The sequence below is a fragment of the Pedobacter humicola genome, assembly GCF_056490705.1.
Genome location: NZ_JBWJIG010000027.1, coordinates 1 through 51,033, shown reverse-complemented (window position 1 = coordinate 51,033; position 51,033 = coordinate 1). Strand labels below are relative to the sequence as shown.

55 protein-coding genes are annotated in these 51,033 nt (G+C 39.2%); 17 read left to right on the top strand and 38 right to left on the bottom strand.

Annotated features, from left to right (window positions below; genetic code table 11):
• Positions 1-513 precede the first annotated feature (513 nt).
• Positions 514-1,470 (top strand): lipid A deacylase LpxR family protein, encoded by a 957-nt coding sequence (locus AC04Q1_RS25665; RefSeq protein WP_478367390.1) that lies wholly within the window; start codon positions 514-516, stop codon positions 1,468-1,470.
• Between the two features lie 10 nt (positions 1,471-1,480).
• Complete coding sequence (locus AC04Q1_RS25660) at positions 1,481-2,590, top strand: acyloxyacyl hydrolase (RefSeq protein ID WP_478367389.1); 1,110 nt, start codon at positions 1,481-1,483, stop codon at positions 2,588-2,590.
• On the opposite strand, the gene AC04Q1_RS25655 is transcribed toward AC04Q1_RS25660, so the two are convergent.
• The 3 genes from AC04Q1_RS25655 to AC04Q1_RS25645 are packed head-to-tail and all read right to left on the bottom strand — an operon-like array spanning position 2,587 to position 5,005.
• Positions 2,587-2,946 (bottom strand): CoA-binding protein, encoded by a 360-nt coding sequence (locus AC04Q1_RS25655; RefSeq protein WP_478367387.1) that lies wholly within the window; start codon positions 2,944-2,946, stop codon positions 2,587-2,589. The genes AC04Q1_RS25660 and AC04Q1_RS25655 overlap by 4 nt on opposite strands.
• 16 nt (positions 2,947-2,962) lie before the next feature.
• Positions 2,963-3,430 (bottom strand): DinB family protein, encoded by a 468-nt coding sequence (locus tag AC04Q1_RS25650; RefSeq protein ID WP_478367386.1) that lies wholly within the window; start codon positions 3,428-3,430, stop codon positions 2,963-2,965.
• Between the two features lie 33 nt (positions 3,431-3,463).
• Positions 3,464-5,005 (bottom strand): NAD(P)/FAD-dependent oxidoreductase, encoded by a 1,542-nt coding sequence (locus tag AC04Q1_RS25645; protein WP_478367385.1) that lies wholly within the window; start codon positions 5,003-5,005, stop codon positions 3,464-3,466.
• 403 nt (positions 5,006-5,408) lie between these two features.
• Between AC04Q1_RS25645 and AC04Q1_RS25640 the strand changes: the two genes are divergently transcribed.
• The 5 genes from AC04Q1_RS25640 (at position 5,409) to AC04Q1_RS25620 (ending at position 8,372) form a co-directional block, all read left to right on the top strand.
• Positions 5,409-5,990, top strand: coding sequence for a LemA family protein (locus AC04Q1_RS25640; RefSeq protein ID WP_055907879.1), 582 nt, complete (start codon positions 5,409-5,411; stop codon positions 5,988-5,990).
• An 84-nt stretch (positions 5,991-6,074) separates the two neighbouring features.
• Complete coding sequence (locus AC04Q1_RS25635; protein WP_478367384.1) at positions 6,075-6,518, top strand: TPM domain-containing protein; 444 nt, start codon at positions 6,075-6,077, stop codon at positions 6,516-6,518.
• A gap of 3 nt (positions 6,519-6,521) precedes the next feature.
• A complete protein-coding gene (locus AC04Q1_RS25630) occupies positions 6,522-7,295 on the top strand; it encodes a TPM domain-containing protein (RefSeq protein ID WP_478367383.1) in 774 nt (257 codons plus the stop codon).
• A gap of 92 nt (positions 7,296-7,387) precedes the next feature.
• Entirely contained in the window at positions 7,388-7,777 is a 390-nt protein-coding gene (locus AC04Q1_RS25625) for a hypothetical protein (protein ID WP_478367382.1), read from the top strand.
• Positions 7,778-7,823: 46 nt separating this feature from the next.
• Positions 7,824-8,372, top strand: coding sequence for an NUDIX hydrolase (locus AC04Q1_RS25620; protein ID WP_478367381.1), 549 nt, complete (start codon positions 7,824-7,826; stop codon positions 8,370-8,372).
• A gap of 177 nt (positions 8,373-8,549) precedes the next feature.
• On the opposite strand, the gene dnaA is transcribed toward AC04Q1_RS25620, so the two are convergent.
• The 3 genes from dnaA to AC04Q1_RS25605 all read right to left on the bottom strand — a co-directional run bounded on the left by dnaA (position 8,550) and on the right by AC04Q1_RS25605 (position 12,718).
• A complete protein-coding gene (gene dnaA / locus AC04Q1_RS25615) occupies positions 8,550-9,980 on the bottom strand; it encodes a chromosomal replication initiator protein DnaA (RefSeq protein WP_025145530.1) in 1,431 nt (476 codons plus the stop codon).
• 540 nt (positions 9,981-10,520) lie between these two features.
• Positions 10,521-12,068, bottom strand: a complete 1,548-nt coding sequence (locus AC04Q1_RS25610) for an acyl-CoA mutase large subunit family protein (protein ID WP_478367380.1) — start codon at positions 12,066-12,068, stop codon at positions 10,521-10,523.
• 119 nt (positions 12,069-12,187) lie between these two features.
• Positions 12,188-12,718, bottom strand: coding sequence for a DUF7935 family protein (locus AC04Q1_RS25605; protein WP_478367379.1), 531 nt, complete (start codon positions 12,716-12,718; stop codon positions 12,188-12,190).
• Positions 12,719-12,810: 92 nt separating this feature from the next.
• On the opposite strand from AC04Q1_RS25605, the gene AC04Q1_RS25600 reads away from it, so the two are divergent.
• Positions 12,811-13,164: a HesB/IscA family protein gene (locus AC04Q1_RS25600; protein ID WP_478367378.1), complete on the top strand. Its 354-nt coding sequence runs from the start codon at positions 12,811-12,813 to the stop codon at positions 13,162-13,164.
• A 102-nt stretch (positions 13,165-13,266) separates the two neighbouring features.
• The gene (locus AC04Q1_RS25595; RefSeq protein ID WP_478367377.1) at positions 13,267-14,496 is read left to right on the top strand and encodes an ABC transporter permease; all 1,230 of its coding nucleotides are present in this window, start codon (positions 13,267-13,269) and stop codon (positions 14,494-14,496) included.
• Between the two features lie 164 nt (positions 14,497-14,660).
• On the opposite strand, the gene AC04Q1_RS25590 is transcribed toward AC04Q1_RS25595, so the two are convergent.
• The 5 genes from AC04Q1_RS25590 to AC04Q1_RS25570 are packed head-to-tail and all read right to left on the bottom strand — an operon-like array spanning position 14,661 to position 19,299.
• Positions 14,661-15,401 (bottom strand): tyrosine-protein phosphatase, encoded by a 741-nt coding sequence (locus AC04Q1_RS25590; RefSeq protein WP_478367376.1) that lies wholly within the window; start codon positions 15,399-15,401, stop codon positions 14,661-14,663.
• Between the two features lie 14 nt (positions 15,402-15,415).
• Positions 15,416-15,973 (bottom strand): hypothetical protein, encoded by a 558-nt coding sequence (locus tag AC04Q1_RS25585; RefSeq protein WP_478367375.1) that lies wholly within the window; start codon positions 15,971-15,973, stop codon positions 15,416-15,418.
• Entirely contained in the window at positions 15,974-16,996 is a 1,023-nt protein-coding gene (galE, locus tag AC04Q1_RS25580; protein ID WP_478367374.1) for a UDP-glucose 4-epimerase GalE, read from the bottom strand.
• A 1-nt stretch (position 16,997) separates the two neighbouring features.
• Positions 16,998-17,987 carry a UDP-glucuronic acid decarboxylase family protein gene (locus tag AC04Q1_RS25575; protein WP_478367373.1) on the bottom strand — a complete coding sequence of 330 codons (990 nt, stop codon included), beginning with the start codon at positions 17,985-17,987 and terminating at the stop codon, positions 16,998-17,000.
• A gap of 1 nt (position 17,988) precedes the next feature.
• Positions 17,989-19,299 carry a UDP-glucose dehydrogenase family protein gene (locus tag AC04Q1_RS25570; RefSeq protein WP_478367372.1) on the bottom strand — a complete coding sequence of 437 codons (1,311 nt, stop codon included), beginning with the start codon at positions 19,297-19,299 and terminating at the stop codon, positions 17,989-17,991.
• A 136-nt stretch (positions 19,300-19,435) separates the two neighbouring features.
• Here AC04Q1_RS25570 and AC04Q1_RS25565 point away from each other — a divergent pair, with 136 nt between their 5' ends.
• Positions 19,436-20,668, top strand: coding sequence for a 3-deoxy-D-manno-octulosonic acid transferase (locus tag AC04Q1_RS25565; RefSeq protein WP_478367371.1), 1,233 nt, complete (start codon positions 19,436-19,438; stop codon positions 20,666-20,668).
• Here AC04Q1_RS25565 and AC04Q1_RS25560 read toward each other — a convergent pair.
• The 8 genes from AC04Q1_RS25560 to AC04Q1_RS25525 all read right to left on the bottom strand — a co-directional run bounded on the left by AC04Q1_RS25560 (position 20,646) and on the right by AC04Q1_RS25525 (position 27,363).
• The gene (locus tag AC04Q1_RS25560; protein ID WP_478367370.1) at positions 20,646-21,152 is read right to left on the bottom strand and encodes a gluconokinase; all 507 of its coding nucleotides are present in this window, start codon (positions 21,150-21,152) and stop codon (positions 20,646-20,648) included. The two genes, AC04Q1_RS25565 and AC04Q1_RS25560, sit on opposite strands and share 23 nt — an antisense overlap.
• 14 nt (positions 21,153-21,166) lie before the next feature.
• Positions 21,167-22,177: a ferrochelatase gene (hemH, locus tag AC04Q1_RS25555; RefSeq protein ID WP_478367369.1), complete on the bottom strand. Its 1,011-nt coding sequence runs from the start codon at positions 22,175-22,177 to the stop codon at positions 21,167-21,169.
• A gap of 217 nt (positions 22,178-22,394) precedes the next feature.
• The gene (locus tag AC04Q1_RS25550) at positions 22,395-23,069 is read right to left on the bottom strand and encodes a fatty acid desaturase (protein ID WP_478367368.1); all 675 of its coding nucleotides are present in this window, start codon (positions 23,067-23,069) and stop codon (positions 22,395-22,397) included.
• Positions 23,070-23,170: 101 nt separating this feature from the next.
• Positions 23,171-24,019, bottom strand: coding sequence for a 4-hydroxy-3-methylbut-2-enyl diphosphate reductase (locus tag AC04Q1_RS25545; RefSeq protein WP_478367367.1), 849 nt, complete (start codon positions 24,017-24,019; stop codon positions 23,171-23,173).
• A 12-nt stretch (positions 24,020-24,031) separates the two neighbouring features.
• Complete coding sequence (locus AC04Q1_RS25540) at positions 24,032-24,706, bottom strand: carotenoid biosynthesis protein (protein ID WP_478367366.1); 675 nt, start codon at positions 24,704-24,706, stop codon at positions 24,032-24,034.
• Entirely contained in the window at positions 24,676-25,773 is a 1,098-nt protein-coding gene (locus AC04Q1_RS25535) for a glycosyltransferase family 2 protein (protein WP_478367365.1), read from the bottom strand. Before AC04Q1_RS25535 ends, AC04Q1_RS25540 begins: the two co-directional genes overlap by 31 nt.
• Entirely contained in the window at positions 25,770-26,408 is a 639-nt protein-coding gene (locus AC04Q1_RS25530; RefSeq protein WP_478367364.1) for a 1-acyl-sn-glycerol-3-phosphate acyltransferase, read from the bottom strand. Before AC04Q1_RS25530 ends, AC04Q1_RS25535 begins: the two co-directional genes overlap by 4 nt.
• Before the next feature lie 448 nt (positions 26,409-26,856).
• Positions 26,857-27,363 carry a phosphoribosyltransferase family protein gene (locus tag AC04Q1_RS25525; protein WP_478367363.1) on the bottom strand — a complete coding sequence of 169 codons (507 nt, stop codon included), beginning with the start codon at positions 27,361-27,363 and terminating at the stop codon, positions 26,857-26,859.
• A gap of 192 nt (positions 27,364-27,555) precedes the next feature.
• Here AC04Q1_RS25525 and AC04Q1_RS25520 point away from each other — a divergent pair, with 192 nt between their 5' ends.
• Positions 27,556-28,260 (top strand): head GIN domain-containing protein, encoded by a 705-nt coding sequence (locus AC04Q1_RS25520; RefSeq protein ID WP_478367362.1) that lies wholly within the window; start codon positions 27,556-27,558, stop codon positions 28,258-28,260.
• A gap of 135 nt (positions 28,261-28,395) precedes the next feature.
• On the opposite strand, the gene AC04Q1_RS25515 is transcribed toward AC04Q1_RS25520, so the two are convergent.
• The 3 genes from AC04Q1_RS25515 to AC04Q1_RS25505 form a co-directional block, all read right to left on the bottom strand.
• The gene (locus AC04Q1_RS25515; protein WP_478367361.1) at positions 28,396-28,806 is read right to left on the bottom strand and encodes a hypothetical protein; all 411 of its coding nucleotides are present in this window, start codon (positions 28,804-28,806) and stop codon (positions 28,396-28,398) included.
• A gap of 69 nt (positions 28,807-28,875) precedes the next feature.
• Complete coding sequence (gene rlmD, locus AC04Q1_RS25510; protein ID WP_478367360.1) at positions 28,876-30,288, bottom strand: 23S rRNA (uracil(1939)-C(5))-methyltransferase RlmD; 1,413 nt, start codon at positions 30,286-30,288, stop codon at positions 28,876-28,878.
• A gap of 143 nt (positions 30,289-30,431) precedes the next feature.
• Positions 30,432-30,542: a hypothetical protein gene (locus AC04Q1_RS25505; protein ID WP_025145553.1), complete on the bottom strand. Its 111-nt coding sequence runs from the start codon at positions 30,540-30,542 to the stop codon at positions 30,432-30,434.
• A 211-nt stretch (positions 30,543-30,753) separates the two neighbouring features.
• Between AC04Q1_RS25505 and AC04Q1_RS25500 the strand changes: the two genes are divergently transcribed.
• The 3 genes from AC04Q1_RS25500 to crtD are packed head-to-tail and all read left to right on the top strand — an operon-like array spanning position 30,754 to position 34,452.
• Entirely contained in the window at positions 30,754-31,212 is a 459-nt protein-coding gene (locus AC04Q1_RS25500; protein ID WP_478367359.1) for a DoxX family protein, read from the top strand.
• A 44-nt stretch (positions 31,213-31,256) separates the two neighbouring features.
• Positions 31,257-32,960, top strand: a complete 1,704-nt coding sequence (locus AC04Q1_RS25495) for a M28 family peptidase (protein WP_478367358.1) — start codon at positions 31,257-31,259, stop codon at positions 32,958-32,960.
• A gap of 4 nt (positions 32,961-32,964) precedes the next feature.
• Positions 32,965-34,452: a 1-hydroxycarotenoid 3,4-desaturase CrtD gene (gene crtD, locus AC04Q1_RS25490; protein WP_478367357.1), complete on the top strand. Its 1,488-nt coding sequence runs from the start codon at positions 32,965-32,967 to the stop codon at positions 34,450-34,452.
• Between the two features lie 130 nt (positions 34,453-34,582).
• Here crtD and AC04Q1_RS25485 read toward each other — a convergent pair whose 3' ends face one another.
• The 5 genes from AC04Q1_RS25485 to AC04Q1_RS25465 are packed head-to-tail and all read right to left on the bottom strand — an operon-like array spanning position 34,583 to position 38,352.
• The gene (locus AC04Q1_RS25485) at positions 34,583-35,086 is read right to left on the bottom strand and encodes a shikimate kinase (RefSeq protein WP_478367356.1); all 504 of its coding nucleotides are present in this window, start codon (positions 35,084-35,086) and stop codon (positions 34,583-34,585) included.
• Between the two features lie 24 nt (positions 35,087-35,110).
• Entirely contained in the window at positions 35,111-35,557 is a 447-nt protein-coding gene (locus tag AC04Q1_RS25480; protein WP_478367355.1) for a DinB family protein, read from the bottom strand.
• Between the two features lie 3 nt (positions 35,558-35,560).
• Positions 35,561-36,616, bottom strand: coding sequence for an ABC transporter permease (locus AC04Q1_RS25475; RefSeq protein ID WP_478367354.1), 1,056 nt, complete (start codon positions 36,614-36,616; stop codon positions 35,561-35,563).
• Between the two features lies 1 nt (position 36,617).
• Entirely contained in the window at positions 36,618-37,769 is a 1,152-nt protein-coding gene (locus AC04Q1_RS25470; protein ID WP_478367353.1) for a BT_3928 family protein, read from the bottom strand.
• A 37-nt stretch (positions 37,770-37,806) separates the two neighbouring features.
• Entirely contained in the window at positions 37,807-38,352 is a 546-nt protein-coding gene (locus AC04Q1_RS25465) for a DUF1599 domain-containing protein (protein ID WP_478367352.1), read from the bottom strand.
• 98 nt (positions 38,353-38,450) lie between these two features.
• On the opposite strand from AC04Q1_RS25465, the gene folP reads away from it, so the two are divergent.
• Together folP and cdaA are read left to right on the top strand one after the other, a co-directional pair.
• The gene (gene folP, locus AC04Q1_RS25460; RefSeq protein WP_478367351.1) at positions 38,451-39,305 is read left to right on the top strand and encodes a dihydropteroate synthase; all 855 of its coding nucleotides are present in this window, start codon (positions 38,451-38,453) and stop codon (positions 39,303-39,305) included.
• 168 nt (positions 39,306-39,473) lie between these two features.
• Positions 39,474-40,265, top strand: coding sequence for a diadenylate cyclase CdaA (gene cdaA / locus AC04Q1_RS25455; protein WP_055907998.1), 792 nt, complete (start codon positions 39,474-39,476; stop codon positions 40,263-40,265).
• Positions 40,266-40,510: 245 nt separating this feature from the next.
• On the opposite strand, the gene AC04Q1_RS25450 is transcribed toward cdaA, so the two are convergent.
• From AC04Q1_RS25450 to AC04Q1_RS25400, 11 genes are all read right to left on the bottom strand, one after another.
• Positions 40,511-40,921, bottom strand: coding sequence for a BrxA/BrxB family bacilliredoxin (locus AC04Q1_RS25450; RefSeq protein WP_029275606.1), 411 nt, complete (start codon positions 40,919-40,921; stop codon positions 40,511-40,513).
• 95 nt (positions 40,922-41,016) lie between these two features.
• Complete coding sequence (locus tag AC04Q1_RS25445) at positions 41,017-41,496, bottom strand: CCC motif membrane protein (protein WP_478367350.1); 480 nt, start codon at positions 41,494-41,496, stop codon at positions 41,017-41,019.
• Positions 41,497-41,504: 8 nt separating this feature from the next.
• The gene (locus AC04Q1_RS25440) at positions 41,505-41,825 is read right to left on the bottom strand and encodes a DUF2752 domain-containing protein (protein WP_478367349.1); all 321 of its coding nucleotides are present in this window, start codon (positions 41,823-41,825) and stop codon (positions 41,505-41,507) included.
• A complete protein-coding gene (locus AC04Q1_RS25435) occupies positions 41,806-42,240 on the bottom strand; it encodes a YkvA family protein (protein WP_478367348.1) in 435 nt (144 codons plus the stop codon). The genes AC04Q1_RS25440 and AC04Q1_RS25435 overlap by 20 nt, the downstream gene beginning before the upstream one ends.
• Before the next feature lie 18 nt (positions 42,241-42,258).
• Entirely contained in the window at positions 42,259-43,143 is an 885-nt protein-coding gene (locus AC04Q1_RS25430; protein WP_478367347.1) for a YARHG domain-containing protein, read from the bottom strand.
• A 17-nt stretch (positions 43,144-43,160) separates the two neighbouring features.
• Positions 43,161-43,793, bottom strand: coding sequence for a DUF2306 domain-containing protein (locus AC04Q1_RS25425; protein ID WP_478367346.1), 633 nt, complete (start codon positions 43,791-43,793; stop codon positions 43,161-43,163).
• Positions 43,794-44,204, bottom strand: coding sequence for a hypothetical protein (locus AC04Q1_RS25420; protein ID WP_478367345.1), 411 nt, complete (start codon positions 44,202-44,204; stop codon positions 43,794-43,796).
• A gap of 106 nt (positions 44,205-44,310) precedes the next feature.
• Positions 44,311-45,828, bottom strand: a complete 1,518-nt coding sequence (locus AC04Q1_RS25415) for a GH3 auxin-responsive promoter family protein (protein WP_478367344.1) — start codon at positions 45,826-45,828, stop codon at positions 44,311-44,313.
• 164 nt (positions 45,829-45,992) lie between these two features.
• Positions 45,993-46,733, bottom strand: coding sequence for an LPS export ABC transporter ATP-binding protein (lptB, locus tag AC04Q1_RS25410; RefSeq protein ID WP_478367343.1), 741 nt, complete (start codon positions 46,731-46,733; stop codon positions 45,993-45,995).
• Between the two features lie 88 nt (positions 46,734-46,821).
• A complete protein-coding gene (gene recJ / locus AC04Q1_RS25405; RefSeq protein WP_478367342.1) occupies positions 46,822-48,522 on the bottom strand; it encodes a single-stranded-DNA-specific exonuclease RecJ in 1,701 nt (566 codons plus the stop codon).
• Positions 48,523-48,625: 103 nt separating this feature from the next.
• Positions 48,626-49,951, bottom strand: a complete 1,326-nt coding sequence (locus AC04Q1_RS25400) for a sulfatase-like hydrolase/transferase (protein ID WP_478367341.1) — start codon at positions 49,949-49,951, stop codon at positions 48,626-48,628.
• Positions 49,952-50,063: 112 nt separating this feature from the next.
• Here AC04Q1_RS25400 and AC04Q1_RS25395 point away from each other — a divergent pair, with 112 nt between their 5' ends.
• On the top strand, positions 50,064-50,831 hold the full coding sequence (locus AC04Q1_RS25395) for an MBL fold metallo-hydrolase (RefSeq protein ID WP_478367340.1): 768 nt from the start codon (positions 50,064-50,066) through the stop codon (positions 50,829-50,831).
• The last annotated feature ends 202 nt before the right edge of the window (positions 50,832-51,033 follow it).

Genomic DNA, 51,033 nt, shown 5'->3' with positions numbered 1-51,033 from the left:
TAACCGTTTCCTCCGAAGCGGGATGCAAAAGTAGGGAATTTTACCGTACACGCAAAACATTTTTATGGAATGGAGCAGGGATTAACGTAACCCTATGGATTACAGACAGAAAAAATGTTTCGGCAGGCAAAACTTTTTGAACAAAACGGTGTTTATCGGTGCTCCATCACCCCGGGCTTCCGGAGTTTCTCCTGCGCCCGGTCGTTTAAAACCCCGGAGGTACCTGCCCGGTAAACCTGATAGCAACGGCAGCCCCCGGTTTTTTCTACCGGGGCTATAGTGGATAGCAGGGCTACACCTAAATAATAGCACAGTCCCTGCTTTGCTGAAAAAAAAACACACACTACATATAGTACAAGAATAACGGGGCAGCCCGAACAGACTTTCGAAGTTTTCCTTGCCCATTTAAACTTCGGAAGTCTCTTTTGCCTAACCTATATAGTAGCACTGAAATTCCAAACAATATTTAATACTTTTATGCCTTTATTAAAAAATATCCCAAAAATGAAATTGATGCTCAAGCTATACCTTACTCTGCTTTTTATCGGCCTGGTTGAAATTAGTTATGCCCAAAATTATAAAAACGAGCTTGTTATCATTTCTGAAAACGATGCTTATATCGATATCACCAGCGATCGTTATTATACCAATGGCGCTTTTATTAAATATCGACATGCTTTAAACGGAGAAAACCTAAAACCAGGAAGGAGTAAAGAGATCATCGGTTTCGAGCTTGGCCAGAAAATATACAATCCCTATTATAGTTTTGTACCGAACCCTGCTTTACACGACCGTCCTTTTACTGCCTATCTTTATGGAGAAGCAAATTACAGCAGATTTTATGCCAATAAACAGATGCTTAAAGTTTCTGCACAGCTAGGCATTACCGGAAAAGATGCCTTAGGTGAAGAATTTCAGAAAGCATTTCATAAACTGGTTGGTCAAAATCAGATTGAAGGTTGGGAATATGGCCTAAACAGCGAACCCAGTTTAAACTTAGGTATAGAATATAATAAGCTTTTAATAACTACAAATAATAAGATATTCGATGTTACGGGAACAACTTCGGCTGCACTCGGCAATGTGATTACCAAAGCGAACCTTGGCGCGATGCTTAGACTGGGCAGGTTTAACGATATGGATGGCTCTGCGGCCTTTAACAGTCTGGTGAGCAATTACAATTCCAATAAAGCACAGCGCAAATACGAACTTTTTCTTTCAGTTAGTCCGCAATTGCATGCGGTTGCGTTCGACTCCAGCTTACAGGGTGGTTTATTTTTGAGCGATAAAGGGCCGATCACTTTCAAACCTAAACCTATCGTTTTTACCACGCAGGTTGGCTTAACTTTCGCCATTGCCCGCTGGACCGCCAATTATACCGCCACCTTTACTTCGAATGAGGTTAAAAAAAGTGCCACTGGTTATCGCTATGCCTTTTATAGTCTTGCTTATCGTTTTAGTAAAAGCTAACCATATTCTTATGAAAAAACAACTACTTTCATTTATCTTTATTATTGCCAACATCAGCTTTACCAAAGCACAAATTGCGCCCGAAAATCATTCTATTATTTTGAAGCCTATATTTGGCACACATGTGAATAGTGACCAGGGGCACCTGTTTCAAGATCAGATTATAGGTTTTGATGCTGCCTATTTTAAAGACATCAGCCAGAACAGCGATAAATGGATCGGATTTAGCGGTGCTAAATCTTATGGAATTGGTCTTATTTTTAGGGATTTGAGCAAATTAAAGGGCACAAAAGATACTTCGGCAAATGCTTTTGGACAGGTATATGGACTGGTGGCACAGATGGATTTTCGATTGTTTACAATTGGGAAAGTTAAATTTAATTTTACGCCGGGTGTTGGTTTGGGTTATACAAATAAATATTATTTCAATAATACCAAAAATAGATTTCTGGGAAGTCCGATTAACGAAACCATTAAAGCAGACTTAGGGATGGAACTCCCACTAAGTAAATATGCTGATCTATTAGCCGGTTTCGGTTTTTTACATGTATCCAATGGTGGCGCTACCGTTCCAAACGGAGGCCTAAATACCGGAAATATTTATATCGGGCTTAAATTAAACAATCCGAAAACATTAACGGCTGAGCGGAAAAGTACTTATACTACATTACAGCGAAATTCAATTGAGCTTAGTGCAGGTTTAGGCGCAAGAGGTGCATTTGAAGATAGAACGAAAAGCCTATACAAAAGTGGGTTATATGCGGGCTATAATTTTTATCTAAATGATGTCATGTCGCTTAAGGCCGGGGCAGATGCCGTTTATTATTTTACCACTTTCGATCCGAATAACAATCAAGGAACTTTCCAGAATTATGGGACTTCTTATGATAAATGGCGGACAGGAATCAGCGTTGGTGCCGACATCAATTTGTGGCGCGTAACTGTTGCAGCACAGATCGGGAAATATATTCACTACAAAAGGTTAATGGAAAAAGCAACTTGGTACTGGACTTTTGGCCCTACTTTTAATATTACACCTCACCTGGGCTTACAAGCCAAAACTTATATGCATTTCGCACAAGCGGATTATGTAAACTGGGGTGTAGTATATAAAATTTAATATTGTCCTGTACTTAGCAATACTAAAGTGCAGGCTTCAACAGGCTCAATATTGTGCTGATTCAATAATTTTTCGAGTTCGTAATTCTCTGTTCCAGGGTTGAAAATCACGCGCTTTGGATTTGTTGCCAGGATATAATCGTGATATTGTGCCTGTAAAGGCGGTCCAATGTATAAAGTTACGGTATCTATATCACTATGGATTTCGCCAGGTTTTTCAATTTCTACTCCTGCAACCTCTCCCCTTTTTATGCCCACATTAACAATGTCATGATTGAAACGCCTGAGCATATTGGCTGCTTTGTAAGCATATCTTGAGGGATCTGGCGATGCGCCTATAATAAGGGTCTTTTTCATAATTCATTAAAATTGGTTAAAATTTTGAAAGCAGTGCAATCTGACCGGAATGGTATGCGTGATGTTGCACCAGGCCACTCACAAGTTCGGTATTGGTTACCCCGGTTCCCAGAGCAGGATTTCTTTCGCCCGCGACTTCATCATCCCACTGGTTATCTTTTATGGCTTCACAAACCCTGATGAGTTCTTCATTTGCAATTTTAAAGTTAAAGATAATCCGTTCCCAATCTTTAGGCGTTTTACCTTCAGGCTCCGGCCAATCGCCCATTGCAGGCTCTTCAGCTGGTTTACCTGTCAATCTGGAAGAAACTTCTTCTGTCCAGGCCGTTAAATGCAAAGCAATTTCGGCAATAGAGTGTGCCCCTGGAACAAAATGACTAAACGCACCTTCTGGATTTACGTTATTTAGCGTTTGCATCACGTGGTTACCATGCCAGGCATCCCCATTAAAGGCTTTTTTAATTTCGTTCGTAATATTAAACATACCAAAATAACAACTGGTATACTATAAAGTTTGTTATGACGCGCTTAATATTGCATTCGCACAGTTAATTCCATCTATTGCTGCAGATACAATTCCACCTGCATAACCTGCACCTTCTGCACAAGGATATAAACCTTTTACCTGAGGATGCTGATAGGTTTCTTTATCCCTAGGGATCCTAACCGGTGATGATGTTCTGCTTTCAACACCAACCAAAATGGCTTCATTGGTATAATAGCCTCTAATTTTTTTTCCAAACAAGGGCAATGCCGCACGCAAACTATCTGATACAAAATCAGGCAAAATATTATCCAGCATTGAGCTTTTGGTGCCCGGTAGGTAAGAATTCTTTGGCAGATCGATTGATAATTTATGATTTACAAAATCGACCATTCTTTGTGCAGGGGCAACCAAATTGCCGCCGCCAGCTTCAAAAGCCATTTTTTCTATTTCTGACTGAAAATGCAACATCCGGAGCGGATCGTAGCCCTGAACATCATCTAAGGTAACCTGAACTACTGTTCCGGAGTTGGCATATGGATTGTTCCGCTTGGATGGCGACCAACCATTAACCACAATTTCATTTTCACCTGTGGCGCATGGCGCGATAATACCTCCCGGGCACATGCAAAAAGAAAATACACCCCGTGCACCAACCTGTTCTACCAAACTATAATAAGCAGGTGGTAAAAATTCGGAGCGGATATCACAATGGTATTGTGCCGAATCAATAATTTCCTGCGGATGTTCTATCCTTACCCCTAATGCAAAAGGTTTTGCCTCTATGAGAATATTTTTTTTATTTAACAGTTCGTAAATATCTCTTGCCGAATGACCCGTTGCCAGGATAATATCATCGGCAAACAACTTGTCCTGAAAATTAATTTCTATTCCTTTTACTTTACCAAATTCGATTAAAATATCGGTCATCTGGCTATCGAACATTACTTCACCCCCAGCATTTAAGATGGTCTCTTTTATGGAAGTAATGATATGCGGAAGTTTATTGGTACCGATGTGCGGACGGGCGTCGATAGCGATATCAGGCGCTGCACCATGATTTACAAAAACCTGAAGCACTTTATTAATGTCGCCACGTTTATTAGACCGGGTATATAATTTACCGTCAGAGTAAGTCCCTGCGCCACCTTCGCCATAACAATAATTGGATTCGGTATTGACCAAGCCCTGTTTATTAATGGCAGCCAGATCTCTACGGCGTTGCTTTACATCTTTACCGCGTTCGATAATAATAGGTTTTAAGCCATTTTCGATACATTGTAATGCCGCAAATAAACCTGCCGGACCGGCTCCGATAATAATCACAGGCTTTGCCGAACTTACATTTGGATAGTTGATGGTATACACTTCCGGAATGGCTTCTTCATCCACAAAAACCTTTACCTGAAGGCGGAAAATGACTTTCCGTGAACGGGCATCAATAGATCTTTTCAGAATTTCGAAGCCCTTGATCCTGGATTCAGGTAATTTTAAGGCTTCAGCCAGTTTTTGGTTGATGAGTTCTGTTTGCTCTACCTCATGAGGGAGCAACGTAATTTCGATGTCTTTTTGCATATCCTGTCGGGTTTTTATCCCGAACGATACAAAGATAAACAACTATCAAGAAAAATTGACACAATTTAACATGCTGTTGCAAATGCTTAATAAACGTTCTGAAATAATTCACTTATCCGGAAAGCAATTACATTATCCCATAGGCTTTTTTCTTCCCACTCTACCTCCTGCCCCGATGAAACCTGTGCAACAAGACCTTACGCCCAAATAAAAAAACGAGATTTAAATCGTTACATTTTACACGCTCATAAACAAAATCTTCCGTTTAACTATATTTAGAACCCCTACCCGGCTTGTCAACCTGGCAGATAATTAACGAAACTGTAACAAAGGCATACAATTTGATATCTAATTCGTAAATTGAGCATAATTCAGTTTGATTATAAAGACAAAAACCATAAAAATGAAAAGATTAATATTTGGAATTCTTGCCGCCGTTATTGCGGTTAGCACTTTAAGTTCATGCGGATACAATAGCATGGTTAAATTGGATGAGAACGTTAAATCGAAATGGGGAACCGTACAAACCCAATATCAAAGAAGAGCAGATTTAATCCCGAATTTGGTAGCTACGGTAAAGGGTGCAGCCAAATTTGAACAGGGTACTTTAACTGCTGTAACTGAAGCACGTGCTAAAGCAACTCAAATGACAGTTAAAGCCGATGAGTTAACGCCAGAAAACATTCAGAAATACCAGGCGGCTCAAGGACAACTAAGCCAGGCTTTGGGTAAATTACTATCCATTACCGAAAATTACCCAGAACTAAGGGCTACACAACAGTTCAGCGATTTATCTGCTCAGTTAGAAAGTACCGAAAACAGGATTACCGTTGCCCGTAAAGACTTTAATGATGCCGTGCAGGAATATAACGGCAAAATCAGATCATTCCCTACAAATTTAACCGCTGGCATGTTCGGCTTTAAACCTAAAGGATATTTTGAGGCCGATGCTTCTGCAAAAGATGCACCTAAAGTAGAATTTTAATATTCTCAACACAATATATAAGGGTAGTGAATGTTTATTTAACTGAACATTTATTACCCTTTTTACTTCATATAAAATAAGCACATGTCGTTATTTTCAGATATTGAACAAGAAAAAATAGCAGATGCCATCTCCAACGCCGAAAAAGCTACTTCAGGAGAAATCAGGATCGCTATTGATAAACATTGCGAGGGCGATCCATATGAAAAAGCCACCGAATATTTTGCTAAACTGGATATGGACAAAACAGCAAAAAGAAATGGTGTGCTGATTTATTTGGTACATGCAGATCATAAATTTGCCATTATTGGCGATGTTGGGATTAACCAGCTAGTGCCTGAAAACTTTTGGGAAACCACTAAGATTGCCATGACAGCACATTTTGCCAAGGGTAATTTGGCCGATGGCATTATAGCCGGGGTAGCACTGGCAGGAGAAAAACTGGCCTTATTTTTTCCGCCCCAAAAAGGCGATATTAATGAATTGCCAAACGACATCGTTTTTATGGATAACCTAGAGCAAAAATAAGCGATGAAAAAAATATTTCTTTTATCATTATTCAGTTTAGTATTCACTTTCGGTTTTGCACAGGATTTTCCAGAAAAGCCCGGTGCCTTAGTAAATGATTACGCCAATGTACTATCTACAGAACAAAAACAGGCACTGGAAAGTAAACTGGTTACCTTTAGCGATTCTTCCTCTACACAGATTGCCATTGCTATATTAAAATCGGTTGGCGATTATGATATTAACGAATATGCTGTAGAACTGGGTAGAAAATGGGGCGTTGGCCAGAGCGGCAAAAACAACGGGATTATGATCGTGGTTGCCGTTGGTGATAGAAAAATCTCCATCCAAACCGGCTATGGTTTAGAAGGTGCATTACCTGATATCTATGCCAAGCGTATTATTGATAACGACATTAAGCCCAATTTTAAAGCAGGTAATTATTATGCCGGTTTAGATGAAGGCACTACATCGATCATAAAATATACAAAAGGTGAATATAAAAACGATAACCCAAAAGCTTCTTCAAAAAAAGGTGGCTCGGGCAGTATCGTTATTATTATCATCATTGTGATCGTCATCATTATCATTATGCGAAAAGGTGGCGGAGGCGGAAGCGAAGTCATTGGCGGACGTGGCGCATCTAATGCTTTATTCTGGGCCATGCTTTTTGGAAGCGGGGGAGGCGGCCGAAGCAGTGGCGGCTGGGGAGGTGGCTCTTCTGGCGGAGGCGGAGGAGGATTCGGCGGTTTCGGAGGAGGAAGTTTTGGCGGAGGGGGCTCTAGCGGAAGTTGGTAGCCTGATTCATCAGGTCATTGCCAATGGTCATTAACTTAGAACTTTTCCCATTAAACATTCCAACTTAACAAGAATTTAACCTTGCAACCCTCATGTACAGAAGAGATTTAATTACCGCAGAAATACAGAAACTTGCCCAGGTTTTAGCCCGTATTATGGGACTTAAACTGGAGGGCAAGTTGACAGAAGCCAATCAAATTTTTGATGAAACTATGGAAAGTGGTTTTCAGTTGCCCAAAGAAATTTTGGAAAACGAAGATCTCAAGATTTTTGAAAACTGGTTAACAGGTGGCAACCTCCCTCCCGAAAAACTCGATTCGTTAAGCGAATTTCTGTATTATGAGTTGGGTGTTAACCAGGAGCGCAACCAAACCATTGCACCAAAACTTAATTTAGTTTATCAATACTTGTCAGATCAGCACAAGATTGTACATTTGGTAAATCTGCACCGCCAGAAAACAATACAACAGTATATCAGTTAGGAGGTGACAGTTTTTAGTTTGGAGTAAACTCAATTAACATCAATAAATGATTATAGAAAAGTGGCAGAAAATTGCCTCTAAATATTTAGTACGCGAACAATGGGCTACCCTGAGGGTAGATGAAGTGAAACTTCCGGGCGGAGTGATAAAAGACGACTATTATGTTTTAGAATACCCGAACTGGGTAAACGCGATTGCATTAACGGAAGAAGGAAAAATAATTATGGTGCGCCAGTACCGCCATGCGGCTGATATTGTTTCGCTCGAAGTTCCGGGCGGTGTAATTGACGGTGACGAATCACCTGAGTTTGCCGTTAAACGTGAGCTTTTGGAAGAAACAGGCTACAGTTTTAAAACCTGTAAGCTTATCGCCGAACTTTACCCCAATCCGGCGACAGCCAACAACAGGACTTTCACCTACATCTTAACCGGTGGTGTTAAAACACACGAACAGCATTTAGATGAACACGAAATCTTAAATGTTGAAGAATATACCATTGATGAAATTAAGCAGTTGATCAAAGACAATAAAATTGCACAGGCCCTACACGTTGCCGCTTTACACTACGGCTTAGCCGAACTGGAAAAACTTTAAACTTGTTCCATATAAACCAAAAACTCCTGAATAAAGGAATTAAGTTTTAAAAACCGATAGAAAGACAACAATAAAGGCCTGGTAAAATACCCGGCCTTTATTGTTGTTGCATAAATTTTGAACACGAACGAAAGGTTTTAATTTAAACCCTTTTACCTTTCTATTCCTGAACCTGGTTTAGCTCATTTTTAATTTCTTCTGGATATCGTGTACGTAAGCCTTAAACTTCTTATCAGTATCAATTAAATCTTCAACTGTTTGGCAGGCATAAATTACCGTACTGTGATCGCGGCCGCCGAAGAAAGCGCCGATCGTTTTCAATGATGACTTTGTATGACTTTTAGAAAGGTACATCGAAATCTGACGTGCCTGAACAATTTCGCGTTTACGTGTTTGCGATTTAACCATATCAACAGGAACCTCGAAATACTCACAAACCAATTTCTGGATGTACTCCATTGAAATTTCTTTAGAAGTATTTTTAATAAAGTTTTTCAACATCTGTTTAGCAAGGGCCAAATCGATTTCTTTTTTATTCAATGTAGCCTGCGCTAAAAGAGATACCATAGCACCCTCTAGCTCACGAACGTTGTTATCGATGTTATGCGCAACATATTCTACAACCTCGCCAGGTAACTCAATACCATCAGCATACATTTTCTTTCTTAAAATAGCAATACGCGTTTCTAAATCAGGGATCTGCAGGTCGGCAGATAAGCCCCATTTGAAACGGCTTAACAAACGTTCTTCCAGGCCAGCCAAATCTTTCGGGGCTTTATCAGATGTTAAGATGACCTGTTTGCCCGATTGGTGTAAGTGGTTAAAGATGTGGAAGAAAATATCCTGTGTTTTTTCTTTACCTGCAAAGTTGTGCACATCATCCATAATGATCACATCCATTGCCTGATAAAAGTTAACGAAGTCGTTAATGGTATTGTTTTTTAATGAATCTACAAATTGCTGACAGAATTTCTCACAGCTCACATAGATCACCAACTTATCTGGCATGCTGCGTTTAATCTCGTTACCGATTGCCTGCGCCAGGTGTGTTTTACCCAAACCTACTCCACCATAAATCATTAATGGGTTAAAAGACGTACCTCCTGGTTTTGCCGCTACAGCGTAACCTGCAGAACGTGCCAAGCGGTTGCAATCTCCCTCAATATAATTTTCGAAAGTATAGTTCGAGTTTAATTGCGGATCAACATTTAATTTTTTTAATCCAGGGATAATAAAAGGGTTTTTAATATCCTTATTAATGGAAACCGGAATCGGCATCGATTGTACCTTTGCCTCCGCTCCATTTCCATTTGAGGGCATATTGGTAGTATAAGGATTACCGCTGTTAGATGATTTATCTACAACGATATTATATTCCAACCTGCCATCCTCTCCAAGTTGCTTTTTTACAGTCTTACGTAGCAAGCCTACATAATGTTCTTCAAGCCATTCGTAAAAGAACAAACTTGGCACTTGTATGGTTAAAACCTTACCTTCCAATTTAAGGGCTGTTATTGGCTCGAACCAAGTTTTGAAACTTTGGTTCGGAATGTTATCCTTAATAATTTGAAGACAGTTCTTCCACACTTCTGTACAAGTTTTTTCCATTGCGATTTCTATAATTTATTGGTTTACAGTGCCGATTCGAATTAAAGGGATGGTCCGTTTCGGGACTACGAATATTGAGAAAATTATCAACATTTTAAACAAAAATTTCAAATAAATCGTAACGTACTGATAAGGAATATAGTAGCCCGCTTAACCTCAATTTTTTATGTTGATAACTATTTATTAACACTGGTTATCCACATTAACGATTATTTAACGTGTATCATTCCGATTAATTTCAAATCGGTATGGGAAAAGCAAATTCTAAGCCACTTAGGAGATAATTATTCATTTTTAATTCACCAAACACAGAATCGCCTGTAAATCAAACATATAGTAAAAACTAAACAAACAGTCTTTTACCCTATTGATTAGCACCAATTTTGATTAAACCATTTTTAACTGCTGATGTATGAATTTTACGACAAGTAATCCATTTATCTGGAATTACGGTACACAATAACTATTGATTTTTGATCAAGATCATGAAAAGCAAAATACCGCCATTTTAAAGCAAAAGAAAATGAAAACCGATGTGTTCTAATACACGCCAAAACTGGCCCTAAACACATCAGCGATTTCGCCTAGTGTAGCATACTTTTCAACGGCATCAATAATCAGCGGCATCAGGTTGGTTTCACCATGAGCAGCTTCACTTAACTTCTGCAATGACTTTTCTACAGCTGCATGATCTCGGGTCGCTTTCAATTGATCGAGTTTTTCGGATTGCAGCTTTCGGATGGAGTCATCAATATTAAAAACTTCTGTTAAACCTTCTTCTTCCTGAGTAAACTTATTCACCCCTACTGAGATCCTTTCGCCACTTTCAATTTCCTTTTGATATTGATAAGACGCATTCGCAATTTCATTTTGCATGTAATCACTTTCAATGGCATTAACCGAACCGCCCATCGCATCTATCCGATCGATATAAGCCCAGGCAGCAGCTTCAACCTCATCGGTTAAGTTCTCTACAAAGAATGATCCTGCCAATGGATCGACCGTATCGGGAACGCCACTCTCGAAGGCAATAATCTGTTGTGTACGCAATGCAATTTTTGCCGCCGATTCAGTTGGCAATGAAAGTGCCTCATCGTAACCATTGGTATGTAATGACTGTGTACCACCTAAAACCGCAGCCATGGCCTGATTGCTTACCCTGATGACATTGTTTAGCGGTTGCTGCGCTGTTAGCGTAGAACCACCGGTTTGCGTATGAAACCGCAGCATTTGGGCTTTCTCGTCTGTAGCACCCAAATCTTTGGTTATTTTCGCCCACATGCGCCTTGCCGCCCTAAATTTTGCAATCTCTTCGAAGAAATTGTTGTGGCAATTAAAAAAGAACGACAAACGTTTAGCGAATACATTAATAGCTAAACCCTTATCTAACGCAGCCTTTAAGTAAGTTTTTCCATTGGCGAGCGTAAACGCAAGTTCCTGCACGGCACTGGAACCAGCTTCGCGAATATGGTAACCAGAGATAGAAATGGTATTCCACTTGGGTACTTCTTTGCTACAAAATTCAAAAATATCGGTGATCAAGCGCATGGATTGCTTCGGCGGATAGATGTAAGTCCCCCTCGCGGCGTATTCTTTTAAAATATCGTTCTGAATCGTACCCGAAACCTGTTTTAAATCCGCACCTTGTTTTTTGGCCAGTGCAATGTACATGGCCAATAAAATTGAAGCGGTAGCATTGATCGTCATTGATGTGGTGATATTTTTCAGTTCAATACCATCGAACAGAATCTCAATATCCTTTAACGAATCAATAGCCACCCCAACCTTCCCTACTTCACCATCGGCCATTTCATGATCAGAATCGTAACCGATCTGTGTAGGGAGATCGAAAGCAACTGATAAACCCGTTGTTCCCTGGGCCAATAAATAATGATACCGTTTGTTCGATTCTTCAGCAGTCGAAAAACCTGCATACTGCCGCATGGTCCATAAACGGCCACGGTACATATCCTTCTGGATTCCCCTGGTAAAAGGAAACTCGCCCGGCAACTCTTCCATTGGTTTCGCCTCCGTATACAAAGCCTTAATTTCAATGCCCGAAGTAGTAGTATGTTTTTTATCGCTCATATATTTGGTTCATTTGCTATCGGTTCATTGTCCCAGCGTGCTGGTTACTGTTGAAACTGGTTATTTGGTTAACTGTAAAATTAGCTAAGGATCGGATTTCAATTAACCAGTTAACCCCATTAAAACAACCTATGTATATCTTTTTTGATCAGTTCAATGGTTAAATCGTACGGATTTTCATCTATACTGGCCATGTGCTGTAAAATTGCTTTACTTAATTCGATTCCATTTGCATCGGCTGGCAAACCCTGTACTGCATTATTGATCATCGCAATGGTATCCTCTTTTAACTTACGCACCACATTCCATGTGATGCTATCTACGTATAACTGCTGGGTAATGTTATGCTGATACTCCGAACGCACTTCATTTAAGATCCCTGCCTGCAAAGTTGCGATGGCAATTCCTTGTTGATGTAACCGCACCAGGAGGTTTGCAGGGTTAATACGGTCGATAAAAATGATTAAACGTTCGTGTGCCTGTAACCGCAATGGTAAAAGATGTGCCCTGCTTTCTTTATTGATTTCGATGGTTTTAAGATTAAAGAAACGCTGGATATCACTCTTTAAAATATAATAAACGGCCATTGACGCAGCAAAAATGCCTGCAAATAAGATCACTATATCAATTAAAATCTGTTGGGTATTCATAAGTATTGTTTAATTACGGTAATATTAACGAACCGTTAAAAGCAAAAATGTGCATTATTATTTATATTTGTAACAGATAAAATTTAAATAACATGAGCACAACAGTTGATACAGCATTTGCACCGGTTACTTTTTCAGAAGGCGCAGCTAAAGAGTTATATAAATTAAAAGATCAGCAGGAGATCGGTGAAGATTATGGATTACGCGTTGGCGTAGAGGGCGGCGGTTGTGCCGGAATGAATTATATCTTAGGTTTTGATCAGAAAAAAGAAGGCGATCAGGAATATTTTATTGATGGCATCAAGGTTTTCATGAACAAAGCACACCAGATGTACTTAATGGGCATGATGATCGATTGGCAGGATGGATTAAACTCACGCGGTTTTACCTTTGTTAACCCGAATGCAACCAGCACTTGTGGCTGTGGCACGAGTTTCTCGGCATAAATAAAATATTATTGTAACATATAGTGCGGTCCCCTTGTCTAAACATCGGGACTTTTTTTATTTTTACAAGCTTTGCCCGCCAAACGCTTATCGCAATACTAAATGAATTACAGAGAAAACATCAGACTGGCATTAGAATCTATTAAGGGTAACCGCTTGCGTACCATGCTTACCGCCTTGATTATTGCCATTGGTTTAATGGCTTTGGTTGGGATTTTAACCACGCTTGATGCTGTAAAGAAAAGTATGACCGACGCTTTTAGTAGCATGGGGGCCAACTCATTTACCATCAGGAACCGTGGTACCGGGATCAGGATTGGAAATGGGAAAAGGCCGAAACCTTTTAAAGCTATCCGTTATGAAGATGCGGTTAAGTTTAAAGACAGTCTGAAAACTCCGGCTACCGTAGCCGTAAGCGTTTTCGCAAGCGGCGGTTCTACCATCAAATACGGCAGCTTAAAAACAAACCCTAATATTAATGTGCAGGGAATTGATGAAAACGGTTTAGCCTCTCAAGGTCTGAATTTATCACAGGGAAGAAATTTTAGTGTTTCAGAAATACAGTTAGGAAGCAACGTTTGTATCGTTGGTGGTGAGGTAGTGGAAAAATTGTTTAAAGACTCAGATCCATTGGATAAACTGATCAATGTAGGCAATAACCGTTTCAAAATTGTAGGCATACTGGAGAAAAAGGGATCGAGTATGGGCTTTAGTGGCGATAGGGCCGTTTACGTTCCGCTTTTAAAAGCAAAGCAGATTAATGCCAATGCCAATCCATCTTATACCATAACGGTAATGGTTCCGAGCAACGAAATGCAAGAAAACATTATCGGCGAATCTACGGCTTTGTTCAGGAATATCCGGAAAGTAAAAATAAGCGAAACCAATAACTTCGAAATCACAAAAAGTGATGCCATTGCCCAAACCTTATTCGAAAACCTGGCATTTGTGGCCATTGGAGGGGTTGCGATCGGAATTATTACCTTAATCGGCGCTTCTATCGGACTGATGAATATTATGCTGGTTTCGGTTACCGAACGTACCCGCGAAATTGGTATCCGTAAAGCGATTGGTGCAAACCCTAAGGTAATCCGTCGTCAGTTTTTAATTGAAGCGGTGGTGATCTGTTTAATGGGTGGGGTTTTTGGCATCTTCCTTGGCATCGTTTTAGGAAACCTGATCTCTCTAGCCATGGGTGGCTCTTTCCTGATCCCCTGGCTCTTTATTATAGGCGGTTTTGTACTGTGTGTACTGGTAGGGATCTTATCTGGATACTATCCTGCAAAAAAAGCATCAAAGTTAGATCCTGTAGAGGCGTTGAGATACGAATAACCCCCAGCACTTAAAGGGAGCTAGAGGCATGAAAAATATAACGACGGTAAATCCATATTAATTATTTGTACACGCTGTCAGAAGTTATTCAGACAGCAAAATTAATAAACACTCTTTTAAAAACCAGGTATAACCGGGAGAAAGGCAAAGTCCCCTTTAGGGGTTTAGAGCAGTGCGTTATTCAATTGATGCTGCGTAAGCAACTGCTGCATTAAGGGCGTGCTGAGGCTATCTTCGAGCGCGGCGGCATGTTTTAAATGGTGCATATCGCTGCCGATAAAATCGACCATATGGTTTTCTACCATTTCTTCGGCTATTTTTTTTGCCCCAGAACCATAATAACCTGTTAAAGCAATACTGTTCATTTGCAACAAGCAGCCTGTTTCTCTGATTTGGTGATAGCTTTCAAAAGAACCATAATAATAAGGATACCTTTCGGGATGCGCCAGGACAGGCTTATATCCGGCATCCTGCATTATTTTAATAAAGCCGATCAGGTTTTGAGGTGCATTGATGTAAGAAAGTTCAAATAAAAGATAATTGCTTCCAAAAGTGAGCACCTGTTTTTGCCTGACCTTCTTTTCAAGGGTTTCATCCAGGTAATATTCGGCAGCGGCATCAACCTCCAGATCAAGTTCGATCTCTTGCAGGCCTTTCTTCAGTATATCCAATCCACGGTTAATCGTATCGGGTGTGTTTCGGTAATAATCGGCCATGATGTGTGGCGTGGCAATCAGCTTCTGATAACCTAAAGCCTTAAATTTTTTAGCAAGAAGCAGGGAGTCTTTAATATTTCGCGCACCATCATCAATTCCTGGAATAATGTGCGAGTGCATATCTGTTCCAATACCGGAGAAATTAAATTCGGGTGCTATTTTTTTCTTTTTAAATAATCCGAACATCATGCTAGATTATAATTTTAACTGATCTCCCTTGGCAGATTACTGGCCTCTGCCGCACCTGCCAATTTAGAGGAATAGATTTTATCGAGCAAACGATTTAAGTCTTCGCTTAAATCGAATTGCAGGTCTTCGTGTAATTTTTTGAATTTATTTAGGGTTACCGCGACCGTTTTCAAGTAAAAAATACTAAAAAGCATCATAAAATCGCGGTAACCAAAAATTGATTTCTTATAATCAAAAGGGATGGCATTGAGGATAAACAACTTCAGCTCTACCTCTCCAACAGGATCTTTGGTTACTTTATAAAAGTGGTTAACCGATGTAATCATCTTCCTTACCTTTACCAATGCTTCTTTGGCATTGAGTTTCTTCAGTTCCAGAATCTGTTCATCCACATCGGCTTTAATCTTTTCTTTCCGGTCTTCCAGATCGGTTTCATCCTCTAATAATTTATAATGAAGATGTTCTGTAAGCACTTTATCCTTGGCCACCAAACGCAACAACAGCTTATCTTTTTCTTTAACAGGCAGTTCAGTTATGGCAGCTTTTAAATCTTTGTGCTCAGCTAACTTCATCTAAAAAGGGTTAGCCTTAATGTATTTTTCCCATTCCCATGCCGAACGCATCATCTCATTGATATCAAGCCCAGCTTTCCATCCCAATTCTTGATTGGATTTAGTAACATCACCATAAATCTGAACAATATCACCTGCTCTTCTCGGGCCAATTTTATAATCAAGTTTTTCATCATTCACCCTTTCGAAGGCTGCAATAATCTCTAAAACCGAAGAACCTTTTCCGGTACCGATATTGAAAACATCGTAGTTGGTTGCTGCTTTTCCCTCTTCTAATCTTTTAATGGCGGCTACGTGAGCTTTTGCAAGATCAACCACATGAATATAATCGCGGATGGCAGAACCATCAGGAGTATCGTAATCATTTCCATAAACGGTAATCGGACCACGTTTGCCGATAGCCGATTGGGTGATGAAAGGAACAAGGTTTGCAGGCACGCCATTTGGCAATTCGCCAATCAATGCTGTTTCGTGTGCACCAACCGGATTGAAATAACGTAAAGCGATGATGTTTAAATCTGGGGTTACCGCAGCAGTTTCTGCCAATATTTCTTCCGCAATCTGTTTGGTATTTCCGTAAGGAGATTCTGCTTTTTGTACCGGAGCAGCTTCTGTTACCGGGAGCGCTTCTGGCTGGCCATAAACGGTACATGATGAAGAAAACACGAAATTAATCTTTCTGTTAAACGAAGTTAACAGGTTTATCAAACTATAGAAATTATTTCTATAATATTTTAATGGCTGCTCAACCGATTCTCCAACTGCTTTATAAGCAGCAAAGTGAATAATCCCATCAATATCGGTATGGCTTTCTGCAAATTCCTGAACAGCTTTATCATCCTGCAGATCAATTTCATGGAAATCGAACCATTTGCCAGTGATGGCATGAAGCTGGGTTAAAATTTTGATATTCGAGTTAGAAAGGTTATCGATAATTACAACTTCGTATCCTGCGTTGTGTAACTCTACAGCTGTGTGCGAACCTATGTATCCTGTTCCACCAGTAACTAATATTTTTGCCATTTTAACGGTTAAATGTGGTAAAATCTTTATGATCTATTTTCTCCAAAGCCTCAGCAGGCAATGATTTAAAATATTCGTATGTAATTTTTAATCCTTCAGCACGGCCAATCTTTGGCTCCCATCCCAATAGCGATCTCGCCTTGGTAATATCGGGCCTACGTTGTTTAGGGTCATCCTGTGGAAGCTCCCTGTATACAATTTTCTGTGTAGTACCTGTTAATTTGATAATTTCTTCGCAGAATTGTTTAATGGTAATTTCATCCGGGTTACCAATATTTACCGGCTGTGCATAATCGCTCATTAACAACCGATAAATACCTTCAATGAGGTCATCAACGTAACAGAAAGAACGGGTCTGACTTCCGTCGCCAAAAATAGTTAAATCTTCGCCCCTTAAAGCCTGTCCAATAAAAGCAGGCAAAACACGTCCATCATTCAGGCGCATTCTTGGTCCATAAGTATTAAAGATTCTCACGATCCTGGTTTCTACACCATGAAAGGTATGGTAAGCCATGGTAATGGCTTCCTGAAAACGCTTGGCCTCATCATAAACGCCACGTGGACCAACCGGATTTACATTGCCCCAGTATTCTTCCGGTTGTGGATTCACATTCGGATCCCCATATACTTCAGAAGTTGATGCGATCAGCATCCTAGCATTTTTGTTCCGCGCTAAACCCAGAAGGTTATGTGTACCTAGTGAACCTACCTTAAGGGTTTGGATCGGTATTTTAAGATAATCAATCGGACTTGCCGGTGAGGCAAAGTGCAGGATATAGTCGAGCTGGCCAGGAATATGTACAAATTTAGAAACATCGTGGTTATAAAACTCGAAATTTTCCAGCTTAAACAAATGTTCGATGTTCGCGAGATCACCGGTAATCAGGTTATCCATTCCGATAACATAATAACCCTCTTTTACAAAACGATCACAAAGGTGTGAACCTAAAAATCCGGCTGCGCCTGTAATCAATATTCTTTTTTGACCCATTTTAATCGATTAATTTTCTACCTATGCTATTATAATAATAGCCAAGATCGATCATTTTTTGCAAATCATACAAATTTCGACCATCGAAAACGACTTTATTTTTCAAAGTGCTGTCTATTTTTTCAAAATCGGGGTTACGAAAAACCGACCATTCCGTCGCAATCAACAGGGCATCAGCACTTTCCAACGCTTCATATTGATTCTTAGCGTAATTTACCTGGTCGCCAATAATATTTTTAACATTCTCCATTGCTTCGGGATCGAACACGGTAACAGTTGCTCCATTTTTAACCAGCGCATCAATAATATATAAAGCAGGTGCTTCCCGGATATCGTCGGTTTCGGGTTTAAAAGCCAATCCCCAAAGGGCAAAATGTTTTCCTTCAATATCACCTTTATAATATTTAAGCACCTTATCTACCAAAATGGTTTTTTGCCGCTCATTAACCTCCATCACCGATTTCAGAATCTGAAAATCGTAGGCATAATCATCAGATGATTTGACCAATGCCTGGACATCTTTCGGGAAACATGAGCCACCGTAACCTACACCCGGAAAAAGGAAACGTTTACCAATACGGTCATCAGAACCGATACCTCTTCTAACCGCATCAACATCGGCCCCCACCAGCTCGCAAAGGTTGGCCACTTCGTTCATGAACGTGATTTTAGTGGCAAGGAAAGAGTTTGCTGCGTATTTAGTTAACTCAGAAGAGCGTTCATCCATAAAAAGAATAGGGTTCCCCTGACGAACATAGGGCCCATAAAGTTCAGTCATCAGTTTTTTCGCTTTTTCACTCTTGGTACCCAAAACAACACGGTCTGGTTTCATGAAATCATCAACAGCTACCCCTTCCCTTAAAAACTCGGGATTGGATACCACATCAACCTCGACCGAAGTATTTTCGGCAAAAACGGCTTTAACTTTATCTGCCGTACCAACAGGAACGGTAGACTTGTTTACAATTACCTTATATTCGGTAATCAGTTTGGAAATATCTTTTGCAGCACCTAAAATATAAGAAAGATCGGCTGCACCATCTCCACCGGGAGGCGTTGGTAAAGCCATAAAAATAATCTGTGCATCCTTTACGGCATCAGCAAGATTGGTGGTAAAGGTTAATCTTTTCTGCTCAATATTTCTATGGAACAAAAGATCTAATCCAGGCTCATAAATCGGCACTTCGCCCGCCTGCATCTGTTTTACCTTTGCTTCGTTAACGTCAACACATATTACATCATTTCCTGTTTCGGCTAAACAGGTTCCGGTAACTAAACCTACGTATCCGGTACCAATAACGGCTATCTTCATCTGTTATATTTTATTTTTTGCTGGTAAGGAGCAATCTTCACAACCTATTTATTGCGTTGAATATTAGGCTAAATTGCGATAGATCCATATATTTTTAAGCTTTTTAAATATATTCGTTTTATCTTGGCACGAAGATATGAAATTACTTTACATCATCGGAATCCGTACCTATACTTTACTCATCAGGATATTCTCTTTATTTAATCCTAAGGCTAAATTATTTATAAATGGGCGTAAAAATATCTTTAGTATAATTGCCCAGAAAATTAACCCTGCCGAAAAACATATATGGTTTCATTTTGCATCATTAGGCGAATTTGAGCAGGGCCGGCCAGTGTTAGAAAAACTAAAAACACTTTATCCAGCGAAGAAAATCGTAGTCACTTTTTTTTCTCCTTCGGGATATGAAATCAGGAAAAATTATGCCCTGGCTGACGTATTTTATCTCCCGATTGATTCCGCTAGTAATGCCAAACGGTTTATTGACCACATTAATCCTGAAATGGTCATTTTCACCAAATATGAGTTTTGGCATTTTTATTTTAAGGAATTAAAAGATCGGAGTATTCCTTTATATCTAATTTCAGGGATTTTTAGGAAAAATCAGGCCTTTTTTAAATGGTATGGTGGATTTTATCGCAATATTTTAAAGTCGGTTACTTACTTTTTTGTCCAAAATGAAGAAAGTGAGAAGCTTTTAAAATCAATTGGTTTAAATCAGGTAACCATAAACGGCGATACCCGTTTCGACCGCGTATATGAAAATGCGCAATCGCCGAAACAGCTTAACCTGATTGAAAGTTTTATTGGCGGTTCCCCTACCTTAGTATGTGGAAGCACCTGGCCCGAGGATGAAAAAATATTATCGGTTTTGCCCCAACAGTATCCGAACTGGAAATTTATCATCGCTCCGCATGAGATCCATGAAAGCCATATTGAAAGTATCGAGAAACAGTTTTCGGTTGGCAGTTTTCGGTTTTCAGTTTTCAGTTCCGCTGATCATACGCTAAATGCCGAACACCAAACACTCATCATCGATAACATCGGCATGCTGTCTTCGCTCTATCAATATGGAAAGGTGGCCTACATTGGTGGCGGTTTCGGAACGGGAATTCACAATACTTTAGAAGCCGCTGCATTCGGCTTACCCGTAATTTTCGGTCCTAAATACGATAAATTTCAGGAAGCAAAAGATTTAATTGCCATTGGTGCGGCAAAAACTATTTCATCAGCAGAAGAATTAATCAATGCTTTCGAGGGTTTTGCCGAAAGTAAAACTGCGGCAGATGAAGCCAGAAAATATGTGACAGAGAAAAAAGGTGCGACAGATCAGATCATTTCGATGATTACGAAATCAGATCAGCCTTAGCAATTTCTTCCACAATTTCGGGAATACTTTGATCGATTGAAACGGTTATTATATCCTGCTCCTCATTTTGTGGCTCTTCCAGGGTTTCAAACTGGCTTTTCAATAAACTCGAAGGCATATATTGGTGCGAGCGCTTGGTAATCCGATCGTGGATCAAATCGAAACTTCCTTTTAAATAGACAAAGCGGATGGATGCATTATCTCTTCTTAACAGATCGCGATAAGATTTCTTTAGTGCAGAACAGGCAATAATACAGGTTGCACCATGAGCGGCATGCTCGCGGCCAACTTTGGCGATCAACTCTAACCAATCTAAGCGGTCGGCATCCGTTAGGGGAATCCCGGCAGCCATTTTATCCACATTCCGTTGCGAATGCAGGTTATCACCATCTATAAATTCGGCATTTAACCTTGGCGCCAAAGCTTTTCCAACAACGGTTTTACCACTCCCCGAAACGCCCATCAAAATGATAAAATTCGCCATCTCTAAATCTAAAACTATTTAACCATTCCGGCAAGCGCCTCAATGAATACAGGACTATCGTTTAAACTTTCTACCAGTTGAACATGTTCGCCTCCTAAGGCTTTAAACTCTTCGTGGTATTCTACCGTAATTTCGTAAAGTGTTTCTAAACAATCAGCCACAAAAGCCGGACTGAAAACCAACAAACGTTTCTTGCCTTCTGCGGCTAGTTTCTTCAACACATCGGTAGTGTAAGGTTGTACCCAGGGCTCTTTACCTAAACGGGACTGGAAACATACCGTATATTGATCTCTTGATAAGTTTAATTCTTTAGCGATCAATCTGGCAGTATCATGCCCTTGCGCAGAATAACAGAATTTATTCGTATCGTTTAAGGTCTGACAGCAATCGGCACTTTTTAAGCAGTAGCTTCCGGTATGGTCACACTTTAACAATTGACGCTCCGGCAAACCATGGAAACTGAACAGGATGTGATCATAGCTTGCTACATTGTGCTTTCTGGCATTTTCTGCGAAAACTTTAATCATCAGCTCGTTATCATGGAAAGAATTGACAAAGGAGATTGGAGGAACGGTTTGCCACTTGCTTACCAGCTCCATCACCAACTGCATTACCGAGCCTGAGCTCGCTGATGCATACTGAGGAAACATCGGGATCACCTGGATGCTTTCTACCAAGCCAGCTTTTAAGTTTGCCAGTGCCGATGCAATTGATGGACTTTGGTAACGCATCGCCAGTTCTACATGGTAATCGTCACCTAATCTTTCCTGTAACATTTTGGCCTGCAACCTGCTATAAAACAAAAGTGGCGAGCCATTTTCATTCCAGATTTCCTTGTATAGTTTTGCTGTTTTAGGACTACGGAAAGGAACGATAATTCCTTTAACCAATAATGCGCGGTTGAACTTCGGAATATCAATTACCCTCTCGTCCATTAAAAACTGATCCAAGTATTTTTTAACGTCAGCCGTTGCCGGACTATCAGGTGTTCCTAAATTTACCAGTAAAATTCCCTTTTTGCTCATCTATACAAGAATATGTTTCGTGGCGCAAATATCGCCTTTTTATTGTTTTTTACCTATCCTAAAAATGTGATGGTCGACATTTTTTAGTCAAAAAATGCTGTATTAATCACGTCTGGAGTCTAAAAGGATATAAGGATAGGGCAAAACTTTGGTAAAATTCCTTTAATGTCAGTATGGTAATATCTTACACCAAGATCAATCTGACACCACAACCGGCCTATCCTTTCGTTTTATGCAGTTGCCACCAGGGCATACCTGGTTTTTGGTGATGTTCTAAATGATAACCGAAAAAGTAACAGGTAATAAAGGCCAAAAAATGGTTTTTCTGCAAAGTAGATGAATGGTATTCGTTATCATGCTCCCCTTTGTGCGGCAGGTATGTGCCAAAATAAAACAATTGAAAAGTGCTTAATAAGGATGGTAACACCCAAAACAAAAGCAAATTCCTTTCATCAACCCAGATTTTGAGCACATTATAGGCCGAAGCCATAATCACCATCTGGATGATGGTAACATAATTTAGCATAAACCGGAAATACCATTTCCAAAAACCATGTGGCGCAAAATCAGGATCATTTTCGGTGTGTACGTGATTATGGTGCTGGTGATGTTTCGCATACAAACGGTTATAGAAAAAACCTGCATAAAGAAAAACAGAAAGATAACCGATAAAATTATTTACTTTTCTATTTGGCGAAATCGTTCCGTGCATGGCATCATGGGCAGTGATGAATAAACCTGTATACAAATGCATCTGTACAAAAACCATCAAATAAACCAAAGGATTGCTCCAGTAGAAATGCCAGGTAAGCAAGAAATAAAGTGAAACAAACCAGCAGGCAATTACGGTTAACGCAACCAGGATTCCAGTATATGGATTTACAGTTTTCAATGCCTCTTTTAATTTATTTCGTCATGCTGAACTTGTTTCAGCATCTTTACTCGATATATAGACCCTGAACTAAATTCAGGGTGACGACTCATCAGAAAAATCTAGTATTGCTCCAAAGCAGCTTTAACCTTCTCCATCAACCACATTGGTGTAGAAGTGGCCCCGCAGATGCCTACTTTATCGTTTTCATTAAACCAGCTTTGATCCAACTCTTCAACATTAGAAATGAAGTAAGAATTATCATTGTGTTTTTTACAGACATCGTAAAGTACTTTTCCGTTTGATGATTTTTTGCCAGATACAAAAACGATCCGATCGTAATGACTTACGAAATCTTCGAGTTCTTCGTAACGGTTAGATACCTGTCTGCAAATGGTATCGTTTGCCTTAACTTCGTAACCACGGCTTAACAGTTCATCTTTAATGTGGTAGAATTTATCGGTGCTTTTAGTAGTCTGGCTGTATAAGGTAAATTTAGCAGGAAGTTCTACATTGTCTAATTCGGCCAAATCCTGAAATACAATTGCTTTACCATCAGTCTGACCTTGAAGCCCGATCACTTCGGCATGACCATGTTTGCCAAAAATAAGGACTTGTTCATCGTCGTCATGCGAATTTTTGATCCTGTTCTGGAGTTTCAAAACCACAGGGCAAGAAGCATCGATAAGCGTAAGGTTGTTTTCTAAAGCAAGTTGGTAAGTAGACGGTGCTTCGCCATGGGCACGGATCAAAACCTTTTCATCCCTAAGGTTTTTTAAAACTTCGTGATCAATGATTTTTAATCCACGTTTGGTTAAACGTTCAACTTCTTCATCATTATGAACAATATCACCCAGGCAATACAAATACCCTTCATTATCCAAGATATCTTCAGCCATTTCTATGGCATATACCACGCCGAAGCAAAAGCCTGATGATTTATCGATGTTAACCTGTAAGTTATAACCCATTGCGATACAAAATTAAGCAAAAATATTTGTTCTGGTTGTCATGTATAAGACAACAAAAAAGATAAGCTGCGACAGGAACATTGCAGTACCGATATATTTCTGCTGTTTTAAACCTAAAGCATAGTAAAACTTCAACAAGATTACCGAAACGATAAACCAGGCTACGTAATTTTGAACAGGGATTTCGTGCCAGTCCCATTGCCAGTAATCAAACTTCATGGCCACGGGTTCTAAAAAGAAATCGAAACCTACGAGTATAAAAGCACCAACAACCGATGCTAAGACGCTGTGCCTGATTTTCATACCTTTCATCATCTGCCCAACACTGAAAATAAGGATTACCCAGTTAACCCCCATTAACAATGGAACCGCAGCAATCTTATAACCTAATGTATCGCCATAATAATAGCTGCCAAATATCTTCCCGGTGTGTACACCTAACACCTCAACCAAAAATCCACAGAGAAAAACTCCTGAAACAAATAATAAAAGCCGCTTTACATCCGCATTGTATGCAAAAACAATTACAGCAAACATCAATAACAAATGAAAAGGAACAAGCTTGATAAAATAAGGGTGAGCGGCAGGGATTAAAAAGCCAAGCAAACCAACTAAATGAAAAATGATAATTACAGCAACCGCAATCCTTTTAACCCTTAAATCGCTTTGATCGTTCTGCCCTTCCATGTGCCTGTTTTAAAAATATGTTTTTTTATCGAAATAAGTGAAATAATTAAGAAGAACAACATCTGAAATGGATGTAAGACCACATTTATCAAAACGTTCTGTCCGGATAAATAAGAGATCATGATTCTACTTAAGACTATTAAAGTTAAGGGTAATACAAGTAAAGCAACATTAAAGTTTAAGATTAAAATTACCGGCCCTATTGTTACCAAAAGCTGGTAAAGTAATAATATTATCATGTTATTACCAAAACCCGCAAGTAAATTTTTACTAAAACCATTTAAGCTTTCACCCATATTTTTATACATCCTGCAATAAATCAGTCCGTTGGCCAAAAGTGCTTCGGCATTAAATTTTTCCTGTTTGACCAGTTTCATAATCTCCACATCTTCCACCACCTGGTGTTTAACCCGTTCATGCCAACGGTTTTCTTTGTAATTGGCGGCATTAAAAAACATACATTGCCCACTTGCTGCCGCAAATGCCGGATTTTTTGAAAGTTTAACCAGGCGCAGGGGGAGTAAATTTAAGAGAATAAAATGCATCAATGGTACCGTAAACCGCTCGCCTAACGACTTCATGGTCTGATTGGTAAAAACACTCAGCAAGCTTAGTTCGCCAATTTCCATCCGGGCTATTAAACTATTGATCAAACCTCGTTTTATCGATTCATCAGCATCGATAAATAAAAGGTATTTTCCTGTAGCCAATTCGCTGAGCTGGTGGCAGGCATAGTTTTTTCCAAGCCAATTGTTTGGAAGCTCTTTTCCCCTTAGCACTTTAAACTGTGGATTTGAAACGCAAAAATCAGCTACTAGGGCGTAAGTGTTGTCGTTACTGTTATCATCCAAAACGATCACTTCATAATGGTTATAATCCTGATTTTTAATCGAAATAAGCAGTTCGAGTATATTGGCCGCTTCATCTCTCGCCGGAATTAAAATGGAAACTTTATCCTGATAATGTTTAACAACCCTGGGCAACTTCGGATTAGACAGGAAATTGAAAACGGTAACCGAAAACCGGATAACGAGAAAAATTAAAACGGCGTAAATAAAAATTGTCATTCAATAATCTGAATTTGTTTAACAGCTGATTGATCGTAATGTTTATTATAAGCGCTTTTTAGCAATTGTAAACTCACATATTCCTCATTCTCCCAATGTTGTACATAAGTATAAGCAGATGGTTTTCTTTTCGCAAAAAAATCGATAAATGTAGCGGCAAAAATGATGTTGATTTTTTTCTGACTGGCGTTGATCATCTGCATTACGCCTTTCTCAAAGTTGATATTTTTTACATGATTGGAATGCAATTTCCCTTGCGGAAACACCAGCACCAGATTAGCAGGATCATCTAACAGTTTGCCAGCGTAGTTAAGGGTTTCCAAAACATCTTTGCCTTTATTTTCTGCAGCAAAAGCACCCAGATATTTCAGAAAACCAACATTATTATAATTTTCGGCATTCACCAATACGTGAAATTGTTTTTTGAAAACCTTTTTGTTGATGTAAAAAAGGAAAAAACCATCCCACCAACTGAAGTGATTGGCTAAAACCAAAACGGAATTATCTTGTCTGATTTCTATATTATCGTAATTAAACCCTGCAAAATCCTTTTTGATGATAAATTGGATATACCAGGAGAAAAAGCTAAAAATCAAATTATTTTTTCTGGGATGGTACATTTTGGGAAATTGCAAAAAATTGGGCTTAATTGCAAATCTTTAACATATAGTCCTCGTTTGTAACGAGGATTATCGAGATCCACATTTACAATGTGGCATAATAGTTTCAAATGTTTTGAATATTAGCGATACAATCGCTATTCTCATTCATCCTCGTTACAAACGAGGACGATACAAACGGTAAATTGCAAATCTTTAACGTATAGTCCTCGTTTGTAACGAGGATTACCGAGATCCACATTTACAATGTGGCATAATAGTTTTAAATGTTTTGAATATTAGCGATACAATCGCTATTCTCATTCATCCTCGTTACAAACGAGGACGATACAAACGGTAAATTGCAAATCTTTAACATATAGTCCCCGTATATAGTGACGACTATATCATGTACTCAACGGATTGAAAGCTTCTGTAAAAGAAAGTTTTCATCCATCTTACCTCTTCCATTTTACATCTTAATCTAGCTCAGATAAACCCGGTCTTCTTCACCCTCCACATCCATCACTACATCTACATGTTCCTTTAGAATAGTGGCAAGTTCTAATCCTACAAAATCAGTAGCTACGGGAAAAATTTTATGGCTCCGGTCTACGAGAACAACCGTACGGATTTTTTTATGCGGCGTATTTAAGAAAACACCCAAACCGTAAGCAAGGGTTTTACCGCTGTTCAACACATCATCAACAATAATGATCACTTTATTTTTCCAATGGCTTTCACCCAGATCGGTTGAGGCAACCAGTTTACTGCTTTCCTTTTGTAAATCGATACGCAATAAGGTCAATTTAAATCCAGAGATCTTTTTAAGTACCTTCTCCAACCTAAGCGCCAGTTTGTACCCGCGGTCCCAAATACCGGCAAGTACAATTTCTTTTTCGTTCAGGTTGTCTTCCAATATCTGATAAGCTATGCGGTCTATTTTCTGCTGAATCTGCTTCTTGTTAAGAATAAGTAATTGCGATGCCATTGTATAAAAAGGATTGAATACAAAAAGAACGATTTTAAGCATGAAATTCAAACTATTTTAAAAATAATTTCGATTGTTTGCAACGTTTCGGTTAGAGATGCGTCTAATCAATAACCAAAACACAAAATCTTGAATTATCATCCCAGGAACATTGCGGTATGACAATCAAGAATCATTTAACGAAATACAATTATGAAAATCATCACCAAATCATCCGCCATTTTATTTATGATCGTAACCAGCTATATGGCTAAAGCACAGGAAGCGAAAAATTTCCCGGTAAAAAACTTTAACAGTATAGGGGTGAGCAGTGGAATAGATTTATACCTTACCCAGGGCAATAGCGAAAGCGTAAGTATAAAATCTGATTCGGAAACCTTAAAGGATATCGTTGTTGAACAAAACGGCAGCAATATCAATATAAAATTCAAAGATGGCATTAATTGGAGCGGCCTGTTTAAAAACCGTGTCATTAAAGCTTACGTGAGTTTTAAAACATTAAATGCACTAGCGGCATCGGGAGGATCGGATGTTTTTACACAAACCCAGATCAAAACAGATAAGCTTGCCCTCCGTTCTTCGGGAGGTTCTGACTTAAAACTGACTGTAGTTTGTAACGACCTATCCATTCAATCGAGTGGTGGTAGCGACCTCGATTTAAAAGGCAAAGCAGCAAATATGACCATTCAATCGAGCGGAGGCAGCGATATTGATGCCTATGAATTAATTGCAGATTACGCGAAAGTACAGGCTTCTGGCGGTTCGGATGTTAATCTCTATGTAAATAAAGGCCTAGAAGCAAGTGCAAGCGGTGGTGGCGATGTGAGCTACAAAGGAAATGCCTCATTAAAGAAAACCTCCAGCTCAAAAAGCGGAGATGTACACCACGTAAATTAAGAGTTTAGTTTAGTTAATGATAACTCGCTGCTTTGTGGATGCAAAGCAGCGTTTTTTTTGGAAGGTGGTTGCACAGATTAATGGATTTTACAGATCCTGGTGGTTAACGGGCCATAGTAGGAAATCTTAAATCTTCTACCCTCTGCCTTTTTTGTAGGGATAATAAATAAAGTTGGCACCTTCAGGAACGATCACGAATACGCACATAAAATCTTCAGGCTTTTTATAAACCTTTAAGAAAGGTTCTTTTTTTTCTTTATTGATAATTCCTTTTTCTACAAACTCTTCTAATGTTGAAGCCTGTATGGTCCAGTTGGTGTTGAGTTCTTCTTTATTTAAAATAAGCTCGCCAATGTTCACTTCGTGCTGGTGCGCAATAAAAATAGGGTAAGCTGAAATGCCTTCAACCATAATTTCAATAGCAACTTCCCTTACGGCATCCGCGTAAAACTCCAGATCTTTCTCTAAACTTACCAGCGGGCTTTCCTGTTTTTGTGGTGCCCCACTATCTTCTGGCGTTGCACTTAATAATTCTTCTCTATCCATTTTTTGTTGTTGAAAAGTTCGAATGTTGAAACGTTTTAAGGTTCCATCATACATCTTCCATGTTACATATTAAGCTTTCAGCTTCAGTAATACCACATTTTCTACGTGTTGCGTGTGTGGAAACATATCCACCGGTTTAATGCGTGCTACATCATATTTTTCTTTCAACAGCTCTAAATCTCTTGCTTGTGTAGCTGCATTACAACTCACATAAACAATTTTTTCTGCTTCCATTTCCAGCAAACGCTGTACTACATCCGCATGCATGCCAGCCCTTGGCGGATCAGTAATTACCACATCTGGTTTACCATGAGCCAGGATAAATTCTGAAGTAAGGATATCCTTCATATCTCCGGCATAAAAGATCGTATTATCAATCCCATTTAACTCAGAATTAAACTTTGCATCTTCAATAGCGGTTGGTACATACTCTACGCCTACTACCTGCTTTACATTCTTTGCAACAAAATTCGCGATTGTACCGGCACCCGTGTATAAATCGTAAACCAGCTCATCGCCATTAAACCCCGCAAAATCCCTGGTAATTTTATATAATTCGAAAGCCTGCTCAGAATTGGTCTGGTAAAAAGACTTCACACCAATTTTAAATCGGATGCCGTCCATTTCTTCGAAAATATGGTCTCTACCAGAAAACACTACCACATCCTGATCAAAAATCGTATCATTTTTCTTTTGGTTAACGATATATAGTAATGAAGTAATCTGAGGGAATTCTGTCTTTAGGAAATTCATCAGGCCATCAATCTGCTCCTGCTCCGGATAAGCAAAAACTACTGCTACCATTACCTCTCCGGTAGTGGAAGTACGGATAATCAGGTTGCGTAAAGCACCTTCATGGTTACGTAAATCATAAAAAGACAAACTATTGTCCGAAGCATATTTGCGCACCGAATTTCGGATCGAATTAGAAGGCTCATCCTGCAGGTAACAGTGTTCGATATCTAAAATCTTATCGAAACGCAGGGGCACGTGAAAACCCAGCGCATTCATATCAAAATCCTCTTCACGTTCGATATCCGTTTTTTCTAACCAACGTTTGTTCGAAAAAGTAAATTCGAGTTTATTCCGGTAATACCTGTTTTTTGCCGAACCTAAAATCGGTTCAGTGCCAGACGTATCTATTTTACCAAGACGTTGTAAAGCAGCCTCAACATTTTTCTGTTTAAATTTTAACTGTGCATCGTAGCCCATGTGCTGCCATTTGCAACCGCCACAGGTTCCGAAATGAGGACAAAAAGGATCGGTGCGTAGTTCCGATTTTTCGTGCAGTTGTTCAATGATGGCTTCTGCAAAATTCTTTTTCTTTTTGGTCAACCTAACATCTACAACATCACCGGGAACAGCCTTATCAACAAAAATGACCAACTCGTCGGCCTTTCCAACACCTTTTCCCTCTTCAGCAATATCGATTATATGTACGTTTGGAACAATAGTTACCGTACCGGGTTTTCTTCTACTCATTATTTTGCAAATATAGAAAAAAGAGGTTAAAGGTAGAGGGTAGAAAGGCGGAGGGCTTAAATTCCAGTTAATCAAGAAAGATTAGGCAATACTGTAGTGTTCGAACCGTGATTGTTCGTTAAGAAAATTTAGATTTTAAAAAATTATTTTCCAAAAAATTTAAACGCAGCGCCCCAAAAGCCATCCAACCAATTAAATTTCAGGTCAAATTTTTCATCTACTTGTACAGAAAACTCTAATATTTCTTTGCTCATGATAAAAAACCTATCTATTTAAGCAATAATACGAAATTCATACCAAATACCGAAACGGTACAAATTAATTTTATGTTAATTTTACATCAATGCGTAAAATTTAAATAAATATGATTCAAGCTTAATGGCATTGATTTCCAGCGAATTATTTGATAAATCAATTTAAATCCGTAACTTATTATATCATTCACATAAAAAATGGAGGTTCATTATGAACGTTATCCGTAAAATTGAACATTGGGGAGATGTTCATCACTCAAAATGGCTGGATTACCTGCGCATTATCCTTGGCCTGATCATTTTTGGAAAAGGTGTTTCTTTTATCAGCGACACATCGGTACTCCAGAATCTGATCACACAAAACAACGTATTTGGCTTTTCTGGCGTGCTGATCAGTATAGCTATTCATGTTGTCGCATTCGCGCATTTGGTTGGGGGCGTTTTAATTACGCTTGGTTTAGTTACCCGCTTTGCAGTAGTCATTCAGATTCCAATCTTACTTTTTGCAGTGTTTTTCGTTAACCTTACCCCGGGTTTCTCTTCGCCGAATTCAGAATTATGGTTTTCGGTACTGGTATTATTCCTGCTCATTATGTTTTGGGTAGTGGGTTCGGGGCCTTTATCTGTTGACGAAGGATTAAAACGCAAAACTGGCAAACGCTACGCTTAAGCAACATTGAATATTCTTAGTATCTTTCGCTTTTATAGATGATCATGAAAACGAAGATACTTTTTACACTGCTTTTTGCGGGATTGGCAAGTTATGCACAAAACCCAACAGACGGATATTTCAAACTGACCAGAGCTGGCTTTAATGAGAATAATGCTTACGAAACTACAGCATTTGTAGAAAAATATTTCCGCATTCCGGGCAACACAGGTTTTAACGCGAGTATTCATTATGTAGAAAACATTCTTAAAAATGCTGGTTTTGTAGAACAGAAACAAAACGAGTTTGAGGCGCCGTTAACTTATCGCATCGAAAAAAGAGCGATGAAAAACAATACCTGGGAACCTGTTGATGCCAATATTGATATTGTTGGCGAATCTCAACCCCTAATCTCTTTCAAAACCAACCGCAATATGATCCCGATCAATTGCGCATCAACACCTAATGGAGGCATTACAGCAAATGTAGTTTTCATCGCCAATGCTACACCCGGCGAAATTGAAAAAACAGACCTCAAGGGAAAGATTTTATTTACCGAGAGTAATCCTTCACGCTTGCTTCAGATGGCCACTAATGCTGGGGCAGTTGGCGTATTGGGTTATTCGATGCCGAAATATACCCAACCCGAAATCCACCAGACTTCCATTCAGTTCGGAAGCATGAAAGCCAATAGTGAAGTGTGGACTTTGCTTTTATCTTATGCGGCTAAAGAAAAATTAAAAGCAGCCTGCTTAAAAGGCGAAACCAAGTTAAAAGTTAATATCCAGACAAAAATTTATCCATCAGAGGAATTAACCATTGTAGCTAATGTTAGGGGTAGCCTAAACCCTACTGAGCGTTTTGTATTCAGCGCCCATGTACAGGAGCCTGGCGCAAACGATAATGCCAGCGGCGTTGGTACATTAGCAGAAATGGCTCGGTTAACTGCCGAACTGTACCAGGCGAAAAAGATCAGCCCGAAACGGAGCTTAACCTTTTTATGGGGCGATGAGATTGTATCCACCAGAAGATACATCACAGAAGATACAATGCGTGCTAAAGGCATTATGTGGGGAATGAGTTTAGATATGGTTGGCGAGGATACTAAAAAAACCGGCGGCTCCTTTCTGATCGAGAAAATGCCCGACCCATCTGCCATATGGACGAGGGGAACAGATAAACATACGGAATGGGGTGCAGGGGATGTAGGCGAAAAAGATCTTTTCCCGCATTACTTTAACGATTTCATTTTCGACATCTGTAAAACACAGGGGAAATTTGCCAATTGGACGGTGAATTATAATCCTTTCGAAGGTGGCAGCGATCATACTCCATTTTTGCAAAATAAAATCCCTGGTTTACTGATGTGGCATTTCACTGATGTATTTTACCATACGGATAATGACAGAATTGATAAAGTTTCGCCAACAGAAATGAAAAATGTTGGCATAAGCGGTTTAACTGCTGCTTATACTTTAATCTCAGCAGATGAAAATACCGCTGTAGCAACGGTTGCGCAGATTAAAACGGATGCCTTAACCCGTTTAAAAACTGAATTTGAGCTGAGTAAACAAGCAATTAAAGATGGGAAAGTTGCAGCTGATGAAAAACACATTATCGAAGTTTGGGCCAAATGGTATACTAATGCATTGACTACAGTGAATAAAATGCCTGTAAAATCCGAAACCACAAAAGTGGGTTCAGCGATCAAATTTGCAACTGTTGAGATTGAAAAGCAAACAAAAGTGTATTTAGAGGAGTTGAAGTAAATTGATGCCTAAACCAAAAGCAATAATTATTGGAGCCGGAATTGCAGGAATTGCATCTGCCATCCGTCTTGCCGTAAAGGGCTATGAAGTTTCTGTATTTGAAGCCAACTCGAAACCGGGTGGTAAATTGTCGGAAATAAAAATGAATGGTTTTAGGTTCGATGCCGGACCAAGTTTATTTACGATGCCACAGTACGTAGACGAACTTTTCAAGCTGGCCGATAAAAACCCTAAAGATTATTTCGGGTACATCAAGCTGAAAGAAGTTTGCCGTTATTTCTACGAAGATGGTTTAAGGTTGAATGCCAGCGCAGATATAGAGAAATTTGCAAAAGAAATTGAAGAAAAAACCGAATCGACTGTAGAAGAAATTGAGCGCTATTTTGATAAAAGCAAAACCATTTATGAGGTTACTCACCGTGTATTTTTACAAAGAAGTTTACATAAACTTAAAAGTTACCTCCATTGGGATACTTTAAAATCGATATTCCGTTTTGGACAGATTGATGCATTTAGAACACAGGCTAAAGCAAACCAATCTTTTTTTAGAGATGATAGGATAACGCAACTTTTTAACCGTTATGCCACCTATAACGGCTCTGACCCTTATCAGGCACCGGCCACATTAAATGTAATTCCACATTTTGAATATCATTTTGGCGCTTTTCTTCCTAAAAACGGGATGTATAGCATTGTTACGGCCCTGGTAAAATTTGCAGAAGAATTAGGCATCAGATTTCATTACAGCCAAAAAGTTGAAGAAATTTTATATACCAATGAAGGCAAAACTAAAGTTCATGGGGTAAAAGTTAACGACAAGACTTATGTAGCAGACGTAGTGATTTCTAACCTTGATATCTGGTTTACTTATAAAAACCTACTTAAAGGCATACCTGAACCTAAAAAATTATTAAACCAGGAGCGCAGTAGTTCAGCTTTAATCTTTTATTGGGGTATGGATGGGAATTATAGTGATTTAGGTTTGCACAACATTTTCTTTGCTGAAGATTATCAAAAAGAATTTGATGCCATTTGGAAGGACAAAACAATTAGTAATGATCCGACGGTTTACATTAACATTAGCGCTAAACACATCAGAGGAGATGCCCCTATGGATAGTGAAAATTGGTTTGTTATGATCAATGTACCTGCCAATAACAATCAAAACTGGGATCTGTTAATTAAAGAAGCCAGAGCAAATATCATTAGAAAGATAAGCCGCATTTTAAACAGAAACATCGAAAAAGATATTGTTTGCGAACAGGTTCTTGATCCGAGAAGTATTGAAAGCAAAACAGGATCGTATCAGGGTTCCTTATATGGCAACAGTTCCAACAGTCAATTTTCTGCCTTTTTAAGACATTCCAATTTCAGTTCGAAAGTAAAAAATTTGTATTTCTGCGGAGGCAGTGTACATCCGGGAGGTGGAATCCCACTTGCACTATTATCGGCAAAAATAATTGATGATGGAATTGGTTCAATGGTTAATTAGCTATTGGTCATTGGTCAATAGTATAATCATTCATTGCTTATCGGTTATTGGTTCGTTTGCAGGTGTATATCCACTATTAGCTTAATCAATCAATTGGCTCCAAACGCCCAACTCCAAGCACCAAACTCAACTATCGATTATTCTTAATCGCCGCCTCCAACTTTTCTCCATCCAGATCAAAAGCATCTACAATCAATTTAGCCTGGGTGTAAAAAGGATCACGCTCCTGAAGTTTCTCTTTAATAAACACCAAAAGCTGTTCATCATCTAAATCCTTAATCAACGGACGCTTTTGCCGGTTATGTAATCGTGATACCAGGGCAGCAGGCTCCATTTGCAGGTACACCGTTTCGCCATGGGCATTCATCCATTCCATATTATCGAAGAAACATGGCAATCCTCCTCCGGTGGCTACCACACAGGTTTCAGGATAATCGAAGGTTTTAAGCATTTCGCTTTCGTAATCCCTAAAACCGCTTTCTCCAAATTCGGCAAAATATTCGGCAATGCTTTTACCGGTTTTCGAAACAATTTCGGCATCAAGATCTATCACAGGGCAATCTAAACGATGTGCCAGCTGTTTGGCCTTTGTACTTTTGCCGCAGCCCATATAGCCGATAAGGAAAATCTTCATGTGTTTATCTATTTTTTAATCGACCTACAGTAAATGGTCGCGTTTTAACATGATATAATCAGTTACAGGTGGCGCAAAACCTTCTTTCTTCAATAAGGTTACAACCTGTCCACGATGATAAGTAGAATGGTTAAATAAATGAAATAAAATTTCATCCAATCCGTTTTCGTACGAAACCCCTTGTGAGTTACTGTATACAATTCTTTTATCCAAGGCATTATCTTTCAACGCAATCCTGATCAATCTAAAATTATCTGAAGAAATCCCTTCAAAATTTTCCTTTGGATGGATGTCCCAAACACCATAGAGTGGTTTCCGGCCCGACATCCGTTGTGCCCATATATGCTGTGCATTGAGTATATGGCTGAACAAGCGTTCGGCATCGGGCATTTCGACTGATGCAAGCTTGAAGATTTCGATCATGCGCTGATCTGCAAGCTCCGTATAATTTATAATTTCCTCTTCTTGCATGGTTTAGCTTAATTTAACCCTTGGATCAACATAGGCATATAAAATATCGACCAGGATATTGATCACCACAAATACGAATGCAATAAATAGAATAGAGCCCATGACAACTGGAAAATCAGACATTTCCAGGGCCGTTACCGTAGTTCTTCCCAATCCGTTGTATCCAAAGATATACTCCACAAAGAAGGAACCTGCCAACAAAGAGGCAAACCATCCTGAAATGGCCGTAATTACCGGATTCATGGCATTTTTTAAGGCATGTTTATAAATAATGGCATTTCTGCTCAAGCCTTTAGCCCTAGCCGTCCTAATGTAATCCTGCGCCAAAACCTCCAGCATTGCGCTACGCGTAAGTTGTACAATAATGGCCAAAGGCCTTAAGCCAAGGGTAATCATTGGCAGCCATAAATTCCTTAAAGTTAATACTTCACCATTAAAAGGATCGTAAGAATATAAACTGCCACTCATTTTTAGTCCTGTGTAATTACTCAGTACAAATCCAAACAACCAGGCGATAATAATCCCGGCAAAAAAGGAGGGTGCAGATATGCCTAGAATGGCAAAAGCATTGGCCGTTTTATCAATCCACGAATCTTTATAAACGGCTGATAAAACGCCTAAAAAGACACCGATTATTGTGGCAAAAATCATTGCTGTTAAAGCCAGAATAAAAGTATTTGGTACGGTTTCGGATAATATAGCTGTTACATCACGTTTAGTTTGATAGGAACTGCGCAGGTATGGCCATTTTACAACCAGTACCTTTTTATCGAATGCCATGATTTTGGCATAATGGTATTTCTGTTTACTGGTACTATCGTTATCTAAAATACTAATGGGCGATAAATCATTAATGTATAAAATAAACTGTACAGGCTTGGAACGGTCTAAACCAAATTCTTTGCGCACGGCCTCAAGCGATTGTACATCTGCTCTTTGCCCCATGGTCATCCGCGCAGGATCGCCTGGCAGAATATTAAACAGCACAAAAACAACCAGTATCACACCACCCATTACAAGCAGTCCGTACATTAGTTTTTTTAGTGCATATCCGATCATATTATTTATCGAAATATTTCCGGCTCAGCTGATCAAAAGTTGGTATATTATGAAAATGCCACTTATTAATCACCACACCATTTTTCATCAATAAAATACCTGGATTTGCCCTTACCATACTTTTTAAGGGTACTGCATCTGCATAGAAAACTTCAGAAAACAGGTTATTCTTTTTGATAAAAGCCTGTGCATCCTGCGCTGAATTGGAGGTAAGTAATACGGTGCGGATATTAAACTGTTGGGTGGCATTTAAAGCCAGCGCATTCAATTTACCGATTGCGTTTTCATTTGTAGCATGGAGATCGTAGGCCACAAAAATGATGTTATAGTATGGATTCTCGATTAACTCTTTGGTATAGTCGGTACCAGAAGCATCAGTAATATTCAGATCCTTAATTTTGGGTTCAAATCCTTTTTTTACCAGGTTTTTTGTTGGCTCACCTATAATTTCCCAGTTGTTATCCTTCCAGATTTCAGTTTTAAGATAAGCTTTATCGCTCATCTCCTTCTCTTCTTTGGTTTTTTTGTTTTTTAAATGGTACATGATCTCGAATTCATCTGGTTTTTCTCCCGGAGGAATAACCATTAATGAGGGAAGATGTGCACCTACTTTATAAGGGAGAAAATCGATAACGGGCAATACATTATACGTGTAAACACCAAAACCTAAGGATACCACCGTTACTGCGATGGCGATATTTCTTTGGGTAGCTTCTTTTTTAAATAAGGGCTGAATAAGGTTTTTGTTTAAGAAAATCACAATAATCAGCGCCAGAAGGATCAGATCTTTACTAAACGACTGCCATGGGGTAAGCGGGATGGCATCACCAAAACAACCACAGCTGGTAACTACCTTAAATGCTGCAGAAATAAATGTTAACAGCGTAAAGAAGATGATTAACAACAATAATCCCCAGGCTACCTTCTTACTCCAGAAGCCCAACAACAATAGGGCCCCGAGCACAATTTCAAGTGTACAGAGTAAAATGGCAATACCAGTGGCTATTCCACTCAGGAAGTTCATGTGAAAAACTTCAAAATACTCCTGGAGTTTATACCCAAATCCAAGCGGATCATTGGCCTTTATTAATCCCGAAAATATAAATAAGGCTCCGACAAAAATTCTGGAGAATCGTAAAAGTATGTTTCGCATGTGTATCTATCTATTTCAAAACCAATTGTGCCATCATTTATTTAACACCTAATTTGATCAATGCAAAAACCGAATAGTTCAACATATCCTGATAGTTTGCTTTAACCCCTTCCGAGGCAAGGGTTTGCCCTTCATTATCTTCGATCTGCTTCACCCTAAATACCTTCATCAAAATCAGATCCGTTAAAGAACTCACGCGCATATCTCTCCAGGCTTCACCGTAATCGTGGTTTTTGGCAAACATTAAGTCTTTGGTCTCGGTTACTTTTTCCTCAAACTGTTTTTCAACTTCGGCAAAAGGCATTTCGTTCGGATCGTTCTCGGTAAGTTCGAGCTGCATCATGGCAATTACGCAATAGTTTACAATACCAATGTATTCGGAAATTACACCCTCCCCTACTTTACTTACTCTTTTTTCTTCAAGGGTACGGATGCGCTGTGCTTTGATAAAAATCTGGTCGGTTATCGAACTTGGTCTTAAAATCCGCCATGCAGTGCCATAATCTTTAGTTTTTTTTAAAAATAATGATCTGCAAACTGCAATCACTTCATCAAATTCGGTAGAGGTATTTGTTTGTGCCAAAGCCAATAATTATTTAGTTTTAATGTATTTTTGTCGTGAAAAAACAAAAGCTAAAGATACATTTTTAAAGCGAAACCCAAATCCCGAAAGGGTTTATTATGGCAGAAAAAAACTTTTTTGAGCCCAAACAAAGCTTAAACATAAAAGGTAAACTCCTCGACTTAAGTACACCAAAAGTGATGGGTATTTTAAATATCACGCCCGATTCTTTTTACACCAACAGCCGCACAAAATCTATTGATGAAGCCTTAAACAAAGCTGCTCAGTTTTTAAATGAAGGTGCCACATTTATCGATATCGGCGGCTACTCATCAAGACCAGGTGCTAAAGATATTTCTACCAATGAAGAGGTTGACCGTTTGGTGCCTGTGGTAGAAAGTTTAGTAAAAGCATTCCCTGAAGCCATTATTTCTATCGATACCTTTAGGGCTAAAGTTGCCGAGGAAACTGTTTTGGCCGGCGCACATATCATTAACGATATTGCTTCTGGCGATATGGATGAATTGATGTTCGACACCGTAGCTAAACTGCAGGTACCCTATATGATTATGCACATGCAGGGCACACCACAAAACATGCAACAAAACCCGGTTTATGGCAATGTTTTGCTGGAGGTAATTGATTATCTGGCCAAAAAAGTTGAGGCACTTAAAGCACTCCACATCCATGACGTCATTATTGATCCTGGCTTTGGCTTCGGAAAAACTATTGAACACAATTATGAACTACTCAACCAGATGGAGGCCTTTAAGATTTTTAAACTTCCGATATTGGTGGGTTTTTCGCGTAAGGGAATGATTTATAAAACACTGGGCAATACGGCAGCAGAAGCCTTAAACGGGACGTCGGTACTCAATACTATCGCGTTGCAAAAAGGTGCAGGTATTTTAAGGGTGCATGATGTTCGGGAAGCGGTGGAGTGCGTGCGACTGGTAGAGCGGTTAACTGGTTAATTGTTTTAATCGGTTAATCGATCAAGGCAGGGTGAATTGGCTTGAGTGTAATAGCGACCCGCTTTATTGGTAATAAAGATATGACTGATTAATTCTGAAATTAATATCCATTACACAGTTAACCTATCCTGCTTGTAAACTGAAAAGCATTTTGCTATCTTGCCACAAATGAAAGGTTTTGATTTCGACTTCCTTAAAGTATCGCCTACTGATATCGTTGATATCATTTTAGTAGCCTTATTAATTTACTACGTTTATACCCTCATCCGCAATACACTTGCGGTTAACCTGCTTGTTGGGATGTTTATTATCACAGTTTTTTACTGGATCGTAAAAGCCTTACATATGGAGTTATTAACGGCAATCATAGAGAAATTTATGAGTGTAGGGATTATTGCCTTGATTGTAATCTTCCACCCGGAGATTAGGCGTTTCCTGTTACTGATTGGGAAAAATGCCTTTCTACAGAAAAATAAAGCCTGGTGGGGTTATTTATTCGGCAGAAAAGAGATTGAAAGAAACAATTTAACCCGCATAAAACCCATTATTGATGCTTGCAAAAGCATGAAAAAAACCCGTACAGGGGCTTTAATCGTATTTGTTAAATTTTACGACGAACAATTTTTCGCCAACAGTTGTGAACTTGTTGATGCCAAAATATCAAAACGTTTGCTGGAAAGTATCTTTCAGAAAAACAGTCCGCTGCATGATGGTGCCGTCGTGATCTCTGAAAATAAAATCAAAAGTGCCAGTTGTATTTTGCCCCTAACAGATAATGACCAGCTGCCCTCACAGTTTGGACTAAGACACCGTGCAGGGATCGGCGTTTCTGAAACGACTGATGCTGTAGCGGTAATTATATCGGAGGAAACGGGAGAAATATCGTACGCCAAACAAGGTAGGGTAAGAATGAATGTCTCTTTCGGGGAGTTAGAGAAATTATTGAATAAAGATTTTTAATGCATAGTTAAGATTACCGGTATAGTCACCCTCAGTTCATTTCAGGGTTCTAATAGCAGAAAGATACTGAAATAAATCCGATAGCTACCGGATCAGCATGACGATCGAGTAGAATAATCGTTAAGGAAAATTAACAAACTTCACAAACCCAATAAATGAAAAATGGTGAATGTTCCCACTCACCATTTCATTATAATTTAAATACCTACTTGTTGGTATAACCCCTCAATCCGTATAATCAATCTTTAGCAGTATTGCTCAAAAGCACCAATCAGGTTATCAGCGATCATTTGTGCCGGTCTGCCTTCAATTTGATGACGCTCGATCATGTGAACCAATTTACCATCTTTAAATAACGCCATTGCCGGAGAAGATGGAGGGAAAGGCATCATGTAATTTCTTGCCTGATCTACCGCTTCTTTTTCCATACCTGCAAATACAGTAACCAATTTATCTGGATGTTTTTCGTGTGCAGCTGCTGCTCTGGCTGCCGGACGTGCATTTGCTGCCGCGCATCCACAAACAGAGTTTACTACTACCAACACAGTTCCTTCGCCTTTAATGGCTTGATCTACATCTTCTGCATTTTTTAATTCTTGAAAACCTACGTTAGTTAATTCCTTACGCATTGGCTCTACTAAATATTCTGGATACATTATCTTTTTTTATTTACAATTTGAACGATACAAAAATAAGAAAATCGAATGGTATGCACCATCCGATTTATATTTTTAAGGTAAAATTAATTGGCCTAGTGCCAACCTTTGATCATATTATCAAACATTTGAGGATTGGCTACTGCACCTACAATGATCAGAATGATTAGCACAACAAACAGTATACTTAATATAGTTGCAATCATGCCGCAGATTTTACCTGCCTTAGCGTTTTTATATGAAGATTCGGTATATATGCCTGGATTCATTTCATACTTTTTCATATCACCCGCGCCTAAAATCCATGCAATTACGCCAAAGATCAATCCGAATATGCCATAAAAGCAGCATGCCGGTATAGCCAAAATCCCCAATACCAGTGATGCTGTAGCGTTTGGTAAGTTCTGCTGCCCAAAACCCCCTCCTCCAAATTGCCCAAATGGTGGCGGTTGCTGAAATGGTGGTGGCGTTACCGGACCATTCCCAAGTGGTTGAAAGGGCGCTGGTTCCGGATTCTGATCTTTTGAAAGATCAATGGGTTTATTTTCCTGAGGGGTTTCCTGTTCTTCTGACATAGTTATATTTAGATCAATTGATGAGTATATATTTTGTAAATGTAATTGATTAAGATAATTACTGCAACACCTGCAAAAGCGATTTTGATGAGCTGTGCCCCAAACCTGAAATCTGCTTTGAGATGAATAATGGTAAACAACACCACAAAAATCAGTGGAAGTGTTGCCGGATAAAACTTAAATGAAGTCATCAAATCTCCCCGGAATAAAGCCAAAACGGATCGTTGCAAACCACAGCCCGGGCAATCTATCCCAAAGTGGGTCTTAAAGGGACAGCTAAAAAGATGTTCGCCTATCCAATCAAAAAAATTACGATGCGGTTGAGCCATCTATATCGCCAATGAATTTGATCTGTGCATCTTTCCAAACTTTATATTTTTCCAGATCTTTAAGCACCTGCCTGTATACCAGATTTAAGATGTAAATATCATCAACAAAACCCAATACAGGCACAAAATCCGGAATTACATCTATTGGCGACAAGAAATAAATCAGTCCACCTAAAATGGCAATGATTGATCTTTTTGGAATTTCGGTATAATCGCCATTCACATAATCTTTACTCACAGCAAACAGCAGCACCAGTTTCGACCAAACTCCTTCCAGATCACCTTTATTTGTTACTGCTTTTCCCAGAGCATCTTTAATCGTATTGCTTGCCTTGGTTTTATCACTTAAGATCACCGAAGCTTTAGTCTGCGATTTTTTAAAGAAACCCAATATTTTCTCCCGATTCAATTTCATGGTTATTCAATATACAAATTAACGGCCAAAAGCATCGTAATTGTCTTCGGCATATTTGGTAAAGCGGTCTAACAATACAATATTTTTGTTCTCAATGGCTGTTAAATCGTTATCAACGTTGTTTTTTACAGGAACATACCATTCTACCGGATCAAAGAAATTTCTGAAAGTTTGTTTCTTAAAGGCATAACCATGTCTGGCGAAAATGGTATTTTTAATAATCTGGAGATCCAACTTCCTTAAATTCTTCACATCTTCTTCTTTCAGTAGGGCAGTTGAAGCATTTAATTTAAAAATCTGTTCGGATGCGCTTCTGTAAAAAGTATTGGCGCCTAACGAATCTATACTTCCATCTTCGAGGGTATCTATTTGTTCTACCATTTTGTGATCGCTCCAGTCTACATATTCCATTTCGGTTGGCAACATGCGGTTTGCATTATACTCGAAAGCTTTTTTCAGCAATTTGAATTCTTTTTCAGGCCATTTTAACTCCTTTTTATAAGCGTTCCACTTGCCGATCAGTGTATCGCCAACAAGGGTGATTTCAAATTTTCCATCGTATTTCTCAGTCCCTGGTTCATCCAGAACAAAAGTAATTTTATTCCCATCTTCTGATAATTTCCCCAACAAAGGACGTCTATTGCCCGAAACCACACTCTGCGCAATCACCGTATCTCTGGTTATTCTTTTAATATTGATATTCAGTTTTTTAACAGCATCCGACATGTCTCCATCGTATTCCAATTCATCGGTTGTGTAAAAATCGCCAACCCAAAAGCCATACAACTCTTTATGGATTTCTTGTTGTGCGATGCCTGCTGGTTTTCCCTGTTTTGGTTTTTTAGTGTCTCTGCACGAAAGCATCAAAAAAGGAATGAGCGCGAGTAATAAGATTTTTTTCATAAGGGAATGTATTTGTTTCAGAGGTTAAAATTTTTCTGTTTAATCAGCCACTCGGCGACTAATAAATTGGGTATCCAGCCTAACCAGGCAATGATCTGATATACGTCCATAGGGGCAGGATGAAATAAATATACTAAAATAACTTTCCATAGCCTTAGGGTGATGGCAGAAGCAGCCAAAGCAAAACTACGGTACATTAACTTTTTATGGTCTATTATTTTCCTTTTTAAAATAAGTAGAAAGGCCTTTAAGGTGAACCAAAACCACAAAATACCTAAAATAATAAATGAGGTTTTAGCCATTAAACCGCCATTGGCGAACCAGCCGATAAATATGCCAGATGGTGCGGCAAACAGCAATACAAAGCTTACATACAAATAGCCCAGCCACTTGTGTAATTTCGGATATTCTTTTAAAATCTCTGCATTAAACTGCGTAAAACCAGCCAGTAGTACAAATATGGCACTATAAACGTGTATATAAAATATGGGGAGATAAGCTTTAATCCCGGATACTTCAGTCTGTTTGATCTGAAGAAAAGAGACCTCACTGCTTAACGGAATATAACGTAGCGTAATCTGTACCATTAATATAAAAAAATAGGCAAAGAACAATAGCCAGGCTAATTTTTTATAGCTAATGCTTTTCATTTATTTTTTGTTAAACAACAAAAGCAGTTTTTTATCAAAAGCTATGGCGACCAATTGTGCGTTTACCACATCATCTTCGTAAAGCTGTTGCTTTTTCGGATCAAACACAAACCGGGCGATAACAGGCATCCTGTCCGCATAACTTTCGTGCAGGTTAAAGTTATAGGTTTTGGAGTATTCTTGTGATGGATCGGTTTTAGGATTAGGGCTGCTTTCGAGCATAATGCCATAAGAGGTACCTCCGTTTTTAACAATCCTTTCGTAAAGCCCCTTGGTAAGCTGTTTACATCGAGGGGAAGTTTCTACAATTTTATAGGCAATCTGTGCTTTATGGCTTTCCTTAACCTGAGCCATCGATTGATAGGTAAATGATCCTAAAAGTAAAAAAAGGATGAAGAGGATGTTTTTCATGGTTGAGAAGAGTGATTAAATAGAACTATCACATTGAGTTTGTCGGCATGACTTACAAGGTCTTCAACAGCCTCAGACTAACATGCCTAAATGATATTTATTAAAATTAAGAAGATTTCATCATTTCCAAAATATCATCAACGTATTTGCGCTCATTCGCCAGGCGTGGCACTTTATGCTGTCCGCCAAGTTTATTCTTTGCTTTTAACCAATTGTAAAACGTGTTTGCAGGTGCATTGTGTACTTTAGGCCGGGACAATGCCATGTCTTTAAAACGTTTGGCATCATAATCAGAATTCACTTCACGCAATGTATTGTCCATAATGTCAACAAATTTTTCAAAATTATTCGGTTGCTTATCGAATTCGATGATCCATTCGTGCCCACCGGCCTTTTCATCTTTAAAATAAATCGGGCCGGCGGTATAATCTTTTATTTCTGCACCGGTTTCCTGGCAAGCTTTAGTTAAAGCCTGTTCTGCATTGTCAATGATTACTTCTTCACCAAAGGCATTGATGAAATGTTTGGTACGGCCGGTAATTTTAATGCGGTAGGGAGAAAGTGAGGTAAATTGAATGGTATCGCCAATCATATAGCGCCACAATCCACCGTTTGTAGAAATCACGATGGCATAATTTTTATGTAGTTCTACCTCACCCAATAACAATGCTATGGGATTTTCCTCGCCAATGTTTTCCATTGGAACAAACTCATAAAAAATACCATAATCAAGCATCAATAACATTTCCTCAGAATGGTCCTGATCCTGGATCCCAAAAAATCCTTCAGATGCATTATAGGTTTCGAGATAATACATTTCACCGGACGGAATCAGCTGTTTAAACTGTTCGTGGTAGGGTGCAAAGTTTACTGCACCATGAATATACAATTCGAGATTAGGCCAAACTTCCAGTAAATTTTGTTTCCCAGTTAATTCGAGTACTTTCTTAGCCAATACAATGGTCCAGGTAGGTACACCGGAAATGCTGGTTACATTTTCGTTGATGGTGGCTTCGGCCATTCTATCCATTTTGATTTCGTAATTGTCCATCAAGGCTATAGACATGTCGGGCGTACGGTAATATTCGGCCCAAATGGGAAGGTTTTTGATCAGCACTGCCGATAAATCACCATAAAAACAATCTTCATTTAACTGGTTCACCTGATGGCTTCCACCCAATACCAAACCCTTTCCGGTAAACATCTGGTTATCCGGACGGTTGTTGCAATAGATAGAAAGCATATCCTTACCACCTTTAAAGTGGCATTCCTCCAATGATTCCTGGGAAACGGGGATAAATTTACTTCTATCACTAGTGGTACCCGATGATTTGGCAAACCACTTGATATCGGATGGCCAAAGAATATTCTGCTCGCCATGGAGCATGCGCTCAATATAAGGTTTTAAAGTATCGTAATTTTGGATCGGAACACGTTCCTGGTATTGCTGGGGGGTTAAAATCGATTTATAATCGTACATCTTGCCCCATTCCGTATTTTCAGCACTATCAATCAGGGTATGAAACCACTCTTCCTGAACGTCGTATGGGTATTTCATAAAAAGCTCGATCTGATGGATCCGCTTTTTCATTAACCAGGTAAAAATCGAATTTACAAATGCCATCTTAAATGTTAAAATTAATGAGCATCATATCATCATACGTTTCTACACACTTTTTATTCACAGTACATCGTTTTACAGAAATTCTTTCAAGCATAAAGTTTAGGCAACACACGAAATGAATATTTGTTTGTCGGTTGAAGTAATTTATCGTTGATTTTGAATGATTAAACATCAAATTTCTTACGTTTTAGCACGAAGTTCGATCCTAAATAAACTTTTCTTACCATCTCGTTTTCGGCCAAAACTTCTGGCACGCCCTGTTCTAAAATTTTCCCTTCAAAAAGCAAATAGGCCCTATCGGTAATAGATAGCGTTTCCTGTACATTGTGGTCGGTAATCAGGATGCCAATATTTTTATGTTTCAGTTTAGCCACAATACTCTGGATTTCTTCTACCGCAATCGGGTCTACTCCGGCAAAGGGTTCATCCAGTAAAATAAAATTGGGATTGGCCGCTAAAGCACGTGCAATTTCGGTACGGCGGCGCTCGCCACCCGATAACAAATCGCCACGGTTTTTACGAACCTTGTGTAAGCTAAACTCGTTGATCAATTCTTCAAGTTTATCTTTTTGTTCTTCCTTGCTCAAATTGCTCATTTCCAGAATGGCAAGAATATTATCTTCAACAGTAAGTTTTCTAAAAACTGATGCTTCCTGGGCCAGGTAACCAATTCCCTTTTGTGCCCTGCGGTACATTGGATCTTCGGTAATGTCTTCTTCCTCTAAAAAAATGCGTCCTTCGTTCGGTTTGATCAAACCAACAATCATGTAGAACGAAGTTGTTTTTCCAGCACCATTTGGACCTAAAAGACCAACAATTTCTCCCTGGCTCACATTAAAGGAAACATTATTTACAACGGTACGCTGCTTATATTTTTTAACCAGATTTTCGGCTCTTAATATCATATATCGATCGATCCGTCATCCCGAATTTAGTTCAGGATCTTTCTAATTAGATGCCGAAACAAGTTCAGCATGACGATTTATTTTTTAGTTAATTAACTTTTATTCCTTTAATATTTAATTGCAACCATTTCTTATCTCTCCACACATTCTCTTCTAAGGTATAACAAATCGAAAATGGCACCTTTGGCTGCAAAAGGTTTTGAAATTCGGCCAATCCGAATGCAATGCCTTCAAAAATAGGCGAATTTTGTTGCTTTATATTAATTTTTAAATGATTTTGACCGACCGCCATGGCATGTTGTGCAAGGTATACATTATGTGTCACAAATATTGGCGACATATTCTCTGGTCCGAATGGACCCATTTGAGATAGTACCCTGAAAAATTTACCATTAATCTGTGCCAGTTCAATTTCGGCATCAATCCTGATCATGGGCGTAAGTAGCTCTTCCGTAATGCTGGCGGACACAATTTCTTCAAACTTATCCGCAAAAGCATCCACATTCTGTTGTTGCATGGTTAAACCTGCCGCAAATTTATGTCCCCCATACTGGTCCAATAAATGTGCGCAGCCGCTTAAGGCTTCGTATAAATCGAAGCCTACTACCGAACGGCAAGAACCCGCTACGTGACCGTTAGATTTGGTCAATACAATTGTAGGACGGTAATATTTTTCGGTCAAACGTGAAGCCACAATCCCGATTACCCCTTTATGCCAGTTTTCGTTAAAAACAACTGTAGTTTTTTTGTTGATCAGAATATCACTTTCGCCAATCAGCGCTAAAGCCTCACGGGTAATGTCCTGATCGTATGTTTTACGTTCTGTATTTTTAAGGTTGATGAGTTCGCTTTGCTCCAAGGCGTTACTATCTACTTGGCAAAGCAACATGGCTACGGCATGTTTTGCATGGTCTATCCTTCCAGCCGCATTAATCCGTGGGCCTAGTGTAAAAACCACGTCGGTAATGCTATAATTTTCAGTTTTGCCAGAAACTTCCATTAGGGCGCGTAAACCTTCGCAAGGATTGGAGTTTAATTTCTTTAATCCATAATAAGCTAAAATCCTGTTCTCCCCTACTACCGGAACAATGTCGGCAGCGATGCTCACCATCACTAAATCTAAATATTGCAGATAAGTTTCTTTTGCAAGCTGATGTTTTTGTGCGTAGGCCTGCGCAAGTTTAAAACCGATACCACAGCCAGCCAGTTCCTTAAAAGGATACAAACAGTCTGAGCGCTTCGGATCTAAAACGGCAACAGCTTGAGGCAATTCATCTCCCGGCAAATGGTGATCACAGATGATGAAATCGACACCCAAAGTGTTGGCATAGTCAATTTTATCGATTGATTTGATACCACAATCCAATGCAATAATTAAAGAAAACCCATTTTCGCTGGCATAATCAATCCCAGCGGTAGAAATGCCATAACCTTCCAAATAACGGTCTGGAATATAGTATTCTATGTTTTTAGTAAGTTGAGAGAAGAAACTGAAGGCAAGTGCAACGGAAGTTGTACCATCTACATCATAATCGCCATAGATCAATATTTTTTCGTGGGTGGCCAAGGCAGTTTCGATACGGGCAATAGCTACATCCATATCCTTCATCATAAAAGGATCGTGAAGGTGGTTCAGGTCAGGTCTAAAAAAATCTTTCGCCTGATCAAAATCACAGATATTCCGCTGCACAAGAATCTGCGCAAGTGAGCGAGCTATGTTAAGTTGTTCTGCTATTTCTGTTACCGTACCTTCATTGCAATCTGATGCCAGCACCCATCTTTTTTCCATTTAATTCTGTCTCCGAACAGTAAATATACATTTTAATTGAATATGATGGTGTTAATCTTGGGTTGGGCAATAAACAATGACTTCATTAACAAAAGGTTAAATTTTACTTGGAACTTCCAGGATAAGCCTGATAAAGTTTCATCAGGTGTGCTTTCTGATCAGCATATTTCGCATCTTCAATTAAGTTTACGCGCTCTGCTGGATCCCAGGACAAATTATATAGTTCACTAAGTTCTTTATCATCCTTTTTGGTAATCCTCAATTTCCAATCGCCATCTTTTACCCCCTCCAAAACATAATTATGGTAGTAGATTGGGCGGTGCGGTTTATCATAATTCTTATCGGTAAGCAAAGCTGAAACCGATTCGCCATCGTACACTTTTTGAGGAAGCTTACTTTTGGTCCATTCGGCCAGCGTAGGAAAAACATCAAGGTTTGAAATGGGTTTGGTAAGTTGGGTATTGTTAAGTGTATGCCCTTTCCAGTATACAATAAAAGGAACGCGGTGACCGCCTTCGTAAGAAATACCTTTCGAACCTTTAAAAATCCCCGCCGAACCTACATGGTAAAATTTAGTAAAACCATCATCGTACATCCGCTGTGGTGCATTAATCCACGGGCCATTATCGCTGGTAAAAATAAAAATGGTATTGTCTGCCTGTCCGGAAGCGACTACCTGTTTCCAGATCGCCGCCAAACCCGCATCCATATCTTCGATTACATCGCCAAGCTCACCACCTGCCGAAGGTGTTTTTCTGCTTTTTTGTGCGGCAAATGCGACAGGCAAATGTGGCATATTTTGTGCCAGATAAAGAAAGAACGGTTTTTTGTCCGCAGCACTTTTCTTAATAAATTGAATCGATTCGCGGGTATAAGAACTGGTTAAAATACTATCATGCGGTTTATAAATTTCAGGCTTGGTATTTCTGAAAATCTTGATCGTAGTATCAGTTTTTACATAAGGAGCCCTATAATCGTGACTGTATAAAAGGCCATAAAACTCATCAAATCCTTTCTTATTGGGTAAGGAAACACCATGATCGCCCAAATGCCACTTACCAACCAAGGCGGTAGCATAACCCGATTGTTTAAGCAGCTGTGCAATCGTGATCTCATCTTCAGGGATTCCCCGTTTGTCGCCCGGACCAATGGGCCATGGCAAATCCATCCTGCTGCAGTACCTTCCGGTTAACAATGATGCCCTCGATGGTGTACAGGTTGGTGAGGTGGTTACAAAATTGGTTGCTTTTACTCCTTTTGCTGCCATTCCATCCAAAAACGGCGTTTTAATCAACGGACTTCCATAACATGAAATATCTGCGTACCCCATATCATCGGCCAGTACGATAATTACATTTGGTTTTTGCTGTGCTTTTAACTGTGTAAAGAAACTGGAGGCCAGTATCAAAAATAAGATGCGGAGATTCATGCCCGAAATTTAAGCATCATATTTTACAAAAAAAGGAAGTATCCAAGCTTTTACCGAAACAAATACTCCCGTTTAGATTGTTAACTTTGTAGAAACATTAAAGATCTACATTTTGCAAGTTCACACCCTATTCGAAGGAACCTATTCGGTTGACGCATCAAAGAAATTTGTGCCTTTCTACCCCGCCATACATACATTTAAAGACAGACCCGCATCATTATTCATCAATGTTCAGCCTTTTTTAATTGAACTGAAAAACGACCTTGTTCTTTTTGATACCGGACTCGGTTTTAGTGATGACCACGGCGAGCTGATTTTACATAAAAACATCCGCAATGCAGGTTTCGACCCCACGGATGTTACAAAGGTTTTAATGTCGCATTTACATTATGACCATTCTGGGGGAATGATCCACAAGCAAGGCAACGACAAAGTGGAATTGAGTTTCCCTGATGCAGAATACGTGATTAACCGCGGCGAATGGGAAACGGCTTTTAGCAGTACTTCCTCTTCTTACCATACCGATATATTCGATTTCGTACAGCGCAATGCACAGTTAAAATTTGTGGAAGGCGATGGGGCATTGGATGAAACCATTGCTTACGAATTTACCGGCGCACACTGCCCGAACCACCAGGTTTTTCTTTTAACTGAAGGCAATCAAAAAGTGTTTTTTGGTGGCGATGTACTGCCTGAGCCCGAAGAACTGGTTAAAAACTTTATCGCCAAATACGATTTCGATGGCCGCAAAGCAATGGAACTACGTAAAGAATTTGGTAAAAGAGCTGCTGAAGAAAATTGGGAATGTTTATTCTATCATGGCAAAAGCGCTGCAACCGGTTTTGTGGATGCTGTTGAAGGTGGATTTCGGATAAGATAAATCCATTCGTTTTTACCGCTAAGGGTGCAAAGCAAGCAGAGTTACTTTTTTATCACAAAGATCACAAAGACCACAGAGCTGGGTGCATACTTGGAATTCTGAACAGCTCTTGTTCCGCTATGTTAAATTCAGTGTACCCGGTGGTAAAACTTAGTAATCTTTATTTTCCGCGTCTTCTGTATTTCAGTGGCTAAAGATATCA

Bases quoted from the DNA above. Each gene is read 5' to 3' on its own strand.
- AC04Q1_RS25665 (WP_478367390.1), top strand. From the start codon at position 514: ATGCTCAAGCTATACCTTACTCTGCTTTTTATCGGCCTGGTTGAAATT.
- AC04Q1_RS25660 (WP_478367389.1), top strand. From the start codon at position 1,481: ATGAAAAAACAACTACTTTCATTTATCTTTATTATTGCCAACATCAGC.
- AC04Q1_RS25655 (WP_478367387.1), bottom strand. From the start codon at position 2,946: ATGAAAAAGACCCTTATTATAGGCGCATCGCCAGATCCCTCAAGATAT.
- AC04Q1_RS25650 (WP_478367386.1), bottom strand. From the start codon at position 3,430: ATGTTTAATATTACGAACGAAATTAAAAAAGCCTTTAATGGGGATGCC.
- AC04Q1_RS25645 (WP_478367385.1), bottom strand. From the start codon at position 5,005: ATGCAAAAAGACATCGAAATTACGTTGCTCCCTCATGAGGTAGAGCAA.
- AC04Q1_RS25640 (WP_055907879.1), top strand. From the start codon at position 5,409: ATGAAAAGATTAATATTTGGAATTCTTGCCGCCGTTATTGCGGTTAGC.
- AC04Q1_RS25635 (WP_478367384.1), top strand. From the start codon at position 6,075: ATGTCGTTATTTTCAGATATTGAACAAGAAAAAATAGCAGATGCCATC.
- AC04Q1_RS25630 (WP_478367383.1), top strand. From the start codon at position 6,522: ATGAAAAAAATATTTCTTTTATCATTATTCAGTTTAGTATTCACTTTC.
- AC04Q1_RS25625 (WP_478367382.1), top strand. From the start codon at position 7,388: ATGTACAGAAGAGATTTAATTACCGCAGAAATACAGAAACTTGCCCAG.
- AC04Q1_RS25620 (WP_478367381.1), top strand. From the start codon at position 7,824: ATGATTATAGAAAAGTGGCAGAAAATTGCCTCTAAATATTTAGTACGC.
- dnaA (WP_025145530.1), bottom strand. From the start codon at position 9,980: ATGGAAAAAACTTGTACAGAAGTGTGGAAGAACTGTCTTCAAATTATT.
- AC04Q1_RS25610 (WP_478367380.1), bottom strand. From the start codon at position 12,068: ATGAGCGATAAAAAACATACTACTACTTCGGGCATTGAAATTAAGGCT.
- AC04Q1_RS25605 (WP_478367379.1), bottom strand. From the start codon at position 12,718: ATGAATACCCAACAGATTTTAATTGATATAGTGATCTTATTTGCAGGC.
- AC04Q1_RS25600 (WP_478367378.1), top strand. From the start codon at position 12,811: ATGAGCACAACAGTTGATACAGCATTTGCACCGGTTACTTTTTCAGAA.
- AC04Q1_RS25595 (WP_478367377.1), top strand. From the start codon at position 13,267: ATGAATTACAGAGAAAACATCAGACTGGCATTAGAATCTATTAAGGGT.
- AC04Q1_RS25590 (WP_478367376.1), bottom strand. From the start codon at position 15,401: ATGATGTTCGGATTATTTAAAAAGAAAAAAATAGCACCCGAATTTAAT.
- AC04Q1_RS25585 (WP_478367375.1), bottom strand. From the start codon at position 15,973: ATGAAGTTAGCTGAGCACAAAGATTTAAAAGCTGCCATAACTGAACTG.
- galE (WP_478367374.1), bottom strand. From the start codon at position 16,996: ATGGCAAAAATATTAGTTACTGGTGGAACAGGATACATAGGTTCGCAC.
- AC04Q1_RS25575 (WP_478367373.1), bottom strand. From the start codon at position 17,987: ATGGGTCAAAAAAGAATATTGATTACAGGCGCAGCCGGATTTTTAGGT.
- AC04Q1_RS25570 (WP_478367372.1), bottom strand. From the start codon at position 19,299: ATGAAGATAGCCGTTATTGGTACCGGATACGTAGGTTTAGTTACCGGA.
- AC04Q1_RS25565 (WP_478367371.1), top strand. From the start codon at position 19,436: ATGAAATTACTTTACATCATCGGAATCCGTACCTATACTTTACTCATC.
- AC04Q1_RS25560 (WP_478367370.1), bottom strand. From the start codon at position 21,152: ATGGCGAATTTTATCATTTTGATGGGCGTTTCGGGGAGTGGTAAAACC.
- hemH (WP_478367369.1), bottom strand. From the start codon at position 22,177: ATGAGCAAAAAGGGAATTTTACTGGTAAATTTAGGAACACCTGATAGT.
- AC04Q1_RS25545 (WP_478367367.1), bottom strand. From the start codon at position 24,019: ATGGGTTATAACTTACAGGTTAACATCGATAAATCATCAGGCTTTTGC.
- AC04Q1_RS25540 (WP_478367366.1), bottom strand. From the start codon at position 24,706: ATGGAAGGGCAGAACGATCAAAGCGATTTAAGGGTTAAAAGGATTGCG.
- AC04Q1_RS25535 (WP_478367365.1), bottom strand. From the start codon at position 25,773: ATGACAATTTTTATTTACGCCGTTTTAATTTTTCTCGTTATCCGGTTT.
- AC04Q1_RS25525 (WP_478367363.1), bottom strand. From the start codon at position 27,363: ATGGCATCGCAATTACTTATTCTTAACAAGAAGCAGATTCAGCAGAAA.
- AC04Q1_RS25520 (WP_478367362.1), top strand. From the start codon at position 27,556: ATGAAAATCATCACCAAATCATCCGCCATTTTATTTATGATCGTAACC.
- AC04Q1_RS25515 (WP_478367361.1), bottom strand. From the start codon at position 28,806: ATGGATAGAGAAGAATTATTAAGTGCAACGCCAGAAGATAGTGGGGCA.
- rlmD (WP_478367360.1), bottom strand. From the start codon at position 30,288: ATGAGTAGAAGAAAACCCGGTACGGTAACTATTGTTCCAAACGTACAT.
- AC04Q1_RS25505 (WP_025145553.1), bottom strand. From the start codon at position 30,542: ATGAGCAAAGAAATATTAGAGTTTTCTGTACAAGTAGATGAAAAATTT.
- AC04Q1_RS25500 (WP_478367359.1), top strand. From the start codon at position 30,754: ATGAACGTTATCCGTAAAATTGAACATTGGGGAGATGTTCATCACTCA.
- AC04Q1_RS25495 (WP_478367358.1), top strand. From the start codon at position 31,257: ATGAAAACGAAGATACTTTTTACACTGCTTTTTGCGGGATTGGCAAGT.
- crtD (WP_478367357.1), top strand. From the start codon at position 32,965: ATGCCTAAACCAAAAGCAATAATTATTGGAGCCGGAATTGCAGGAATT.
- AC04Q1_RS25485 (WP_478367356.1), bottom strand. From the start codon at position 35,086: ATGAAGATTTTCCTTATCGGCTATATGGGCTGCGGCAAAAGTACAAAG.
- AC04Q1_RS25480 (WP_478367355.1), bottom strand. From the start codon at position 35,557: ATGCAAGAAGAGGAAATTATAAATTATACGGAGCTTGCAGATCAGCGC.
- AC04Q1_RS25475 (WP_478367354.1), bottom strand. From the start codon at position 36,616: ATGATCGGATATGCACTAAAAAAACTAATGTACGGACTGCTTGTAATG.
- AC04Q1_RS25470 (WP_478367353.1), bottom strand. From the start codon at position 37,769: ATGCGAAACATACTTTTACGATTCTCCAGAATTTTTGTCGGAGCCTTA.
- folP (WP_478367351.1), top strand. From the start codon at position 38,451: ATGGCAGAAAAAAACTTTTTTGAGCCCAAACAAAGCTTAAACATAAAA.
- cdaA (WP_055907998.1), top strand. From the start codon at position 39,474: ATGAAAGGTTTTGATTTCGACTTCCTTAAAGTATCGCCTACTGATATC.
- AC04Q1_RS25450 (WP_029275606.1), bottom strand. From the start codon at position 40,921: ATGTATCCAGAATATTTAGTAGAGCCAATGCGTAAGGAATTAACTAAC.
- AC04Q1_RS25445 (WP_478367350.1), bottom strand. From the start codon at position 41,496: ATGTCAGAAGAACAGGAAACCCCTCAGGAAAATAAACCCATTGATCTT.
- AC04Q1_RS25440 (WP_478367349.1), bottom strand. From the start codon at position 41,825: ATGGCTCAACCGCATCGTAATTTTTTTGATTGGATAGGCGAACATCTT.
- AC04Q1_RS25435 (WP_478367348.1), bottom strand. From the start codon at position 42,240: ATGAAATTGAATCGGGAGAAAATATTGGGTTTCTTTAAAAAATCGCAG.
- AC04Q1_RS25430 (WP_478367347.1), bottom strand. From the start codon at position 43,143: ATGAAAAAAATCTTATTACTCGCGCTCATTCCTTTTTTGATGCTTTCG.
- AC04Q1_RS25425 (WP_478367346.1), bottom strand. From the start codon at position 43,793: ATGAAAAGCATTAGCTATAAAAAATTAGCCTGGCTATTGTTCTTTGCC.
- AC04Q1_RS25420 (WP_478367345.1), bottom strand. From the start codon at position 44,204: ATGAAAAACATCCTCTTCATCCTTTTTTTACTTTTAGGATCATTTACC.
- AC04Q1_RS25415 (WP_478367344.1), bottom strand. From the start codon at position 45,828: ATGGCATTTGTAAATTCGATTTTTACCTGGTTAATGAAAAAGCGGATC.
- lptB (WP_478367343.1), bottom strand. From the start codon at position 46,733: ATGATATTAAGAGCCGAAAATCTGGTTAAAAAATATAAGCAGCGTACC.
- recJ (WP_478367342.1), bottom strand. From the start codon at position 48,522: ATGGAAAAAAGATGGGTGCTGGCATCAGATTGCAATGAAGGTACGGTA.
- AC04Q1_RS25400 (WP_478367341.1), bottom strand. From the start codon at position 49,951: ATGAATCTCCGCATCTTATTTTTGATACTGGCCTCCAGTTTCTTTACA.